The 55,433-nt window shown below is 66.3% G+C and carries 52 protein-coding genes (2 of these 52 running past the window's edge); 28 read left to right on the forward strand and 24 right to left on the reverse strand.

What is annotated here, in order from left to right; all coding sequences use genetic code 11:
* The 6 genes from AC56KW_RS00920 to AC56KW_RS00945 form a co-directional block, all read left to right on the forward strand.
* A protein-coding gene (locus AC56KW_RS00920; RefSeq protein WP_497168855.1) for a dipeptidase crosses the window boundary here: on the forward strand, nucleotides 1-1,058 show its 3' portion. 478 nt of this gene lie to the left of the window's left edge; the window shows 1,058 of its 1,536 coding nt (coding positions 479-1,536); the start codon falls outside the window, past its left edge; it ends in the stop codon at nucleotides 1,056-1,058.
* Between the two features lie 198 nt (nucleotides 1,059-1,256).
* On the forward strand, nucleotides 1,257-3,515 hold the full coding sequence (locus AC56KW_RS00925) for an ATP-binding protein (RefSeq protein ID WP_497168856.1): 2,259 nt from the start codon (nucleotides 1,257-1,259) through the stop codon (nucleotides 3,513-3,515).
* 359 nt (nucleotides 3,516-3,874) lie between these two features.
* A complete protein-coding gene (gene galT / locus AC56KW_RS00930; protein ID WP_497168857.1) occupies nucleotides 3,875-4,969 on the forward strand; it encodes a galactose-1-phosphate uridylyltransferase in 1,095 nt (364 codons plus the stop codon).
* Nucleotides 4,966-6,069 (forward strand): M24 family metallopeptidase, encoded by a 1,104-nt coding sequence (locus tag AC56KW_RS00935; RefSeq protein WP_497168858.1) that lies wholly within the window; start codon nucleotides 4,966-4,968, stop codon nucleotides 6,067-6,069. The genes galT and AC56KW_RS00935 overlap by 4 nt, the downstream gene beginning before the upstream one ends.
* Complete coding sequence (gene galK / locus AC56KW_RS00940; RefSeq protein ID WP_497168859.1) at nucleotides 6,066-7,169, forward strand: galactokinase; 1,104 nt, start codon at nucleotides 6,066-6,068, stop codon at nucleotides 7,167-7,169. The genes AC56KW_RS00935 and galK overlap by 4 nt, the downstream gene beginning before the upstream one ends.
* On the forward strand, nucleotides 7,156-8,967 hold the full coding sequence (locus AC56KW_RS00945; protein WP_497168860.1) for a glycoside hydrolase family 2 protein: 1,812 nt from the start codon (nucleotides 7,156-7,158) through the stop codon (nucleotides 8,965-8,967). Before galK ends, AC56KW_RS00945 begins: the two co-directional genes overlap by 14 nt.
* A gap of 86 nt (nucleotides 8,968-9,053) precedes the next feature.
* On the opposite strand, the gene AC56KW_RS00950 is transcribed toward AC56KW_RS00945, so the two are convergent.
* The 4 genes from AC56KW_RS00950 to AC56KW_RS00965 form a co-directional block, all read right to left on the reverse strand.
* Nucleotides 9,054-9,659, reverse strand: a complete 606-nt coding sequence (locus tag AC56KW_RS00950) for a hypothetical protein (RefSeq protein ID WP_497168861.1) — start codon at nucleotides 9,657-9,659, stop codon at nucleotides 9,054-9,056.
* Nucleotides 9,660-9,817: 158 nt separating this feature from the next.
* Nucleotides 9,818-10,237, reverse strand: a complete 420-nt coding sequence (locus AC56KW_RS00955) for a VanZ family protein (RefSeq protein WP_497168862.1) — start codon at nucleotides 10,235-10,237, stop codon at nucleotides 9,818-9,820.
* A gap of 81 nt (nucleotides 10,238-10,318) precedes the next feature.
* On the reverse strand, nucleotides 10,319-10,621 hold the full coding sequence (locus AC56KW_RS00960; RefSeq protein ID WP_497168863.1) for a hypothetical protein: 303 nt from the start codon (nucleotides 10,619-10,621) through the stop codon (nucleotides 10,319-10,321).
* A gap of 558 nt (nucleotides 10,622-11,179) precedes the next feature.
* On the reverse strand, nucleotides 11,180-11,947 hold the full coding sequence (locus AC56KW_RS00965) for an SDR family NAD(P)-dependent oxidoreductase (RefSeq protein ID WP_497168864.1): 768 nt from the start codon (nucleotides 11,945-11,947) through the stop codon (nucleotides 11,180-11,182).
* A 122-nt stretch (nucleotides 11,948-12,069) separates the two neighbouring features.
* Between AC56KW_RS00965 and AC56KW_RS00970 the strand changes: the two genes are divergently transcribed.
* Genes AC56KW_RS00970 through AC56KW_RS00990 form a run of 5 tightly spaced genes read left to right on the forward strand, consistent with a single transcriptional unit; the run spans nucleotide 12,070 to nucleotide 16,474 of the window.
* Nucleotides 12,070-13,455, forward strand: coding sequence for an alpha/beta fold hydrolase (locus tag AC56KW_RS00970; protein WP_497168865.1), 1,386 nt, complete (start codon nucleotides 12,070-12,072; stop codon nucleotides 13,453-13,455).
* A 10-nt stretch (nucleotides 13,456-13,465) separates the two neighbouring features.
* Entirely contained in the window at nucleotides 13,466-14,200 is a 735-nt protein-coding gene (locus tag AC56KW_RS00975) for an ABC transporter ATP-binding protein (RefSeq protein ID WP_497168866.1), read from the forward strand.
* Nucleotides 14,197-15,363: an ABC transporter permease gene (locus AC56KW_RS00980; RefSeq protein WP_497168867.1), complete on the forward strand. Its 1,167-nt coding sequence runs from the start codon at nucleotides 14,197-14,199 to the stop codon at nucleotides 15,361-15,363. Before AC56KW_RS00975 ends, AC56KW_RS00980 begins: the two co-directional genes overlap by 4 nt.
* Entirely contained in the window at nucleotides 15,363-15,863 is a 501-nt protein-coding gene (locus tag AC56KW_RS00985; RefSeq protein WP_497168868.1) for an RNA polymerase sigma factor, read from the forward strand. The genes AC56KW_RS00980 and AC56KW_RS00985 overlap by 1 nt, the downstream gene beginning before the upstream one ends.
* Nucleotides 15,860-16,474 (forward strand): hypothetical protein, encoded by a 615-nt coding sequence (locus tag AC56KW_RS00990; RefSeq protein WP_497168869.1) that lies wholly within the window; start codon nucleotides 15,860-15,862, stop codon nucleotides 16,472-16,474. The genes AC56KW_RS00985 and AC56KW_RS00990 overlap by 4 nt, the downstream gene beginning before the upstream one ends.
* Here AC56KW_RS00990 and AC56KW_RS00995 read toward each other — a convergent pair.
* The 3 genes from AC56KW_RS00995 to AC56KW_RS01005 are packed head-to-tail and all read right to left on the reverse strand — an operon-like array spanning nucleotide 16,464 to nucleotide 18,453.
* Nucleotides 16,464-16,976, reverse strand: a complete 513-nt coding sequence (locus tag AC56KW_RS00995; protein WP_497168870.1) for a TPM domain-containing protein — start codon at nucleotides 16,974-16,976, stop codon at nucleotides 16,464-16,466. The genes AC56KW_RS00990 and AC56KW_RS00995 overlap by 11 nt on opposite strands.
* Nucleotides 16,976-17,824, reverse strand: coding sequence for a TPM domain-containing protein (locus AC56KW_RS01000; protein ID WP_497168871.1), 849 nt, complete (start codon nucleotides 17,822-17,824; stop codon nucleotides 16,976-16,978). Before AC56KW_RS01000 ends, AC56KW_RS00995 begins: the two co-directional genes overlap by 1 nt.
* Nucleotides 17,825-17,829: 5 nt before the next feature.
* Complete coding sequence (locus tag AC56KW_RS01005) at nucleotides 17,830-18,453, reverse strand: LemA family protein (RefSeq protein WP_497168872.1); 624 nt, start codon at nucleotides 18,451-18,453, stop codon at nucleotides 17,830-17,832.
* A 149-nt stretch (nucleotides 18,454-18,602) separates the two neighbouring features.
* On the opposite strand from AC56KW_RS01005, the gene pyrF reads away from it, so the two are divergent.
* Nucleotides 18,603-19,427, forward strand: coding sequence for an orotidine-5'-phosphate decarboxylase (gene pyrF / locus AC56KW_RS01010; RefSeq protein ID WP_497168873.1), 825 nt, complete (start codon nucleotides 18,603-18,605; stop codon nucleotides 19,425-19,427).
* Between the two features lie 34 nt (nucleotides 19,428-19,461).
* On the opposite strand, the gene sbcB is transcribed toward pyrF, so the two are convergent.
* Together sbcB and AC56KW_RS01020 are read right to left on the reverse strand one after the other, a co-directional pair.
* On the reverse strand, nucleotides 19,462-20,907 hold the full coding sequence (gene sbcB, locus AC56KW_RS01015) for an exodeoxyribonuclease I (RefSeq protein ID WP_497168874.1): 1,446 nt from the start codon (nucleotides 20,905-20,907) through the stop codon (nucleotides 19,462-19,464).
* A gap of 108 nt (nucleotides 20,908-21,015) precedes the next feature.
* On the reverse strand, nucleotides 21,016-21,978 hold the full coding sequence (locus tag AC56KW_RS01020) for a GGDEF domain-containing protein (RefSeq protein ID WP_497169067.1): 963 nt from the start codon (nucleotides 21,976-21,978) through the stop codon (nucleotides 21,016-21,018).
* 139 nt (nucleotides 21,979-22,117) lie between these two features.
* Between AC56KW_RS01020 and AC56KW_RS01025 the strand changes: the two genes are divergently transcribed.
* On the forward strand, nucleotides 22,118-22,939 hold the full coding sequence (locus AC56KW_RS01025; protein WP_497168875.1) for a helical backbone metal receptor: 822 nt from the start codon (nucleotides 22,118-22,120) through the stop codon (nucleotides 22,937-22,939).
* Between the two features lie 34 nt (nucleotides 22,940-22,973).
* Here the strand turns inward: AC56KW_RS01025 and AC56KW_RS01030 are convergent, their stop codons facing one another.
* From AC56KW_RS01030 to AC56KW_RS01040, 3 genes are all read right to left on the reverse strand, one after another.
* Complete coding sequence (locus AC56KW_RS01030; RefSeq protein WP_497168876.1) at nucleotides 22,974-23,351, reverse strand: HPF/RaiA family ribosome-associated protein; 378 nt, start codon at nucleotides 23,349-23,351, stop codon at nucleotides 22,974-22,976.
* A gap of 84 nt (nucleotides 23,352-23,435) precedes the next feature.
* On the reverse strand, nucleotides 23,436-24,683 hold the full coding sequence (locus tag AC56KW_RS01035; protein ID WP_497168877.1) for an MFS transporter: 1,248 nt from the start codon (nucleotides 24,681-24,683) through the stop codon (nucleotides 23,436-23,438).
* Nucleotides 24,684-24,758: 75 nt separating this feature from the next.
* Nucleotides 24,759-25,787: a CDP-6-deoxy-delta-3,4-glucoseen reductase gene (locus tag AC56KW_RS01040; RefSeq protein ID WP_497168878.1), complete on the reverse strand. Its 1,029-nt coding sequence runs from the start codon at nucleotides 25,785-25,787 to the stop codon at nucleotides 24,759-24,761.
* Nucleotides 25,788-25,955: 168 nt separating this feature from the next.
* Here AC56KW_RS01040 and AC56KW_RS01045 point away from each other — a divergent pair, with 168 nt between their 5' ends.
* Both AC56KW_RS01045 and AC56KW_RS01050 read left to right on the forward strand, forming a co-directional pair.
* Complete coding sequence (locus AC56KW_RS01045) at nucleotides 25,956-26,861, forward strand: NAD-dependent epimerase/dehydratase family protein (protein WP_497168879.1); 906 nt, start codon at nucleotides 25,956-25,958, stop codon at nucleotides 26,859-26,861.
* A 141-nt stretch (nucleotides 26,862-27,002) separates the two neighbouring features.
* Entirely contained in the window at nucleotides 27,003-27,275 is a 273-nt protein-coding gene (locus tag AC56KW_RS01050) for a hypothetical protein (RefSeq protein ID WP_497168880.1), read from the forward strand.
* A 64-nt stretch (nucleotides 27,276-27,339) separates the two neighbouring features.
* Here AC56KW_RS01050 and AC56KW_RS01055 read toward each other — a convergent pair whose 3' ends face one another.
* From AC56KW_RS01055 to AC56KW_RS01070, 4 genes are all read right to left on the reverse strand, one after another.
* Complete coding sequence (locus AC56KW_RS01055; protein WP_497168881.1) at nucleotides 27,340-28,056, reverse strand: UCP032817 domain-containing protein; 717 nt, start codon at nucleotides 28,054-28,056, stop codon at nucleotides 27,340-27,342.
* Between the two features lie 320 nt (nucleotides 28,057-28,376).
* Nucleotides 28,377-30,233 (reverse strand): sensor histidine kinase, encoded by a 1,857-nt coding sequence (locus AC56KW_RS01060; RefSeq protein ID WP_497168882.1) that lies wholly within the window; start codon nucleotides 30,231-30,233, stop codon nucleotides 28,377-28,379.
* A gap of 229 nt (nucleotides 30,234-30,462) precedes the next feature.
* Nucleotides 30,463-32,652, reverse strand: a complete 2,190-nt coding sequence (locus AC56KW_RS01065; RefSeq protein ID WP_497168883.1) for a metallophosphoesterase — start codon at nucleotides 32,650-32,652, stop codon at nucleotides 30,463-30,465.
* A 121-nt stretch (nucleotides 32,653-32,773) separates the two neighbouring features.
* Nucleotides 32,774-33,520, reverse strand: a complete 747-nt coding sequence (locus AC56KW_RS01070; RefSeq protein ID WP_497168884.1) for an NADPH-dependent F420 reductase — start codon at nucleotides 33,518-33,520, stop codon at nucleotides 32,774-32,776.
* Between the two features lie 105 nt (nucleotides 33,521-33,625).
* Here AC56KW_RS01070 and AC56KW_RS01075 point away from each other — a divergent pair, with 105 nt between their 5' ends.
* Together AC56KW_RS01075 and AC56KW_RS01080 are read left to right on the forward strand one after the other, a co-directional pair.
* Complete coding sequence (locus tag AC56KW_RS01075) at nucleotides 33,626-34,060, forward strand: winged helix-turn-helix transcriptional regulator (protein WP_497168885.1); 435 nt, start codon at nucleotides 33,626-33,628, stop codon at nucleotides 34,058-34,060.
* A complete protein-coding gene (locus AC56KW_RS01080; protein ID WP_497168886.1) occupies nucleotides 34,017-35,009 on the forward strand; it encodes a LysR substrate-binding domain-containing protein in 993 nt (330 codons plus the stop codon). The genes AC56KW_RS01075 and AC56KW_RS01080 overlap by 44 nt, the downstream gene beginning before the upstream one ends.
* Before the next feature lie 95 nt (nucleotides 35,010-35,104).
* Here the strand turns inward: AC56KW_RS01080 and AC56KW_RS01085 are convergent, their stop codons facing one another.
* The 3 genes from AC56KW_RS01085 to AC56KW_RS01095 form a co-directional block, all read right to left on the reverse strand.
* Nucleotides 35,105-36,094, reverse strand: coding sequence for a zinc-dependent alcohol dehydrogenase family protein (locus tag AC56KW_RS01085; protein ID WP_497168887.1), 990 nt, complete (start codon nucleotides 36,092-36,094; stop codon nucleotides 35,105-35,107).
* Between the two features lie 326 nt (nucleotides 36,095-36,420).
* Complete coding sequence (locus tag AC56KW_RS01090) at nucleotides 36,421-36,963, reverse strand: hypothetical protein (RefSeq protein WP_497168888.1); 543 nt, start codon at nucleotides 36,961-36,963, stop codon at nucleotides 36,421-36,423.
* A 119-nt stretch (nucleotides 36,964-37,082) separates the two neighbouring features.
* Nucleotides 37,083-38,837 (reverse strand): glutamine--tRNA ligase/YqeY domain fusion protein, encoded by a 1,755-nt coding sequence (locus AC56KW_RS01095; protein WP_497169068.1) that lies wholly within the window; start codon nucleotides 38,835-38,837, stop codon nucleotides 37,083-37,085.
* Between the two features lie 164 nt (nucleotides 38,838-39,001).
* Here AC56KW_RS01095 and AC56KW_RS01100 point away from each other — a divergent pair, with 164 nt between their 5' ends.
* From AC56KW_RS01100 to AC56KW_RS01120, 5 genes are all read left to right on the forward strand, one after another.
* The gene (locus AC56KW_RS01100; RefSeq protein WP_497168889.1) at nucleotides 39,002-39,295 is read left to right on the forward strand and encodes a DnaJ domain-containing protein; all 294 of its coding nucleotides are present in this window, start codon (nucleotides 39,002-39,004) and stop codon (nucleotides 39,293-39,295) included.
* Between the two features lie 79 nt (nucleotides 39,296-39,374).
* Entirely contained in the window at nucleotides 39,375-39,884 is a 510-nt protein-coding gene (locus AC56KW_RS01105; RefSeq protein WP_497168890.1) for a hypothetical protein, read from the forward strand.
* The gene (locus tag AC56KW_RS01110) at nucleotides 39,874-40,668 is read left to right on the forward strand and encodes a hypothetical protein (protein WP_497168891.1); all 795 of its coding nucleotides are present in this window, start codon (nucleotides 39,874-39,876) and stop codon (nucleotides 40,666-40,668) included. Before AC56KW_RS01105 ends, AC56KW_RS01110 begins: the two co-directional genes overlap by 11 nt.
* A gap of 17 nt (nucleotides 40,669-40,685) precedes the next feature.
* A complete protein-coding gene (locus tag AC56KW_RS01115) occupies nucleotides 40,686-41,564 on the forward strand; it encodes a hypothetical protein (RefSeq protein WP_497168892.1) in 879 nt (292 codons plus the stop codon).
* 10 nt (nucleotides 41,565-41,574) lie between these two features.
* Nucleotides 41,575-42,786 carry an MFS transporter gene (locus AC56KW_RS01120; RefSeq protein ID WP_497168893.1) on the forward strand — a complete coding sequence of 404 codons (1,212 nt, stop codon included), beginning with the start codon at nucleotides 41,575-41,577 and terminating at the stop codon, nucleotides 42,784-42,786.
* Between the two features lie 10 nt (nucleotides 42,787-42,796).
* On the opposite strand, the gene AC56KW_RS01125 is transcribed toward AC56KW_RS01120, so the two are convergent.
* The gene (locus AC56KW_RS01125) at nucleotides 42,797-43,030 is read right to left on the reverse strand and encodes a hypothetical protein (RefSeq protein WP_497168894.1); all 234 of its coding nucleotides are present in this window, start codon (nucleotides 43,028-43,030) and stop codon (nucleotides 42,797-42,799) included.
* Nucleotides 43,031-43,214: 184 nt separating this feature from the next.
* Complete coding sequence (gene infA / locus AC56KW_RS01130; protein ID WP_137175026.1) at nucleotides 43,215-43,484, reverse strand: translation initiation factor IF-1; 270 nt, start codon at nucleotides 43,482-43,484, stop codon at nucleotides 43,215-43,217.
* 536 nt (nucleotides 43,485-44,020) lie between these two features.
* Between infA and AC56KW_RS01135 the strand changes: the two genes are divergently transcribed.
* From AC56KW_RS01135 to AC56KW_RS01150, 4 genes are all read left to right on the forward strand, one after another.
* A complete protein-coding gene (locus AC56KW_RS01135; RefSeq protein ID WP_497168895.1) occupies nucleotides 44,021-45,508 on the forward strand; it encodes an ATPase domain-containing protein in 1,488 nt (495 codons plus the stop codon).
* Nucleotides 45,495-47,207, forward strand: coding sequence for a response regulator (locus AC56KW_RS01140; RefSeq protein WP_497168896.1), 1,713 nt, complete (start codon nucleotides 45,495-45,497; stop codon nucleotides 47,205-47,207). The genes AC56KW_RS01135 and AC56KW_RS01140 overlap by 14 nt, the downstream gene beginning before the upstream one ends.
* A 106-nt stretch (nucleotides 47,208-47,313) precedes the next feature.
* Nucleotides 47,314-47,871: a sigma-70 family RNA polymerase sigma factor gene (locus AC56KW_RS01145; protein ID WP_497168897.1), complete on the forward strand. Its 558-nt coding sequence runs from the start codon at nucleotides 47,314-47,316 to the stop codon at nucleotides 47,869-47,871.
* On the forward strand, nucleotides 47,868-48,563 hold the full coding sequence (locus AC56KW_RS01150; RefSeq protein WP_497168898.1) for an anti-sigma factor: 696 nt from the start codon (nucleotides 47,868-47,870) through the stop codon (nucleotides 48,561-48,563). Before AC56KW_RS01145 ends, AC56KW_RS01150 begins: the two co-directional genes overlap by 4 nt.
* 41 nt (nucleotides 48,564-48,604) lie before the next feature.
* Here the strand turns inward: AC56KW_RS01150 and AC56KW_RS01155 are convergent, their stop codons facing one another.
* Nucleotides 48,605-50,257 (reverse strand): DUF4394 domain-containing protein, encoded by a 1,653-nt coding sequence (locus AC56KW_RS01155; protein ID WP_497168899.1) that lies wholly within the window; start codon nucleotides 50,255-50,257, stop codon nucleotides 48,605-48,607.
* Nucleotides 50,258-50,563: 306 nt separating this feature from the next.
* Here AC56KW_RS01155 and AC56KW_RS01160 point away from each other — a divergent pair, with 306 nt between their 5' ends.
* A complete protein-coding gene (locus AC56KW_RS01160; RefSeq protein WP_497168900.1) occupies nucleotides 50,564-50,887 on the forward strand; it encodes a hypothetical protein in 324 nt (107 codons plus the stop codon).
* Nucleotides 50,888-50,891: 4 nt separating this feature from the next.
* Here AC56KW_RS01160 and AC56KW_RS01165 read toward each other — a convergent pair whose 3' ends face one another.
* Together AC56KW_RS01165 and AC56KW_RS01170 are read right to left on the reverse strand one after the other, a co-directional pair.
* On the reverse strand, nucleotides 50,892-52,145 hold the full coding sequence (locus AC56KW_RS01165; protein WP_497168901.1) for a CaiB/BaiF CoA transferase family protein: 1,254 nt from the start codon (nucleotides 52,143-52,145) through the stop codon (nucleotides 50,892-50,894).
* 387 nt (nucleotides 52,146-52,532) lie between these two features.
* Nucleotides 52,533-54,851 (reverse strand): family 1 glycosylhydrolase, encoded by a 2,319-nt coding sequence (locus AC56KW_RS01170; RefSeq protein ID WP_497168902.1) that lies wholly within the window; start codon nucleotides 54,849-54,851, stop codon nucleotides 52,533-52,535.
* 302 nt (nucleotides 54,852-55,153) lie between these two features.
* Between AC56KW_RS01170 and trpS the strand changes: the two genes are divergently transcribed.
* Nucleotides 55,154-55,433 carry the 5' end (the start) of a tryptophan--tRNA ligase gene (gene trpS / locus AC56KW_RS01175; RefSeq protein ID WP_497168903.1) on the forward strand. It continues 746 nt past the right edge of the window, so only the first 280 of its 1,026 coding nucleotides appear in the window; it begins with the start codon at nucleotides 55,154-55,156; the stop codon falls past the right edge of the window.

Consider the following 55,433-nt stretch of genomic DNA (forward strand, 5'->3'; position numbering starts at 1 on the left):
CCGCCCTGTACGCGATGAAGACCATCCGCGACCGCCAGATCGCGCTCAACAAACGCATCGAGCTGTACGTGTACATGGGCGAGGAATCGGACTGGGGTCCCCTGACCGAATTTCTCAAGACCCACGTACCGCCGCAGATGAGCATCACGCTCGACGCCGAGTATCCGGTGGTGACGGCAGAGAAGGGCGGCGGCACCGTGGCCGTGACGGTGCCGAAGGCCGGCGCCAAGGTCGCCGCCGGCGGCGAAGCGTATATCGCCGAGTTCAGGGGCGGCTCGTTCAATACCCAGATCCCCGAGGACGCCGAGGCGCTGGTCGCCAACGTCACGCCCGAGATCGAGCAGCAGGTCCGCGCGCGCGGCGCCGCGCAGGAAGGCATGCGCTACACCTTCGAGCGCCATGGCGCGAACCTGAAGGTGGTGGCGAAAGGCCTGTCGGCCCACTCGTCCAAGCCGCAAGAGGGCGTCAACGCGGTCAGCATGCTGGCCGATGCGCTGGCGCTGCGCAGCTGGCCCAATACGGTGGCCGGCAGCGTGGTGAACTACCTTAACGACCTGGTGGGCACGGGCTACTACGGCGAGAAGTTCGGCAAGATCGCCTACCGCGACAGCTTCATGGGTCCGCTGACCTTCAAGCCGACCGTGATCCGCCAGCTCGACGAGGGCATCGAGGTCGCGATCAACCTGCGCCGCCCGCGCGGCAAGACGATCGAGCAGCTCACGGACGAGATCAATGCGGCGCTCGCCGACTGGCAGGCGCGCCAGGTGCCGCTCGCGAACATCAGGGTCGGCATGCGCGATCCGTGGATTCTCGACCACCCGCCGCAGCTCGATACCCTGCTGTCGACCTTCTCGTATTTTACGGGCATGAAGGATGCGAAGGCGGTGGCGATCGGCGGCGGCACGAACTCGCGCCTGTTCCCGAATGCGGTCAGCTTCGGCCCGTCGATGCCGGGTGCGAAGTACACCGGGCATTCGGAGCACGAGTTCATCACCACCAGGCAGCTGCTGCTGAACCTGCAGATGTACACGGCGGTGCTGGTCGACCTGGCCAGGTAGGCGGATCGAATGTCAATGGCGATGGCTTGTTTCAAACCTCGGAAACTTTGCCAATCGTCTAAATTTTGCCTGCACAAGACTTCGGATGGATGCCGGGATAGAATGTTAAGCCGTGCCTGACTTTCGACTCCTGGTATTTACCTGTTTGAATATGTATCGAGTGAAAGCGGCGTCCTGCCACTCGAACAGATAATACCCATGAGCCAGCCGAAGCCGGAGGCCACCCTGGTCCACTGCGAAAACGAACCGATCCATATCCCCGGCGCGATCCAGCCATTCGGCGTTTTGATCAGCATCGACCTTCCCACGCTGAAGATCACCAACGCCAGCATCAACTGCGCCGACATCTTCGGCATCGACGCCCCCACACTGGTCCACCGTTCGCTGGCGGAGCACCTGTCGCCGGCCGCGCTGGCGGCGCTGCAAGGGTATATCAGCGCCGACGACCTGGTCGAAGCGGCGCCCCTGGTCCTGCCCATTCTTCACCTGGACAGGCAATGCGAGCAGGATTGGGAACTCACGGCCCACCTGCGGCATGGTGTGCTGATGATCGAGATCGAAGCGCTGGCGCCGCAGGAGGCGTTGCCGAGCTCGCTGCAACGGTCGATCCGCAGTGCCGTGCATGTGGTGTTCGGCGCGAGCAGCCTGCTCGACCTGTGCCAGCGCACTGCCGAACAGGTAAGGATGATCACCGGCTTCGAGCGCGTGATGATCTACCGCTTTACCGAAGACTGGCATGGTGACGTCGTCGCCGAGGCGAGGTCCGAACACGCGCACTCTTACCTGCACCATCATTTCCCGGCCTCGGACATCCCGGCGCAGGCAAGGCGGATCTTCCTCGAGAACTGGCTGCGCATGATCCCGGATGTCGGCTATGCGCCGGTGCCCATCTACCCCAGCCGCAATCCGGCCACGGGCGACGCCCTGGATCTGGGCTTGTCGGCGCTGCGCAGCGTGTCGCCGCTGCATGTCGAGTACCTGCGCAATATGGGCGTCGGCGCGACGCTCACGCTGCCGCTGATCGATGGCGGCAGGCTGTGGGGCCTGATCGCCTGCCACCACCCGACACCCAACAAACTGGGGTCCGACCGCCGCCTCGGCGCCAAGATGATCGCGCAGATCGTGTCGTCGCAGCTGGTGCTGAAAGAGTCGATGGAAGACCAGCGCTACCGCGGCGAGCTGAAACGGATCCATGCGAAGCTGATCGCGCGCACCGAGGAAGAGGACGACCTCGTCCTGGGGCTGGTCAAGCGCAGCCAGGACATGCTGGACCTGGCAGGCGCCCGCGGCGGCAGCGCCGCAATCTATTACAACGGCAGCTGGACCACGATCGGGCAGACGCCGGACGTGGCGCAACTCGAACTGCTTGTCGAATGGCTCTCGGCCGAGCATGCGAACAAGGAAGTGTACGCGACGAACCAGTTGGGCAACGCCTTTCCACCGGCCCGGCAATACAAGGACATCGCCAGCGGCCTCGTGGCGATGTCGATCCTCAAGACCGACCAGAACTATATCCTGTGGTTCCGGCCCGAAGTCATCATGACCGTGGTCTGGGCCGGGGCGCCCGACAAGCGCGTGCAGGTCGAGGACGGCGTCGCCCGCCTGCATCCGCGCTTTTCCTTCGCGTCGTGGAAGCAGGTCGTCGACGGGGTGGCCACGCCGTGGAAACGCGCTGAGGTGGAGGCCGTGCTGGACTTCCGGGTCGGCCTGCTCGCCTACGGGCTGCGGCGCGCCTTCCACCAGGAACAGGCGGCCAGGGAGCTGGCGGAACGCGCCAGCCTGGAAAAGGAAAGCATGGTGCACATGGTGTCGCACGACATCCGCAATCCGCTGAGCGTGCTGAAGATGACCTTGCAGGTGATGCAGATGGACCAGGCGCTGACGCCGGCCATGCTGGCGCAACTGGTCGCGCGCGGCCTGCGTGCGACCGACTCGATCGAGCGGCTGGTGACATCCGTGCTGGATTTCGCCAAGCAGGAGCATGTCGCGCGCTCGCCCGAACCCCAGGTCGAAAACGTGAACGCGCTGATACGAGAAGCGATCGACCTGGCATTGCCGCTGGCGAGAAGGGCCGAGGTCGGCGTGGTCGCGGCGGTCCAGCCGGACAAGCTCCTGATTGCCTGCAAACGGGCGCGCGTCGAGCAGGTATTGGGCAACCTGATCAGCAATTCACTCAAGTTCACGCCGGCGGGAGGCCGCATCACGGTCAGCGCGCGCCGCAGCGACGGCGAGGTCGTCATCTCGGTCGCGGACACGGGGATCGGCATCGCGCCGGCATTATTGCCGCGCATTTTCGATCGCTTCACTCAAGGAAGCATCGGGTCGGAAAAAGGGGTGGGCCTGGGCCTGTCGATCGTCAAGGGCATCGTCGAGCAGGACGGCGGCCGCCTGTGGGTCGACAGCACCGTGGGCAGTGGATCGACGTTCTATTTCACACTCCCCCTGCGCCAGGAATGAAGCAATTGGCGGCCATCAGATGCTGACAATGTCCAAGCCGGGCACGTCAGCGTTTTTCTTGCCGCTCTGTGTAAATACTTCTATTGGTATTGTAGGTATGGGCCTACAATATCCTGGGCTGGCAGAGGCAGCTCATGCACCGCCCCTTATGAATCCACGCCTTAGCGCGAAGGCTGTCTCGCCCCTGTGACAGCGCAGTATTGTTGTCCGGAAAATGAGTTTCCACAGGGCGGAAAGTGTGGCGAATACAGCATGTTAGGATCGGCTTTTAGCGCCGCACGCGCGTCGATGCGCCGTACTTCGGCGTACTCGTTCGCGCCCGACGTGACCGAATGCCTGACCGAACCTGAACTGTTGCCATGCATAGCAAAGAACTCAAAAAGCCGGACGGACGACATCTCACGCTGTACAGCAACCAGCCGATTCCCGACGGCATCGCTGCGCCCAGCCCGTTCGCCGAGCCGCAGCATGCGAACCCGCACCTGCGCTGGCATTCGCTGCGCGGCGAGTGGGTGACCTACGCCGCCTTCCGCCAGAACCGCACCTATCAACCGCCGCCGCAATACAATCCGCTGGCGCCGACTGTGGACCAGGAACACCCGACCGAGATGCCGGCCGGCGACTATGAGATCGCCGTGTTCGACAACCGCTTCCCGTCGCTGGCGCTGGAATCGCACGATCCACCGACAGTGACGGTGCCGACGGCGCCAGCCAACGGCCATTGCGAGGTGGTGGTGTTCACGCAAGACCCGAGCGCAGCGCTGGCCCATCTGCCGCTGTCGCGCATCGAACTGCTGCTGCAGGTATGGGGCGAGCGCACCACGCGCGTCGGCAGCCACCAGCACATCCACTACGTGCTGCCTTTCGAGAACCGCGGCGCCGAGGTCGGCGTTACCCTGCACCATCCGCACGGCCAGATCTACTCCTACCCCTTCGTGCCGTCGGTGCCGGCGCGCATGCTGGCGCAGGAGCGCGAGTACTATCTGCAGCACGGCACCAGCCTGCTGTGCGACATGGCGCGCGACGAAGCCGCCGACGGCCGGCGCGTGCTGTACCAGGACGATTATGCGATCGCCTTCGTGCCGGCCTGCGCGCGCTACCCCTACGAGGTGTGGGTGATGCCGACCGGCCCGTGCAAGGACTTCGCCGCGCTTACGCCGCCACAGCGCGAGGGGCTGGCGCGCGCGCTCAAGACCGTGCTGCTCAAGTACGAGACCCTGTGGAACCGGCCTTTCCCTTACCTGATGGCCTGGTACCAGGCGCCGACCGACGGCGCCGAGCACCCGGAAACCCAGCTGCATGCGCAGTTCTATCCGCCTTACCGCACGCGCGACCGCCTCAAATACCTGGCCGGCACCGAGCTGGCGGCCGGCATGTTCGCGATGGACGTGCTGCCAGAGACAACGGCCTACGAATTGCAGCAGGTCGAAGTCAGCCTGGAGGATTGCGTATGACGGCACTGGATATGCGGGCCACGGAAGTGGCCGACAAACTGGCGCTGCTGCGCGCCACCCTGGCCCAGGAAGGGGCCGGCGCGGTGCGCCTGCGCGGCACCGACTGGTTCGCATGGGTGACGGCGGGCGGCTCGAGCGCGGTGCTGCAGACGACCGACGTCGGCATCGCCGAGGTGCTGGTCACGCAGGACGACGCCTGCGTGCTGACCGACGCGATCGAGGGCGAGCGCCTGCGCGCCGAAGAAGTCCCGGGCGGCTTCACCTTCCACATCGAGCCATGGGCCGAGCCGGAGCTGCGCGAGCGCTTCGTGGCCACGACGTCGCAGGGGCGCGCGGTGCTGTCGGACCGGCCGGTGGGCAATGAACAGGCGCTGCCGCTTGCGCTGCGCCAGCGCAAGCTGGTGCTGGGCGACGCCGAACAGGCGCGCTACCGCCTGCTGGGCCGCGAGGCGGCCGAGGCGATGACCGAGGTGCTGCACCGCGCGCGCCCCGACTGGACCGAGCAGCAACTGGCCGGTGCCGGCGCCGAGGCGCTGTGGCGGCGCGGCATCCATCCGGCGCTGGTGCTGGCGGCCGGCGCGAGGCGCCTGCCTTTGTTCCGCCACGCGACGCCGTCGCACGAAACCATCGGCGAACGCGCCATGCTGGTGTTCTGCGCGCGCCGCCACGGGCTGTATGCGAACCTGACGCGCTTCGTGAGCTTCGGCGGCGTGGGATCGGCGCCGGAAGGGCAGCGCGCCCTGATGGACGTCGAGGCCACCGGCCTGGCCGCGGTGGCGCCCGGAAAATCGCTGTCGAGCGTCTACCACGCGCTGGCCCAGGCCTATCACCATGCCGACGTCGAAGACGCGATCCGCGAGCACCACCAGGGCGGCATCACCGGCTACCTGGCGCGCGAGATCGTGGCCACGGCGAGCACCGCCACCCAGCTCGAAGAGGGCATGGCGTTCGCCTTCAATCCAAGTTATGGCGGCATGAAGATCGAAGACACCTTCCTGCTCGGCCCGCAAGGGCTCGAGAACCTGACGTGCGATCCCGGCTGGCCGGCATTGGACGTCCATGGCCGCAAGCGGCCGCTCTGGCTGGAGGCGCAGGCATGACCGTAAGCACCGACACTTTCTTCGGCGGCGCGCCCGAAGTGAACGCCTCGGCCCCCGGCCGGGTCAACCTGCTGGGCGAACATACCGACTACAACGACGGCTTCATGCTGCCGGTGGCCACGCCCCAGCGCACCATGGTGGCCCTCGGCCGCAGCGGCGACGACCACTTCCATTTCTATTCACCGAACCTGGACGCGAGCGTGACCTTCACGAAGGAGGGCAGCGCTCCCCTGGGCTTCGGCAGCTATATCGAGGGCTGCATCCGGCTGGTGCAGGCAGAAGGGATCGAGGTGCCGCCGCTGCGCGTCTACGTCGAGACCGACCTGCCGGTGGGCTCGGGCCTGTCGTCGTCGGCCGCGCTCGAAGTGGCGACCCTGCGCGCCATGCGCGCGCTGCTGGGTTTCACGCTCGACGACGTCAAGCTGGCGCGCATCGCCCAGCGTGCCGAGATCGAGTACGCACGGGTGAACTGCGGCATCATGGACCAGATGGCGTCCAGCCTGGCCGACGAGACCAATATGCTGTTCATCGACGCGCGCACGCTGGAGCATCGCCTGGTGCCGCTGCCGCCGGATACCGAGCTGATCGTGGTCGACTCTGGCGTGCCCCGCAAGCTCGCCGCCAGCAAGTACAACGAGCGCCGCGCCGAGTGCGAGGAGGGCGCGCGTAAACTCGGCGTGCAGGCGCTGCGCGACGTCAGCGATCCGTCGGCGCTGGAGAGCCTGCCGTCGCCGCTGCGCGAGCGCGCACGGCACGTGGTGCGGGAAAACCTGCGCGTGCTCGAAGCGGCCGACGGCGTGAGCGCCGAACGCTTCGGCGAATTGATGAATGCCTCGCACTTCAGCCTGCGTGACGACTACGAGGTGTCGATCCCCGAGCTGGACGCCCTGTGCGAGGCCTTGCGCGCCGCCCCTGGCGTGCTCGGCGCGCGCCTGACCGGCGCCGGCTTCGGCGGCGCCTGCGTGGCGCTGTGCCGCAAGGGCCAGGCACAACAGGCCGCCGCCAGCGCGCTGGCGGCATATAACAAAGCAGATGGACGCCAAGGCCGGATCCTGGTGCCGGTGCCGACTGACAGAAAGGATGACGATGAACCAGTTTGAATATCCCCGTCCCCAGCTGGTGCGCGACCAGTGGCAGAACCTGAACGGCAAGTGGCGGTTCTGCTTCGATGACGAGGGTCATTACTTCATGCCGTCCGACGTCAAGGAATGGACGCACGAGATTACCGTGCCGTTCGCGCCCGAGACCGAGATGAGCGGCATCCAGGACACGGGTTTCCACCGCGTGGTCTGGTATCAGCGTGAATTTGAATTGACCCCCAACGACGGGCGCACGATACTGCACTTCGGCGCCGTCGACTACAGCGCCCGTGTCTGGGTCAATGGCCAGCTGGTGGCCGAGCACGAGGGCGGCCATACGCCGTTCGCGGCCGACATCACCTGCGCCTTGCACGCCGACGGCAAGCAGACGGTGACGGTGTGGGTCGAGGACGATCCTGCCGACCTTGCCAAGCCGCGCGGCAAGCAGGACTGGCTGCTTGATGCGCACTCGATCTGGTATCCACGCACCACCGGCATCTGGCAGACCGTGTGGGTCGAGCAGGTGGCCCCGACCTATATCCAGAAGCTGCGCTGGACCCCGGTGTTCGAGACCTACGAGATCGGCTGCGAGGTGTTTGCCGCCGGCGACATTCAGCAAGAGCTGTTCGTCGAGGTCAAGATCTGGCACGGCGACCAGTTGCTGGCGGACGATTACTACAAGCTGCTGGCGGGCGAGGCCAATCGCAAGATCGCGCTGTCCGACCCCGGCATCGACGACTCGCGCAACGAGATCCTGTGGAGCCCCGAGCGGCCGACCCTGCTCGACGCCGAGGTGACGCTGCGCTGCGGCGACGTGGTACTCGACCGCATCCGTTCGTACACGGCGCTGCGCTCGGTCTCGATCAACCGCGACCGCTTCATGCTCAATGGCCGCCCCTACCAGCTGCGCCTGGTGCTCGACCAGGGCTATTGGCCGGAATCGTTCATGACGGCGCCATCCGACCAGCACCTGAAACGCGACGTCGAGCTGGTCAAGCTGATGGGCTTCAATGGCGTGCGCAAGCACCAGAAGATCGAGGATCCGCGCTTTCTATACTGGGCTGACAGACTGGGCCTGCTGGTCTGGGAAGAGATGCCATCGGCCTACCGTTTCAGTCCGCGCGCGATCACGCGCATGGTCAAGGAATGGACCGAGGCGATCGAGCGCGACTACAGCCACCCCTGCATCATCGTGTGGGTGGCCTTCAATGAGTCGTGGGGCGTGCCCAACCTGACCCTGACCCAGGCCCATCGCAATGCGGTGGAGGCGCTGTACCACCTGACCCGCACGCTCGACTCGACCCGTCCGGTGATCGGCAACGACGGCTGGGAAGCGTCGGCCACCGACATCCTGGGCATCCACGACTATGACAGCGACCCGGAAAAGATCCTGACGCGCTACGCGGTGACCGATCCCGTGCGCACGCTGTTCGACCAGCGGCGTCCCGGCGGGCGCATCCTGACCCTGGATGGCTTCCCGCACCGCGGCCAGCCGATCGTGCTGACGGAATTCGGCGGCATCGCCTACGATCCAAAGCAGACGCCGAACCCGGACGAGACCACCTGGGGCTATAGCCGCGCCCATACGGCCGAGAGCTATCTCAAGCAATACCGGCGCTTGCTGCAAGTGGTCAACGAAACCTTCATGTTCAGCGGCTTCTGCTATACGCAGTTCACCGACACCTTCCAGGAAGCCAATGGCTTGCTGAACGCCGACCGCACGCCCAAGCTGCCGCTGGAAGTCATCAGCAATGCCACGCGCAACATCCCGATGTTTCACCGCGAGGTGGAAGAAGGCAAGGACCCGGGGACGCCCTGACCCCGGTTGATCCCGGTCTTGGGGTTTGCCAGGTCTGGCGCCTTGCCACCGGGTGGACGGGCCGTCCACCCGGTGGCGCGGCCCGGCTAGCGCTGGATGCCGCCGCTTGCCACATTGACGCGGTCGCCGCTGCGGAAATCGGGCGTGGTGTCGTGGGTGACGACTTGCGTGCTGCCGTCGTCCATGCGCACCGTGACGCGGTAGGACTGCCCGCCGCCCGAACTGCCGGTGGCGCCGGCCGCGCCGCTGCTGCCCATCGAGGAATCGCCTTCGGTGATGCCGCTTGACGACGGCAGGATCTCGATCGCCAGCACGGTGCTGTTGGGGGCGCCGCTGGCCCCCGCGGCGCCTGCGGTCGAGGCACTGCCGCCGCGGTCGTCCTGCATGCTGGAGCTGCCCGAGCCACTGCTGCCTGAACTGCCCGAACTGCCTGAACTGCCCGAGGTATCGGAACTGCCGGAAACGCCCGCGCCGTCCTGGATGCTTTCGGTGGTCGTGCCCGTGCTGCCCGAGGCGCCCGAGCTGCCCGAGCTGCCGCTGGCCCCCGAGCCATGGTCGCTCGATCCGGTGCTGCCGCTCGCGCCGCTTGACCCTTTCGACGATTCTCCGCCGCGCATGGCGGCGCACCCGGAAATGGCGAGCGCGACCGTCAGCAGGCCCGCCATGGCCACGCGCTGGTGTGATTGCTTCATGATCAACTCCTCGTATTGGGATTGTGTGGGGATGTGACGATGCAGCGCGCCACGAGGGTAAGAGGCGTTAAGTGCGCCTGCGTTCCAGCTGACTTCCTTTGAAGGCGGGTTGGATCAAGCGAGAGGATTCTTTGTGGAACCCGAACGGAGGATGATGGTCAGCGTGGACGTGGCGAAGCCGCCGGCTGTCGCGCAGGCGCGAGCGTGGCCAGCACCGCCAGCAGCGTGGAAGCGAGCGTGGCGGCGGTGACGTCGACCAGCCAGTCGCGCACGTCACCCGAGCGATACGGGAAGAAACTTTGCACCCATTCGTCGACAGCGCCCATCAGCGCGATGGCGAGCATCGCCTTCAGCGCGCGCTGCAGCGGCGTGCCGGTGGCGCCCAGGAACCACAGCGTGGCCAGGAAGGCGTAGCTCAAGCCGTGCAGCACCACGCCGGACGCATAGGCGCCGACCTCGGTGCGTGCGCCGGGGATGGAACCGGCGACCAGGATGGCTGCCAGCCCGAGAAGGGCCAGGGCATGCAGGGCGCGACGGACATTGAGCGGGGGCTGCAGCAAGGACGACAGGGCGGGCATCGAGACGAACGTGGAAGGTGGACGCGGGAAGCGCCAACCATACCACGCCGTGCAGCCAATTGCCCGCACACTAATATTGCTTCAGATCGTCAGGGCGGGCGCGCCATCCGCATAATGGGCGTCGAAACAGCTCGCGCAATCGGCGCAAAACAAATGGGCCATGCGAACACTTCCCTGTCGCAAGACCAGTTTCAGGTGGGTTTGCTGGCACTTGGGGCAGACTTCGCGAACGCTGCCGAAGGTCAGGAGGTTGAGCGGCGTCGCGTCGCTGTCGAGACCGTCGACGACGGTGCGCGGGTTGAGTTCGCTAAGGACGAGGTCACCGTCTTCATGCTGGCGGCGGCAAGCGTCGGGTGGTGCAGCGACTGGTACACGTAGGTTCATAGGACGGGCTCCCTTGGACGTTTCGTTGTACGTTGACTTGCGAAGACAGGGCGAATTCGCAAGGCGAACTTCATGATAACCAAATCAGCGACGGCTTCAAGCGCTGTGACATCTTTTTTGGCCGTAAGTTGCGACAGGGCAGAAAAAAATGCCCGCCAGTGGCGGGCACGACCCAGGATTGGGCCAAGAGATGCGAATCCGGTTGGTGTGTAGCGCCCTGGGCGCCGCACACCGGCTGCCATCAGGCATATCAGTTGCGTGTATGGCAGGTGATTTTTAGTATAGGCAGTGTTTATTACGACATTGTGACCTAGCGCAACGGTCCGGTGACATGGGGCAGGCATGCAGCAATCATACGTAGTAATACGTATAACGCATGTCAGGCCCCCTTCAGGCAAAAAAAAAAGCCCGCTCTTTCGCGGGCTTAAAACTATTTTCTTGGAGGAGAATAGTGGAGACAGGTGTAATTATCAGGGTTGGCTTGAAAAGCGTCCAATTGCGAGTTCAGATACCAGACATACACTAAAGCAATATCTCCCTGAAACGCAATATTCCCTATCAATCACGTACCGGCACCGTGTAGTTCAGCGCCATCCGGCCGCCGTCGGCGTACAGCGTCTGGCCAGTCATGTACGAGGCGTCGTCGCTGGCCAGGAAGGCGGCGATCGATGCCACTTCTTCCGGTTCCCCGCAGCGGCCAAGGGGCGTACGCGACAGGATCGTGTGACGCGCTTCCGGGCTGCCGAGCACGGCCTGCTTCGCCAGTTCGGTCAGGATCGTGCCAGGGCCGATCGCATTGACGCGGATGCCGTACTGGGCCAGGGCGATCGACGCCACCCGGGTCAGCTGGTTGACGCCGCCTTTCGATACCACATAAGGAACCTGGTTCGGGATGGTCAGCTCGGCGTTGACGCTCGACATATTGATGATGCAGCCGCCTTCGCCGCGCTTGACCATCGTGCGCGCCGCCGCCTGACTGCACAGGAACATCGATTTCAGGTTGATGCGCAGCACGCGATCGAAATCGTCCTCTTCCAGGTCGAGGAATTCGGCGGCGTGCGTCACGCCCGCGTTGTTGACCAGGATATCGATCCGCCCAAACGCGTCCAGCGTGGCCGCGATCATGGCGTCGACCTCTTGCTTGATACCGACGTCGGCGCGGAAGAAGCGGGCGGCGTCGCCCAGGCTGGCCGCGGCCTGCTCGACGTCAAGCTTGACGTCGACGAGCATCACGCGCGCACCTTCGCGCACCAGGCGCTGGGCGCAGGCAAGGCCGATACCCTGGCTGGCGCCGGTGACGATGGCAATCTTCTGGTTGAGTTTCATGGCAGGTGTTCCCGGATAGGCAAAGACCGTCATTCTAACCATTGAGAATAATGTCGGCTCCACTGTAAGTTTTTCCTTCAGCTACGTACTACACCGTCATCGCCATTCAAACGAGAATAAAGATGACCCGAAAGCGCTTTCTGCTGGCCTGGACCTTGTGCCTCGCGGCCTTGCTGTATTCCAGCCTCGCCGCCGCCCTGGAACCCTGCCACCTGCCCAAACTGTCCGAACGCGTCGAGTGCGGCACGCTATCAGTGCCGGAAGACCGCGCCAACCCGGCCGGCCGCCGCATTACCATTCACTTTGCCCGCATCAAGGCCACCGCCAAGCCGGCGGCGCCGGACCCGTTGCTGGTGCTGGCGGGCGGGCCAGGCCAGGCTGGGATGGATCTTGGTCCGCTGCTGGGCAGCGCTTTGCATGAGGCGAGGAAGCGTCGCGACATCCTGCTGGTCGACCAGCGCGGCACCGGCCGCTCGGCCGCGCTGCGCTGCGCGCTGCCTGAACAGGCCATCGCGCAGGGCGATACCGCGGGCGCGCAGGCAGCGTTACGCGCCTGCCTGGCGGCGCAGGACGCCGACCCCCGCCACTATCACACCGGAGCGGCGCTGGCCGATTTCGAGGACCTGCGCCGTGCGCTCGGCTACCGCCAGTTCAGCCTGTGGGGCGGTTCGTACGGCACCCGCACCGCGTTGATGTATGCGCGCCGCTATCCTGGCAGCGTGCGCAGCATGGTGCTCGATTCGGTGGCGCCGCCGAACGCGCGCATCCTGCTCTCGTCGCGCCACAGCCAGGCCGCGCTCGAGCGCCTGCTGGCCGACTGCGCGGCCGATCGCGGCTGCGCCGCGGCGTTCCCGCACCTGGCGCGCGAGCTCGACGCCGTCCTGGCGCTGCCGGCAATCGGTCCGCACCAGGGCGAGGCGGTGGCGCAACTGCTGCGCGGCGCCATGTATACCGGCCAGCATGCCAGCGTGCTGCCGTTCGCGATCCACGCCGCGGCGAACGGCAGGCCGCAGCCCCTGCTCGGCCTGTACGATGCCCTGGCCGCCTGGAGCCTGGAAGGCATGACGTTCGGCCAGACCCTGTCGGTGCTGTGCGCCGAAGAAGCGCCGTTCCTCGACGACGCCGCCATGCGGCAGGACGGCGCCGGCAGCCGTTTCGGCGACGCTTACGCCAGAAGCTGGCGCGACTGGTGTGCGGTGTGGCCGGCCGCCGCGCCGGATGCCGGACTGGCCCACGCGGTGACGTCCGACGCGCCGACCCTGCTGCTGGCGGGCGGCCTCGATCCGGTCACGCCGCCGGACAACGCGCGACTCGCGGCGCGTACCCTGCGTCACAGCCGGGTGCTGGTAGCCGACGGCGCCGCACACATCGTCAGTGGTGCCGGCTGCGCGCCGCGCCTGATCGCCGCCTTCCTCGAGCACGCCGACCCGACCCTGGTCGACGGTGCCTGCCTGGCGGCCATCCGCCGTCCCCCGTTCGTGCTGGCCAACGGCCAACCCACCCTGTAAGGAGCGCACCATGATCGTCGTGAACAATATCAGCAAGCGCTTCAAGACCTTGCAAGCCCTGGACGAGGTCAGCTTCATCGCACGGCCCGGGACCATCACCGCGCTGCTGGGGCCCAACGGCGCCGGCAAGTCGACCTGCCTGCGCATCCTGTATGGCCTGCTGGCGCCGGACAGCGGCGGCGTCGCCATCGACGGCATCGACGTGGCGCGCGCGCCGCTGGCCGCACGGCGCCGGCTCGGCGTCGTCACCGACGAATTCGGGCTCTATGAACGGCTCTCGCCACGCGACCACCTGCGCTACTTCGGCCGCCTGCACGGCATGCGCGGCGCCATGCTGGAGCGCGCCATCGAGCGCGTCATCAAGGAGGTGGGACTGGAGGCCGAAGCGGGACGTCCAGCCAAGGGTTTTTCGGCCGGCCAGCGCATCAAGGTGGCGCTGGCGCGCGCCTTGCTGCATGATCCTGCCGTGCTGGTGCTGGACGAACCCACGCGCGGGCTGGACGTGATGAGCACGCGCGCCGTGCGCGGCGCCCTGGCCCGGGCACGCTCGCGCGGCGCGGCGGTGCTGCTGTCGACCCATGTGATGCAGGAGGCGGCCCAGTTGTGCGACCAGGTGGTCGTGCTCGCCGCAGGCCGGGTGCGCTTCGCCGGCGCCACGCCGGCGCTGCTGGCGCAGACGGGAGGGAGCAGCCTGGAACAGGCGTTCGTCGAGGTGATCGGCAGCGATGAGGGGATTGCGGCATGAAGCTGGAAAATGTATGGATCGTGATGTCGAAGGAAGTGAGGGATGCGCTGCGCGACCGCCGTTCGATGATGGCGGGCCTGCTGTTCGCGTTGCTCGGCCCCCTGGTGCTGGCCGCCGCGCTCAAGGCGTTGATCGCATCCGAGACCGATGCCGGCCTGCGGCCGCTGCACCTGGTCGGCGCCATCCATGCGCCAGGTCTCGTGCGGCACCTGGAGGCGGCGGACGTCGCACTGCGGGCAAGTGAAGACAAACCCGAGCGCCTGCTGGCGCTCTCGCCCGGCGCGGTGGTGCTGGAAGTGCCGCCTCAGGCTCCGCGGGCGCTGGCGCAGGGGCGCGCGGCCACGCTGGCCCTGTGGGCCGACATGTCCGACGCTGACGCCCGGCGTCAGGCCCAGCGCGTGCAGGCGCTGGTCGCCGCCTATGGCGCGCAGCTGTCCGGCCAGCGCCTGCTGGGCGCCGGGATGGCCCCGAACCATGCCGATGCCCTGCATCTGCAGCTGCGCGACATGGGCGGGCAGGGCGGCCGCACGGCCATGCTGATGGAAATCCTGCCGATGTTCCTGCTGCTCGGCCTCGTCATCGGAGGCGCGCACGTGGCCCTGGACGCGACCGGCGGCGAGCGTGAACGGCGCTCGCTCGAGGCCTTATTGGCGCAACCGGTGGCGCCGGGCATGCTGTTCGTCGCCAAATGGCTGACCGCCTCGCTGTTCGGCTACGCGAGCGTCGCCGCCGCGCTGCTGCTGTCGGTGCTGGCTCTGCAGCGCCTGCCGGTGTACGAGATCGGCATCGTGTTCGCGCCGGACGCGGCGATGCTGGTCCAGATCCTGCTGGTCCTGCTGCCGCTGGCGCTGCTGGTCGGTGCCCTGCAGTGCGTGGTGGCGCTGCACGCCCGCACCCATAAGGAAGGGCAGATCTATCTCAACCTGCTGCAACTGGCGCCGATGCTGCTGATGATGGAAAAGCTCGGGCCCACATCCCCGCCGATGGCCCACCTGTTGCCGCTGTTCAGCCAGCACGCGCACCTGGGTTCGATCCTCGCCGGCCACGCGGTGGCGCCGCAGTTGCTGGCGTTGTCGGTCGCGGGCTGCCTCGGCGCCACCACGCTGCTGGTCGCCTTCGGCAGCCGGCGGCTGGGCAGCGAGCGTTTCGTGTTCGGATTGTGATGAAGGGACCGCACGACGCGCAATTCGAATGCCTGATGGCCGAGCATGGCGGCATGCTGGTGCGCTTTGCCGCCAGCTTCGAACGCAACCGCCATGCGCGCGACGACCTGGTGCAGGACATCATGCTCGCCGTGTGGCAGGCCTTGCCGGCCTTCCGCGGCGAAGCCAGCCTCAAGACCTATGTGATCGGGGTGGCGCACCGCCGCTGCGCCAGCCATGTGATGCGCGCGGTGGCCCAGCCGCGGCACGAGGAACTGGACGACGAATGGGCGGACGACCAGCCGGGGCCGGAAACCCTGGCGCGCCTGAACCAGCAGCAGAGGCGCCTGCTGGCGGCGCTGCGCCAGCTGCCGGTCGGGCAGCGCCAGCTCGTGCTGCTGGCGCTCGAGGGGATGTGCTATGAAGAGATCGCCCGGCTGCTCGGCATCTCGGTGAATAATGTCGGCGTGCGTCTGAACCGCGCCAAGGCCGCGCTCAAGGAAAGACTGGAGGAACGATGAACGATGCGGATGACTGGGCCGGGCTGCAGGACGCCTGGGGCGCCGACGCGCCGGCTGCGCCTGCGCTGCCCGACGTGACCGCGATGATCGCGCGCGCGCGGCGCGAGCGCTGGCTGATCGTGCTGACGATCTTCGGCGAGTGGGCGCTTGCGGTGGTGGGGTGCACGCTCCTGGCGCGGGACTGGGAGCGGGTGACGGCCAGCGGCGTCATGCTGGCGTGGTGGTTGTACTTCATCCTGTTCATGGTCGCGGTGATGATCAGTTTCACCTGGACCCGGGTCGCCGCCTTGCGCGAGCCGCCCGGGGCCAGCCTGCGCGACTGGCTCGGGCTGCGGCGGCGGCGCGCCTTGCTCGGCCTGCGCCTGGTGCGGCTGACGCGCTGGTCGACCATCCCCATGTTGCCGGCGCCGGTCTTCATACTGTTCAACGCCCGCAGCGCATGGGCGGCCACCTGGGGCTGCGCCGTCATGGTGCTGATGCTGGCCGGGGGGCTGGTGTGGGCCAGCCGCAAGGCGTCGCGCATGAGAGCGGAAATCGCCGACGTCGATGCACTGGCGCGCGAATGGCTGGACGAGCCGCAGGGCCTGTCCGCCATGCCGCCTAGAGCATGACCGGCTGGTCGGGCAGCTCGTTCGGTCGCTCGCCGCTGGCCGGGAAGTGCTGGCGCAGCAGCTCGTTGACCTGGGTGACGGCGGCCAGGGTGGCGTCGTGGAAGCGCCCCTGCCTGAACCCCTCGGACATGGTGCGGCACACCGCCTGCCAGGTGGCGGCGTCGATCTTGCGGTCGATGCCGCGGTCGGCCACGATGTCGATCTTGTGCTCGGCCAGGTTCACGTAGATCAGCACCCCGCAATTGTCCTCGGTGTCCCACACGCCGTAGTCGGCGAACAGGGCGATCGCGCGCTGGCGGTTGGTGACGCCTTCCCAGGCCGCCTCGAAGGGCAGGGCTTTCTCGATGATCAGGCGCACCTCGCCGCGGTGGGTGCGCTCGCCCAGGTCGATCGCTTCGGCAATCGCGTCCAGGGTCGTGTCGGGGAAGGCCTGTCTCGCCTCGCTGGCGCTGCTCTTCCAGTGGCGCCAGGCGCGGCGCATCTTGTGTGTCATCGATCCCATTACCAGTCTCCCGAGGCGCCGCCGCCGTCGAAGCCGCCGCCGCCGCCCGAAAAGCCGCCGCCGCCGAAGCCGCCGCCGCCGCCGAAGCCGCCGCCGAAGCCGCCGCCCCCGCCACGGCTCATATTGCCGATGATGTTCCCGAGGACGAAGCCGGTGGTCGCGCTGCCCCAGTGCGACTGGCCGCGGCGGGTGCCGATCGTGCGCCCGCGCGGCCGGAACATCGAGCGCAGCATCGAGGCGCCGATGATGACGAGGAAGATCGCCCACAGCGGGAAACCGCCGTCGCCGGCTGTCGCCTGGCGCTGCTGCTGTTGCTGCGGCGGCGCCGGGAAGGCTTCCTGGTTGAGCAGGGTGGCGATGGCGCCGACGCCGGCCACCAGGCCCTCGTAGTAGTGCTCTTGCCGGAAGTGCGGTGCGATCACGTCCTGCAGGATGCGCTTCGATTGGGCGTCGGTCAGCACGCCCTGCACGCCGCGGCCGGCCTCGATGCGCAGGCGCCGCAGCGAACCTGGATTATCGCGCGCGACCAGCAGCAGCACGCCGTCATCCACGCCCTTGCGGCCGAGTTTCCAGGCATCGGTGACGCGGATGCTGTACTGCTCGATCGCTTCCGGCTCGGTCGACTTGACCAGGAGTACGGCGATCTGGCTGCCGGTCTTGGCCTCGTAGTCGGCCAGCACGGCGTCCAGGCGCTGGCGCTGGGACGCGTCCAGCATCCCCGCCTGGTCGGTGACGCGGGACGCCAGCTTGGGCACTTCCTGCAGTTGCGCGAAGGCCGGTGCCGCGGCGCCGAGCTGCGTTACCCACGCGAGCAGCAGGATGCAAACGAAACGCGAGAGCGCTGTCATCCGGCTTACTTGCCGAAGTCGACCGTCGGCGCGGTCGAAATCGCCTTCTCGTTCTCGACGGTGAACGAGGGCTTGGTCTCATAGCCGAACACCATCGCGGTCAGGTTCTTGGGGAACTGACGCACGGTCACGTTGTAATCCTGGACCGAGGCGATATAGCGCTGGCGGGCGACCGTGATGCGGTTTTCCGTGCCTTCGAGCTGCGACTGCAGGTCGCGAAAACTCGTGTCGGCCTTCAGGTCGGGGTATTTTTCGGACACCATCATCAGGCGCGAGAGGGCGCCGGACAGCTCGCCCTGCACCTGCTGGAATTTCTGGAACGCCTCGGGGTTGTTCAGCACCTCGGGCGTGATCTGGAAGCTGGTGGCCTGGGCACGGGCGCGCGTCACCGCCTCCAGCGTGGCGCTTTCATGTGAGGCATAGCCCTTGACGGTATTGACCAGGTTGGGGATCAGGTCGGCGCGGCGCTGGTACTGGTTCACCACTTCGCTCCATGCGGCCTTGGTGGCCTCGTCCTTGGTCTGGAAGTCATTGTAGCCGCAGCCGGACAGCAGGGCGCCGGCCAGGACGGCGCCGCCGACGAAGCGGGTCAGGCGAGCGAGACGGGATTGAAGACTGGAGTTGGTCATGATGATGTTTGTCTGTACAAGTTGTCGAATGATCAAAATATACCTCAATCCACCGGCGTTTGGCGTCCTTGTCGGGGCCAACCACCGGCATCCTGCTCCCGGCAGGTACAATAATGGGTTTGCAATTACCAAGATACAAGGGGCTCGAGGTGACTTTCATCAACAAACTTTCCGCCGCATGGACCCGTAACGATTCGCTCCTGTGCGTGGGCCTCGACCCGGACATGGCGCGCTTCCCGGCCCATTTGCAGGGCCAGCCCGACGCCATCGTCCAGTTTTGCAAGGCCATCATCGATGCGACCGCCGACCTGGCCTGCGCCTTCAAGCCGCAGATCGCCTATTTCGCGGCCCTCGGCGCGGAAGACCAGCTCGAAGAAATCTGCCGCTACCTGCGCGCGACCTATCCGCACATTCCGCTGGTGCTGGACGCCAAGCGCGGCGACATCGGCGCCACCGCCCACCAGTACGCGCGCGAAGCGTTCGAGCGCTATGGCGCCGACGCGGTAACGGTCAGCCCCTACATGGGTTTCGACTCCGTCGAGCCGTATATGGAATGGCCTGACCGCGGCGTGATCGTGTTGTGCCGCACCTCGAATGCGGGCGGCTCCGACCTGCAGTTCCTGGATGTGGCGGGGCGCCCGCTGTACCAGCACGTGGCCCGGCTGGTGGCCGAAAAATGGAATCGCAACGGCCAGTGCGCGCTGGTGGTGGGGGCGACTTTCCCGGACGAGATCGCACAGGTGCGCAAGCTGATCGGGGATATGCCGCTCTTGATTCCCGGCGTGGGTGCGCAAGGCGGCGACGTCGAGGCGACGGTCAAGGCGGGCCGCACGGCCGATGGCGCGGGCATGATGATCAATTCGTCGCGTGCGATCCTGTACGCGACGCCGCGGGACGGCGAGGATTTCGCGGCGGCGGCGCGGCGGGTGGCGCGTGAGACGCGCGATGCGATCAACGCGCATCGCCACGGTTGATGGCGCAAGGTTGGCGGCATGGCCGCCAACCCTGTCAGTACCGGTCCGGCACGATCGACTCGGCGTAGTCGTACAACGCCCCAAGAATCTCTTCGGCGCGTTCATCGGCTGTCTCCGACAGCGCATCGATCTCGGTGAACAGCTGGTCCACCGTGCGCGCGCCATGCTCGCCCTCGAACAGCCGCGCCGCACGGTGCGCTTCCCATAGCTGCATCTCATCCTCGGACAAGGTGTGCGCGAAGTTGCGCGCGCGGTAGCGGAACAGGAGCTCATTGAGGCGCTCGTCCTCGAAGCTGACGCGCTTTGCCAGCGCCTCGGGCTGTTGCATGCGCAGCGCTTCGAGCTGGCGCCGGTCGTCGCGGCTGACGAAGCCGCCGTACAGGTCTTCATCCACGTCCACCGCGCCCGCCGACACGGGTTTATCCAGCACCTGGGCCCAGATCGCCTTCATGTCCGGCCCGCCGGCCGCCAGCGCCGCATGCGCGCGGCCGCGTTCGAGGTCGATGTCCCAGCGCGTGGCCAGCTCGGGCCGCAAGGTCTTGAGGTTCCCGACCAGCATCGGCGATTTGTTCAGGTGCACGCTCTTGACCGGCAGCCGGGTCACGCCTTCGGGCAGCTCGCTCGTGCGCGTGAACATGCGGGTGCGGATGGTGTCGGCGTCGAGCGCGAACAGCTCGGACGGGTCGTGGCGGCAGTCCCATACCAGCACTTCGTTCTTGTTGGTCGGATGCTGGGCCAGCGGATACACCAGGCCCAGGCAGCCGTATTCGACCGGGAACATGCCGGAGACGTGGAGGAAGGGCTGGCGCTGGGCGGGATCGAGATGCAGGCCGATCTCGGTCGCGACCCGGTCCTTGCGGCGCAGTTCGAGGCAGAAGGCGAACAGGCGCGGCTGCTTCTCGCGGATCAGGCGCGCCAGCGCGATCGTCGCGCGCACGTCGGACAGCGCATCGTGCGCCGCATCGTGCGCCAGGCCGTTGGCCGCGCTCAGGTGCTCGAGCTTGAAGCTGGATTTGCCGTCCTCGCGGATGGGCCATTCGATGCCTTCCGGACGCAGCGCATGCACCATGCGCACGACGTCGAGCAGGTCCCAGCGGCCACAGTTGTGCTGCCACTCGCGCGCGTAGGGATCGATCAGGTTGCGCCAGAACAGGAAGCGGGTGACCTCGTCGTCGAAGCGGATCGTGTTGTAGCCGACGCCGATCGTGCCCGGCTCGCTGAACGCGGCCTCGATCCGGCGCGCGAACTCGTGCTCGGGCACGCCGTGCTCGAGGCAGTGCTGCGGGGTGATGCCGGTGATCAGGCAGGATTGCGGGTCGGGCAGGAAGTCGTTGGCCGGCCGGCAGTACAGCATGATCGGATCGCCAATCTCGTTGAGGTCGGCGTCGGTGCGGATCGCGGCGAACTGGGCCGGGCGGTCGCGGCGCGGGACCGCGCCGAAGGTTTCATAGTCGTGCCAGAGGAAGGTATGCGTGCTCATGTGTTGTTGTTGTGTGGGCTGCAGTCACAGCGTCAACCAGCATGGTGGCACATCCGCGCGCTTCAGTCACGGTCAGCGGTAACGGTACCGGTCGGGCCGCTCCCGCCGTTAGCCGCACACCTGGTCGCGGCCCGCTTCCTTGGCGCGGTATAGCGCCGCGTCGGCGGATGTCATCAGCGTCTGCGCATCGTCGTTCGGCCCCAGGCTGGCGACGCCGAACGAGCCGGTCACATGCGGCAGCGGCACGCGCATGTCGGTGAAGATGATGGCGGTGCGCAGGCGCTGGCACAGGCGCTCGGCGACCAGGTGCGCCAGCTCCGGGCTGGTATCGGGCAATACCGCCATCATTTCCTCGCCACCGAAGCGCACCGCGAAGTCGGACGGCCGCAGGGCGTCGCGGATCGCGCCGGCTGCGGCCGACAGTGCGATGTCGCCCACGATGTGACCATGGGTGTCGTTGAAGCGCTTGAAGTGGTCGAGGTCGATCATGACGAGCGACAGCGGCTTGCCGTCACGGGCGGCGCGGGCGGCCAGCTTGGGCAGCATGTCGTCGAGCCAGGCGCGGTTGTACAACCCGGTGAGCGGGTCGTTGAGCGACATCTGGCGGTAGAATTCGCCCAGCTTCTCGCCGCGCCGCAGGCGCGCATTGGCGGCGCGGATGCGGAACGACAGCAGGCGCAACAGATTGCGCGCCAACACGTGCGAATGTTCGATCAGGTCGGCCACCAGAGGCGATTCGATGACCAGCAGCTCGGTGTCCTCGAGCGCCGTCATGGCCGCCAGGTTGACCGCATCGTCGAGCACGGCCTGCTCGCCGACACTTTCGCCGGGCAGGATGCGGCTGGTGCCGCCTTCGTCGCCGGCGTGGGTGTCGGGGGCGATCTCGAGCTGGCCCGCGAGCACGATGTAGAGGCGCGCCTGGCCGCCGTCTTCGATGCTGAGGCCCCTGGCCAGGCACATGACGGGGCAGTCGGCCAGCATCGCATCGATGTCGGGGGCGGTCTCGCCGCGAAACAGCGCCAGGTCGTCCAGGGTGTAGCGGGAAGCTTCGAAGGTGCTGATCTGTTTCAAATGGGTCATCGTGGTGGCGAGTGTGAAGTGACAATACGCATCGTCAGCCGAATGATAGCCTATCGGGCACCGGTGCGCGCTCGATGTTTCCGGCGCCGCCCCGAGTGTTAAATCGGCGAAAACATGGTTCAATGTCGCCATGACAGAACCCGACCATTCTCTGCCCGACGCGCTGGGCCAGCGTCACCCGTTCGCACCGGATGCCCGCATCGTCTCGCTGGTGCCCTCGATTACCGAGCTGCTGTGCGAGCTGGGCCTGGCGCCGCAGCTGGTGGGCCGCACGGGTTTCTGCATCCACCCCAAACAGGTGGTGGCCGACATTCCCAAGGTCGGCGGCACCAAGGACGTCAACCTCGACAAGCTCCGCAAGCTGGCGCCGACCCATGTCGTGGTCAATATCGACGAGAACGAAAAGCCCACCTACGAGGCGCTGGCGCAGTTCGTGCCGCACGTGGTGGTCACGCATCCGCTGGTCCCGCAGGACAACCTGGCGCTGGCGCGCCTGATGGGCGCCATCTTCGGCGCGCAGGCGGCGGCCGAGGCCTGGTGCGCGAACTTCGACAAGGAGCTGGCGCGGCTGCGCGCCATGCCGGCCGGTCCCGTGCGCACGGTCCTGTACGGTATCTGGCAAGACCCATGGATGAGCGTGTCGAAGGACACGTATATCGCCGCCATGCTGGCCGAACTGGGCTGGCGCGTGCCAGCGCTGGGGCCGGAGCGCTATCCCCGTTTCGACTGGTCCGAGGCCCTGGTGGACGGGCTCGACGCGGTGCTGCTGTCGACCGAGCCCTATCGCTTCACCGAGGCGCATGCGGACGCGCTGGAAAAGCAGATCGGGATTCCCGTGCTGCTGGTCGATGGCGAGATGATGTCGTGGTATGGCAGTCGCGCGCTGGCGGGGATGCGCTACCTGGCAGAGGTGAGGGCGATGCTGGAAGGAAGCCCGCACGGGGCGGGCTGAAGGCAGGCCCGGACCGGGCCTGCTTGACGCCGGATTACATATCCGTCAGGTGCTTGTCGGCGGTCGGATCTTCGGTATGCGTGATCGACGCGGCGCGCTGCTTGTCGTGCAGGCGGCCCAGTGCGCTGTCGAGGGCACGCGCCAGCTTGCCGCCGGCATTGTTGATGGCCTGGTGCAGGTCGATCGCATGCTCGTGGATCACGATCGGCGCAACGCCCGTCAGGCGCGCTTCGAGCATGCACGAATTGCCGCCGTCCGCCTTTTTCTCTTTGTTTTCGTTACTCAGGTGAACGTCAACGCGGTTGACCTGGTCGCCGAAGCGGCCGATGGAGGAGCGCACGACTTCCTGCACGTGCTCGTCCAGGCCTTGATGCTTGTTGATGGTGTTATCGGTGTTTACATTGATCTGCATGGATGGCTCCTGTAAGTCGTTACAGCTTCATCTTACACCGCATGCGATTTTTGCCGCGTTCGATAAAATTATCGTCTTGATAATTCACTTCCCGTGCTCTTGTTCGTGGTGCGGAAAGCGGTCCATCTTCGACAGCACCGGGAACAGCACCGCCCACAGACCGGTGACCACCAGCGTGGCCACGCCGCCCAGCAGGATGGCGCGCGTCAGGCCCAGCCAGCCGGCGGTGACGCCGGATTCGAATTCCCCCAGTTCGTTCGAGGCGCCGATGAATACCGAGTTCACGGCGCTGACCCGGCCGCGGATCTCGTCCGGCGTTTCGTACTGCACCAGCAGATGGCGGATATACACGCTGACCATGTCGCCCACGCCGAGCAGGAACAGGGCGGCCAGCGCGACCGGGAAGCTGTCGGTCAGGCCGAGCAGGATCACACACACGCCGTACAGCGCGACCCCGCCGAACATCCAGGCGCCGACCCGGCGCGTGATGGGGAACATGGCCAGCGTGATCGAGCACAGGGCCGCGCCGACGCCCGGCGCGGTGCGCAGGAAACCGAGGCCGGTCGGGCCGGCGCCCAGCACGTCGTGGGCGTAGGCAGGCAACAGGGTGGTGGCGCCGCCGAACAGCACCGCGAACAGGTCGAGCGAAATGGCGCCCAGCACGATCGGGCGCGAGCGCACGAAGCGCAGGCCCTCGAGCAGGGTATGCCAGCTGACCGGCGCCTTGTTGATGACCTGCTGGATGCTGCGCGTGGTCGACATGAGCAGTACGGCCAGCGCCAGCAGGCTGGCGGAGGTCATGTGCACGACCTGGGCGCCGAAGACGTACAGCAGGCCGCCGACGATGGGCCCCAGGATCATCGCCACGTGCATGGTCGACGAGCCGAGCGCCACCGCCTGGCTGAATTCGCGGTCCGGCACCAGGTTCTTGAGCACTGCCTGCGAGGCCGGCATCATGAAGGCGCGCGCGCTGCCAAACACCACCAGGATCGCGAACACCGGCCAGATCACCGTGCTGCCGCTGGCGGTGAAGGCGATCAGGAGGGTGCTGCACAGCAGCTGCACCGCCATGCAGGCCATGACGATGAGGCGCCGGTTGTAGCGGTCGGCCACATGGCCGGCCCACAGGATAAACAGCAGGAACGGCGCGAACTGCGCCAGCCCGATCAGGCCGAGGTCGAACAGGCTGCCGGTGATCTGGTACACCTGCCAGCCGATCGCCACGCTCTGCATCTGGACGGCGAAGCTGGCGAGGAAGCGCGCGCTGAGGTAGAAGGCGAGGTTACGGTTGCGCAGGACGCCGAGGCGGCCGGAAGGCGATATCAGGGACATGGATCATTCGGGTCGACGGATAACCCATCATTGTGCCCGAAGATGCGGCGTCGCACCGGCGCCGCCGCCGGCGGATCAACCGTTCGCCAGGTCCGCTTCGGTCGTGAACGAATCGGCAAAGAACTCGTCCTCGGGCAGGCCGCACAGCGCGGTATAGTCGCGGCGCGCCGAATCGACCATCACCGGGGCGCCGCAGGCGTAGACCTGGTGGCCGGAGAGGTCGATGACGTCCTGCATGACCGCGGCGTGCACGAAGCCGGTGCGGCCCGTCCAGGCATCTTCCGGCAGTGCGTCCGAGATGACCGGCACATAGGTAAAATCGGGCAGCGTGGTTTCCCAGGCCCGGCACAGTTCGTCCATATACAGGTCTTGTGGACGGCGGCCGCCCCAGTACAGGCGGACCGGCCGCTCGGACTTCAGGTGCATCAGGTGTTCGACCAGCGCCTTGACCGGGGCGAAGCCGGTGCCCGAGGCCAGCAGCACGATCGGCTTGGTCGACTCTTCGCGCAGGAAGAAGGTGCCGAGCGGGCCTTCGAAGCGCAGGATATCGCGTTCCTTCATGGCGCTGAACACGTGGTCGGTGAACAGGCCGCCCGGCAGGTGACGGATGTGCAGCTCGAGCGGGCCTTCGAACGAGGGCGCATTGGCGATCGAGTAGGCGCGGCGCTTGCCGTCCTTGAGCAGGAATTCGATGTACTGGCCGGCGCGGTAGGCCAGCAGCTCGTTGGCCGGCAGCTGCAGGTTGACGATCGCGACGTCCGGCGCGGCGCGGCGCAGCGCGGCGATCCGGGTCGGCATCTTGCGCAGCGGGTAGTCCGAGCTGCCGCCGACTTCGCGCGCCTCGATCACCAGGTCGGCGCTGGGCACGGCGCAGCAGAACAGCGACATGCCGCTGGTCTTCTCGATGTCGGACAAGGCGCGCTGCTGGTGCGGCTTGTGCTCCACCGCGCCATCCACGACCTTGCCCTTGCAGGAGCCGCAGGCGCCATTCTTGCAGCCATAAGGCAGGCCGATGCCGGCGCGGATCGCCGCGGAGAGTACGGTTTCATCGGCCTCGCAGGTGAACTGGCTGCCGCTGGGCTGGACGGTGATCTGGAAGGTCATGCGAATTCGTGGTTGGGGCGCGAGAGCGCAAGTGGTTGATCCGATGGCGGTTTTCTATAGCAGGGCGCTATTCTACACCGGCCCCGGTTTTGCCGGGCGGGGCGGCCGCAGCGGCGTGCCGCCCCCTGTGCTACAGTGCCGCCGTCCCCTGTCGCCGCCTTCGATCCCATGCCTGACCGCCCCGCCTTTTCCCGCCCCCGCCTGCTCATCGTCGGCTGCGGCGACGTCGGCATGCGCCTGCTGCCGCTGCTCGCCGCGAAATACCGCGTGTTCGCCCTGACCAGCCAGCCGCAACGGTGCGCCGAACTGCGCGCGCTGGGCGCGGTGCCGGTGGTGGCCGACCTGGACCGGCCTTCGACCTTGCGGCGGCTGCGGCAGCTGGCGCCGTGGGTGCTGCACCTGGCGCCGCCGCAGCCGGACGGCGAGCACGATCGGCGTACGCGCCACCTGGTGGCGGCGCTGGGCCCGACGGCGCGCATGGTGTATGTAAGCACCAGCGGCGTGTACGGCGATTGCGGCGGCGCGCTGGTCGCCGAACACCGGCCGGTCGCGCCGCGCAATGCGCGCGCGCGGCGGCGGGTCGATGCCGAACGCGTGCTGCGCGCCTGGGCATTGGCCAACGGGACTGCGCTGGCCATCCTGCGGGTGCCGGGCATCTATGCCGACGACCGCCTGCCGCTGCGCCGGCTGGAGCAGGGTACGCCGGCCTTGCGCGTTGAAGACGATGTCTACACGAGCCATGTGCACGCCGACGACCTGGCGTACATCGTGCTGGCGGCGTTGCAGCGCGGGCGGCCGGGCCGGGTGGTGCACGCGGTGGACGCCACGCGCATGAAGATGGCCGACTATTTCGATGCGGTGGCCGACGCTTTCGGTTTGCCGCGCCCGCCGCGCCTGGCGCGCGCCGAACTGGCAACCGCGGTGTCGCCCATGCTGCTGTCTTTCATGTCCGAATCGCGGCGGCTGGACGGCACGCGCCTGCGGCATGAATTGCGGGTGCGCCTGCGCCATCCGGATGTGGCGTCGACGCTGGCGCGGCTGGCGGCGACATCGGTGGATGGATCGGCAGCATAGTCGGCACTCTCGAGCGACTATCTGTATAATTTCGCCTCTCGCGATAATTGCCATATAAATGGTTGTATTTTGCCTATTGCTGCTAATTTTCAGTGGTTTAGAGGGTTAAATGGAAAATAAATAATAAATCCTGAAAGCGCCATGCCTATCCGCCGTCTGCCAGACGGCGCCGAGTACGATCCGAACCGGGTCCTCGACGCCATCATTTCCCGCCTGCGCCTGAAGAACGACGCAGCCCTCTCGCGGCTGCTCGACGTGGCGCCGCCCGTGATCAGCAAGATCCGCCACAGCACGCTGCCGATCGGCGCCACGCTGCTGATTCGCATGCATGAGGAGAGCGATTTCAGCATCGGCCAATTGCGCGCGCTGATGGTCAAGGAAGGGAGCGACGCCGCGAGCGCGCGCTGCGCATAAGGATCGCAGCCGGGAAAAGCGGCCAGGGCCGCCTTCCCGGCTGCAAGACGACCAGGCGCGCGTATCAGGCGCCGTGCAGGGACTTGCCGGGAGCTGCGCAAAACGCGGTGGCCACGGCCTTTTTGCCCGGGGCCGCGCAAAACGCGGTGGCGCCGGCCTTTTTGCCCGGGGCCGCGCAAAACGCGGTGGTGTCGGCCTGCTTGCCGGGAGCTGCGCAAAACGCCGTGGCGCCGGCCTGCTTGCCGGGAGCTGCGCAGAACGCGGTGGCGTCGGCCTGCTTGCCGGGAGCTGCGCAGAACGCGGTGGCGCCGGCCTGCTTGCCGGGAGCTGCGCAAAACGCGGTGGCGTCGGCCTGCTTGCCGGGGGCCGCGCAAAACGCGGTGGCGCCGGCCTGCTTGCCGGGAGCGGCGCAGAACGCGCTGTCGCCGGCCTGCTTGCCTGGCGCGGCGCAGAAGGCGGCGTCGCCTTTGACGACCACGCCGAATTCGGCTTCGTACAGCGCGCGCATCCGGTCCCCGGCACGCGCGCGTTCACCGTCGGCGGCGCCGGCGCCCATCCCGACGTACGGGTAGTGGTGCAGGAAGAAGCCGAAGGTCGCCTCGCAATCGCGGGCGTACTTCATGGTGTCCAGGATGTGATAGTGCCAGAAGGTGTCCACGTCGACGGTCGGCGATGCGCCTTTGTCGGGGTATTTCTTCATCAGGAACAGGAAGCGGCGGTACTCGGCCTCGACGGCACTGGCGCGCTGCCCGGACCAGCCTTCACCCGATTCACGATGCATCAGTTTCATCCTGATTGGCGCCAGGTCGAGTGTTTCAAAGACTGAGAATTCGGTATTGGTCGACATCGTTTCACCTCGTTTTGTGTTGTAGACGTTGCTTGAATCATCCCTGCTGGCGTGCTGCGCGCGTTGCCGCTCTCGCTACCGCAATATCCTGTGGTTGCGCTGCACACGCGCAAGTGAAGAAGGATCTCGGGGCCGTGCCCGATGACCGCTATAGGAATTGTCCTGCGAGTTGTCAGACAAACTGTTGAGTTTGCTCAATTGCCGGTGCAGTTGCGGACGTTTGGCAGCAACGGTATGGACCGCGCCGGCCGTCGTCAGGCAATCGCCGCGACCGCGGGCAGCATGCCGAGGTGGATGGCCAGGTCGGCGTCGGTGGCGTACAGGCTGAGCACCGGGATCGTGACCACGATCGTGGTGCCGGAATCGAGGCCGCTGCTGATCGAGAACGAGCCGCCCAGGATGCCGACCCGTTCCTCGATCCCGACCAGGCCGAACGACCCGCGGCGGTTGCGGCTGCCCGGCTGCATGCCGACCCCGTTGTCGCGGATGGTCATGGTGAGCATGTCGGCCTGCTGCTGCAACGCGATCCGCACCCTGGTGGCGCGCGCATGGCGCGCCACGTTGTTGAGCGACTCCTGCAGGATGCGGAAGAAAGCGGTGGCGCAGCCGTCGTCGATGCGGTGTTCGCCGTCGTCGTCGACCAGCTCGCATTCGATGCCGGTGCGGCGCGCGAAGTCGGTCACCTGCCAGTCGACTGCCGCCGACAGGCCGAGGTCGAGCACATTGGGCCGCAAGTCGTTGATGATCTGGCGTACGCTGCGGATGGTGACGTCGATCTGGCGCACGGTGGCGTCGGCGCGCGCATGCAGGCGCCGGTGGCCGCTGCGGGTGCGGTTGGCCAGCAATTCGGCGTCGATCTTCAGCGCCAGCAGGTTCTGCGCCAGGTCGTCGTGGATCTCGCGCGCGATGCGCTTGCGCTCGCCTTCCTTGATCTGCTCGGCGTGCGCCGCCAGCAGGCGCAGCTTCTCGTGGCTGGCCTGCAGCTTGGCCTGGCTGGCGCGCAGCTCGCGCGTCATGTCCTCGGCCATGCGCAGGGCGTTGCGGCGCGACGAGGCCAGGGTCTGGAACAGCGCGTAGAGCAGGGCGGTGCTGATGCCGGTGGCGAATGCGGCCAGCCACGGGTAGTACACGTCGAAACGCGTGTACAGCGCCGCCTTGGATACGCTGAAGTCCGCGCGCCACACGCGCTGGTTGAATTCGATCGGCAGGCTGGTGGCGAATACGCTGCTGTCGTCCGGCGGCAGCGCCGGATTGGGGTGGGCGATGGTGGCCAGGCTGTCGTACAGGACGCCGCGCGGCGCCTTTTCGCCGGGTTCGGGCGGCAGCTCGGTCAGCTCGGTCAACACCAGGCGCACGCCCTCGACCGGGAACTCGTCGAGCACGCCCTTGACCAGCGGGGTCACCCCGAACCCCAGGCCGGCCGAGCCGACATAGGCCAGGCGCCGCTGTTCGATGCTGGCGGCAGGCAAGTCGCCCCGGTAGACCGGCAGGCGCAGCGCCAGCGCGCTCTGGTTGGGGCCGGGCCGCAGGGTGATGCGGGTGCCGGACGCGCCCAGCATGCCGCTGTCGCGCGCATGCGCCATGACGCGCCGGGTAAGGCCGCGCGCTTCCAGGTCCAGTCCCAGCTTGTCGACCAGCTCGGGCAACAACGGCTCGATATACACCAGCACCGTGTAGCTGTCGCGCTCGGATGAAGGCAGCAGCGGCGGGTGCCGGTGTTCGCCATGGTGCGCCAGCCGTGCGCGCAATTCCTCGTTCAGCGCCGGCAGGTCGTCGGCGCGGACCGCCCGCGCATAATTCAGTACCACGATCCCAGGGAAATTGCGCTTGATGTCGAGCTGCTCGACATACTGGCGAAACTGTGCCGCCGTGGTGCCGGGGCTGACCCTGAACATTCCTGCGACCCCGCGCAGCACGTCGCCGTAGCCCTTGATGCGGGCGTCGATATTGTTCTGGGCGGCGCGCGCCATGCCGCGAAAGCGCGCACGGGCATCGCTCTCGATCGCCTCGGCCGTGGTGAAGTAACCGCCCGCGCCCAGCGTCAATGACAACAGTATGCCCGTGAGCAGGGTGGCCGGCGCGAACATCCCGGGGAGGCGGTCTGGGGGCATGCGAGGGTCTCTAAAGCACGACGTCGCACCAGGCGCGTCCAATGTCAATACGCTAAAGCAATCTTAACAGAGGGCGGAGCTAGCAGGTCTGCTAGGATTTGTAAAAAGGCGTCATAAAAGTGTCGCGCCCGGCTCCTTTATGGGAGGCGGGCGCCTCAGGGTGGCCAGCGGCGGCCTGGCGCCGTCGCTGAATCGATGGTCGCAGCGATGGTCGCGGCGATGGTGCGGATCAGTTGAAGCTCAGGCCATTATTGCTGGCGTTGCTGACCTTCTTGCCCTTCAGGTCGACCGTGAAATGGTCGCTCGGCTTGGCCGAGCCCAGGCCCTTGAGGATGGAGAACACCTGCTTGAACTGGTTCTGGAACGGCACGTGCACCGGGTTCTGGTCAGACGGCTTGTCGCCGACCTTGACGATGGCCGCCGGCGCGGCCGGGAAGGCCGCCATCAGCACCTTGTACTGGTTCACGCGTTGCTGCCCCATGTCACGCAGGGCCAGTTCGCCGGCGTACACGGTGCGGTGGAAGTCGCCGTAGAAATCGTAGGCCGTGATGGCCGCGAAGTCGTCCAGGCGCAGTCCGGCGGCGCTGGCCAGCTTGTCGGCGCGCGTGGTGGCGTCAAGCCAGTCGGTGGCCAGGGCCGAGGCCGCCGCCGGGGTGCCGGTGGCCGTGCCCGCTGCGGCGCAGGCGGCGGTGAGGGGCACCACGCCCGGCGCGTCCTTCAGCTGGGCCAGCGTCACTTTCGTCTGCAGCTGCGACAGGATCAGCATCTGCTTGCCGTTCAGGGCCATGGCCGCTTCCTTCATCTCGCACGGCCAGTATTCGTCCATGAAGCGCAGGCGCGACAGTTCGCCGAAGTATTGGTGGGTGTATTCGCCGTAGGAGCGGGTCTCGAGGATGTCGCGGTCCCAGCGCTTGGCGGCGTCGCCCGGCGCCGAGCTGCCCTTCAGGTAGTCGTTCTCGACCACGTAGTGGGGGAACAGTTCGGCAAAGCGCGGCACCGCGTTCAGGCCCACCGTCTTCACATCGATCGTGTCCTGGTCTTTATAGGTGACGATCTTGTAGGCCGCGCCGTACACCGCCAGCGATGGCGACTGCACGTTGACCAGGTAGTTGCCGCCGGCGTCCTGGTGGTCGTTGGTGCCGTTGAAGTGCATGTGGCCGCCGACGTGCAGGCGCAGGCCGGTCGCGGCCACCGCGTTGGCGACGCTCTGGTCCGGTACGCGCGCGGTCTGGAAGGCGCCCGACTTGAACACGGCCTTCATGGCCCCGGTCTGGTTGGCGTAGAAGTCCATGGTCGGATAGTGCGAGAAGGCCATCAGCTGCTTGCCCTCGGCCCTGGCGCGGGCGGCGACCGACTTGATGTAGTCCATCAGGAACATCTTGTGGGTGATCACCTTGTTCCAGCCGGCGTTGCCGGCGCCATCATAGCCCTTGAAGTCGTGCGGCTTGGCCGGGTCGAACTTCGCATTCGGCACGAATACATTGGCATCGATCGACAGCAGCCACACGCCCTTGACCGGCTCGACCAGGTAGGTGCTGTCGATCATGTTCGTGCACTTGGTGAAGGCCTTGCCCAGCCTGGCCTCGCCGGCCGCCTTGTAGGCGCCGCCCGAGCCTTCGAGACAGATCTCGAACTGGCGGTTCTTGACCGCGGCCTGGGCGGACGCCTCGTCGAAGGTGTACTTGCCGCCCGTGTACTTGCTGAACGGCGTTTCCCACAGCAGGTCGGCCTTGTTCGGCATGAAACCGAACTCGGCCATCTTGGTCATCAGGCGCTCGGTGCCTTGCTCCATGATCTGGTCGGTGCAGATCACGGTCGGATCCTTGGCGATGCAGGCCGGATTGCCGGTGGCGAAGATCTTCTGTTCCTTGCCTTCCTTGGTCAGGAAGTCGTTCTTGCCGGCTTCGTTATCGTCATACGGTTCGACCGGGTCGTGGTTGCCCGGCGCCAGGAAGAAGCGCATGCCCTTGGCCTGGTATTGCTTCATGATCTCTGCGATACCGTCGACGTTCATCGGCTGGGCGTCGTCCGTATAGTCGCCGGGCAGCGCCACGACCCGGATGCCCTTGGCGTAGGCGTCGTCCAGCGCGGCGAAGAAGGCGAAGTAGTTTTCATTGAACAGGCGGGTCGAGGTCAGCTGCGCGTACATCGTGCGGATGGTCGCGTTCTTGCCGTCCCTGGTCGGGATGCCGGCGAACTGCGGGTTCTTGAAGTCGCCGTAGACATTCTGGAAGTGCACGTCGCTCATGAAGGCGACCGGCGTGGGGACCGGGGCCGGCGCCGGGTCGGGCGTCTGCACCGGCGGCGTCGGCGCGGTCTGGACGGGGTCGGCGGGGTCGCCGGGGCTGCAGCCGGCCAGCAGGGCCAGGGAAAGGGCGGCGGCGCAGGAGGCGGCGCCAGTCAAACGTAAGCGGGTCATGCATTACTCCGGTCGGAAAGATGGCCGGCATCATGGCATTCTTGCATGACCGCTTTGTTACATGGTGTGGACCTGGTAGTTGACCATCGTGCCTGGTCTGCCCCACGTCGCGACCGCGCAGTTACATATTAATGGCGCGCACCAGGCGCACGCCCCATTCCTCGTCGGGATTGCTTGTGCCGTCGCCGAGGCGCTCCTGCATTACCGCGACACCCAGGTCTCGGCGCTTCGGCAACCTGTGGCGCTGCGCGGCATCCAGGGCAGCGCCGATCTCGGCATAGGGAAGATCGGTGCAATAGACGGGCGCTCCGGGCTGCTGGCGCCACGAATCCGCGAGTGAGCGGGCGTCGAAGGCATCCAGGCCGGTTTCGTCGACCAGCGACATGGCTATCTGGCGATCATGATCCCGGTCTGCGGCCACCGGGATGGCGATCCGATCGGATGCGCCGGCAGGCCTTGCCTTCTTGGCCAGGGAAGCCGAGCCGATGGCGTTCCAGGCCTTGGCGACAGGGCGGCCAAGCTCGCCGGAGACCCACAGGCTCTCGACCTGACCTTGCTCGATGGCGTCGATTTCTCCGTCGCGGAACGGATAATAATTGGATGTGTCGATGATCACCGTCTCTTCCGGAAGGCGGGCGACCAAGGACGCGATGCCGGGGATGCGGTTGAGGGGGATGGATAGAATGACCGCATCCACATCGAGGAGTGCTTCATCAGTGGTCACAGCACGTGCGCCGAAGGAGAGAAGATCCGGATCGACCGTCTCGGGGCCACGCGAATTGGCGACTTTCACCGCATGCCCGGCCTGGCTCAAGCGTACGACGAGCGTCTTGCCGATGTTTCCCGTTCCTAGAATGCCGATTTTCATGGATAGCTTTCGTTGATGATTAATGTGCTGTCATAATAGGGATAGGCTCCCTTAACCACAAGAACTCACAAAAAAGTGGGTAACACACCAAAAGGTAGGTATATCTTGAGTCGCGATTGGCAATGTGAGGATCCGAAGCAGCAGCTCGTATGGGCCGCTGCAACGAGCGAAGCGCTGCGTGTGCTTGAAGGAAAGTGGAAGATCGTCATCATCTTCCAGCTCTTCGCGGCCAGGCAGCCGCTGCGATTCTCGGAACTGGAGCGCCGCGTCGAGGGCGTGAATCAGAAAATGCTGATCCAGCAGCTCAAGGACCTGGAAAAGGACGGGATCGTCATACGGAAGATCTACCCGCAGGTGCCTCCCAAAGTCGAGTATGCGCTGAGCGATATGGGACTGGCGCTCGGCCCCTCGATCGAGGCCTTGATTGACTGGTCATTACTGCGGCGTGGGGTGCTTGATGCGGCGGCAACATCGTCATCGACAAGTAGCGCAGACGATGTCGCCGCCGCCGATCGCTGGCCAGCAAGCCACTGCAGCTGAACTGCCCTGCAACGCAAGCAATCAAGTAGAGGTGTCGATGGAGCTTTTTCAATCAATGCGCCTGTTCTCCAAGGTCGCCCAGCTTCAAAGCTTCACCAAGGCAGCCGAGTTCCTGCAGATCGGCCGGCCGCAGGTCACGCTGGCCATCAACCAGCTCGAAGCGGCGCTGGCCGTACGACTGTTGCAGAGAACGACACGCAAGGTCAGCCTGACTGCCGAGGGCGAGGCTTTCCTGGCCAGGGTCGAGGAAATTCTCGGTGGGGTCGAGGAAGCGGTGGCGATGTTCCAGGCGCCAGGGGACGCCGTCAGCGGGATGCTCCGGATCGATATTCCTTCGGCGTTTGCCGTAGAAGGCTTCATGGCTTCGCTCAGCCAGTTCCGGAATGCGTACCCCAGGCTATCGATCACGCTGGGAGTGAGCGATCGCTCGGTCGACCTCATCGCCGAAGGGGTCGATTGTGTGCTGCGCATCGGCGAACTGCCGAATTCCAGCCTGGTGGCTCGCCGCCTGGGTGCGCTCGTGATGATTACCTGCGCAGCGCCGGGCTATCTCGAGAAAGCGCCGGCGCTCGAGCAACCGGACGATCTTGACCGACATGGATGTGTCAACTTCCTGTCAGGGATCAGCAAGCGCACGCTGCCATGGCACTTCCGCCAGAATGGGACGAGCAGATCGCTGCTGCCGGACAGCTCGATGCTGGTGAGTGACGCAGCCGCCTATGTCCAGTGCGCCCGCTCCGGCTTTGGGTTGGTTCAGGTGCCGGGAATGCTGGTGGACCGGTATCTGCGCGACGGGACGTTGGTAGAGGTCCTGGCGCAATATCGTCCCGCCCCGCGCCCCGTCTCGCTGGTCTATCCCAGCCGGTCGCATGTTGCGCCGTCGCTGCGGGTATTTTCGGACTGGCTTCAACAGCACTTCATCGCGATCGACCGCACCTGGCTCGAGTAATCGGGGAATGAACAGGTAGCGTCGTCCCTGCACGACCAAAAGCCCCGCGGCAGGCGCGGCTTGCGGGCGCACATGGCTGTGCGCCAGTATGACTTTTACAGCTTGACCACGATCTTGCCGAACTGCGCGTTGGACTCGAGGAAGCGGGTGGCTTCGACGATCTCATCGAACGGGAAGACCTTGGCAATCTGCGGGCTGAACTTTCCAGCGCTCAGGCCTGCGGCGATACAGGCCTTGGCGCGGGCAAGCTTCTCGTCATCGGCGGTGACTTCGATAAATTCGTAGCCGCGAATCGTCGTGTGCTTGCCCAGCACGTGCAGCACCGGTACTGGCGTTGCGTCGCGGCTCAATGCACCGTAGATGAACACGATCGCATCCTTGCTCGTCGCCTTGACGATGTTTTCGAAGTCGGGGCCACCTACCGGATCGAAGACCACGCGTGCACCGGCGCCGTCGGTGATGCGCATGATCTGCGCAGTGATGTCGTCCAGGCCGGTCTGCAGGATGTGGGTGAAGCCTGCCTGCCTCAGTGCATCGGTCTTCTCGCCATTGCGGGTAATGGCGATCGGGGTGGCGCCGACGGACGCGGCGATCTGCATCGCGGCCAGCCCCACACTGCTCGACGCCGCCGACAGAACCACGAAGTCGCCCTTCTGCAGGTTGGCCAGGTCGATCAGCGCGCCCCAGGCAGTGGTGAACGGCATCCAGGTGGCGGCTGCGGCTTCATAGCTTACGCCAGCCGGATTCTTGACCACGGCGCGGGCCGGGGCGATCACGAGATCGCCGTACAGGCCATACTGGTCGAACATGAAGGCGGGGATGACGGCGACCGAATCGCCGACCGCCAGGCCGCTAACCTCCGGCCCGACAGCGTCGATCACGCCCGATGCCTCATAGCCCATCGTGGCCGGAAAGGTGGGCTCGATCACGTAGCGACCAGAGCGGTACATGCTCTCGGCGCGGTTCAGGCCAAGCGCGCGCACGCTGATGCGTACTTCGCCAGCCTTCGGCTCGGGAGTGGGTACTTCGTCGATCTGCAGAACTTCAGGACCACCGGTTTTGTGAAAGCGAACATGACGCGCCATAACTCTTCTCCTGCTGTCGATACGTCGCCGAGGCGACGGGAATGGGTAATTGACCGGTCCGCTCATGCCGGCGCCGAAGGAGGGCGGGGCAGGCTGGACACCGGGTGACTATAAGGAGGAGTTCGATCGTCGAGAAGGGCGGCTGGCGATAACTGATTGTTTCGGGAATCGATAACTATCGCCACAGGATGCCATATTGCCCACGGGGCGCTTGAGCGCCGGCGGTCCGCTATCGGTCAATCCGTCCGTTGGGCGCAGTATCGCAGGTCGCCCGGACTGATAATCGCAAGCCGGCGCAGGCCGCCATGGCCGCTGCCACAGGCCCATCAATTCCACATGGTCTCGAACGTTTCAATGACACAGCCCGACCGCATCAACGCATAGCCGGTCTCGCCCGCGTGGTCTTGCCAGGATTGATAGTCCGTACTGTATCTGACAATCTTGTCACCGGGGCGGATCAGCGCCTTGAAAGCGATCCATTCAGCATGCATGAATCCGAACGGCACCCTGGGATAGTCCGGCCTCATATTAAGTTTGTCCGAAAGCGTCGCCATTTCCTCCTGCTCTATCTCGGCGATCGTCAATGGCGCTGAAACCTCGTCCGTTGAAGAAAATTTTCCGCAGTGCTGGCCGGGCGCAGCCGACATGGCTGAAGACGATCCGGTCATCAAACATGCCGCGAGCAGTAAGTTCACAGAATTTTTCACGAGCACCTCCCAGCATCCACAGTCCGGCATCCGACCCGCCGCGCGCAGGCTGCACCCGTTCCGCTTGCCGTGCGCCAGAATGGCCGAGTGTACAAGATATTCGGGCAATTCTCCGGCAAAGATATCCCGGCCATCACGGCAACCGGCAAGGCATCGCGCCATCGCGTTGTCCCGGTCGGCGAATGCAGGTCGATACCTCCCGCGCACCCGAAACGGGGCGAAAAAAAATCCCGCCTGAACACGCCAGGGCGGGATTTCCCGAGAAGGTGACGACGCGAAGCTTATTTGCCCCAGCTATCCTTCAAGGTGGTCACGCGATTGAACACCGGTTTGCCCGGCTGCGTATCGACCCGGTCGGCCACGAAATAACCGTGACGTTCGAACTGGAAGCGCTGGTCGGCCACGGCGTCCTTCAGGCCCGGTTCCAGGTAGGCGGTGATGGTCTCGAGCGCATCCGGATTGAGCACCGACTTGAAATCCTTGCCGCCCGCATCCGGCTGCGGATCGAGGAACAGGCGGTCGTACAAGCGCACCTCGGCTTCGAGCGCGCCTGCTGCGCTGACCCAGGTGATATTGCCCTTGACCTTGTAGTTATCGGCGCCCGGCGTGCCCGACTTCGAATCCTCGAAGTACTTCACGTGAACCGCAGTCACCTTGCCGTCGGCATCCTTGTCGTAGCCGGTGCACTCGACCACATAGCCGTATTTCAGGCGCACGCGGCTGCCCGGCTGGTCGCCCACCGGCGGGGTGAACCGGAAGTAACCCTTGGTCGGGGTTTCCATGAAGTCTTCCTGCTCGATCCACAGTTCGCGCGTGAACGGGAAGGTGCGCTTGCCCAGTTCCGGGTGGTGCGGGTGGACCGGTGACGAGCATTCGACCGATTCGCCTTCGGGGAAGTTATCCACGATCAGTTTCAGAGGACGCAGCACGGCGATGGCGCGCGGCGCCTTCGGGTCCAGGTCGTCGCGCAGGGCGCCTTCGAGCGTGCCCATGTCGATCCAGCCGTCGGCCTTCGAGACGCCGATGCGCTCGCAGAACAGCTGGATCGATTCCGGTGTGTAGCCGCGCCGGCGCAGGCCGACGATGGTCGGCATGCGCGGGTCGTCCCAGCCGGTCACGGTGCCGTCGTCGACCAGCGCACGCAGCTTGCGCTTGGAAGTGACGACATAGGTCAGGTTCAGGCGCGCGAATTCATACTGGCGCGGCACCGGCTTCCTGAAGAAACCGCCTTCGGCCAGGGTCGCGACCAGCCAGTCGTAGAACGGACGGTGGTCCTGGAACTCCAGCGTGCACAGCGAATGGGTGATGTTCTCGATCGCATCCGAGATCGGGTGCGTGTAGTCGTACATCGGGTAGATGCACCAGGCGTCGCCCGTGCGGTGGTGGTGCGCATGGCGGATGCGGTACAGGGCCGGGTCGCGGTTGGTCATGACCGGCGACGCCATCGCATCCTCGCTCATCTTGGCGCGCAGGATGTGCTCGCCGTCCTTGTATTTGCCGGCGCGCATGTCGCGGAACAGCTGCAGCGATTCTTCCACCGGACGGTCGCGAAACGGCGAGTTGGTGCCCGGCGTGCCGAAGTTGCCCCGGTTTCTCGCCATGTCTTCGGCGCTCTGGCTGTCGACGTAGGCGTAGCCCTTCCCGATGAGGTATTCGGCCATCCTGTACAGCTGCTCGAAGTAGTCGCTGGCGTAGTACAGGTGTTCCTGGCCTTCGCGCTCCCACGAGAAGCCGAGCCACTTGACGCTGTCCATGATGGTGTCGACGTATTCCTGGTCTTCCTTCTCCGGGTTGGTGTCGTCGAAGCGCAGGTGGCACAGGCCGGCGTAGTCGCGCGCCAGGCCGAAGTTCAGGCAGATGGACTTCGCGTGGCCGATGTGCAGGTAGCCGTTCGGCTCCGGCGGGAAGCGGGTGATGACCGGCGGCAGGCCGTCGCGCTGGTGGGTGCCGGCGGCCAGGTCGGATTCGACGATCGCACGGATAAAATTCGACGACGGTGCATTGCCCGGCGCCGGGGTGTTCTTGTCGTTGCTCATGAAATAGTTCTGGAAGGGTAAGTTGGCGAGCATTTTACCGTACCCGAAGGTCCCTGAGGTTGCCCGTACTGCGGGATGGATAGCGGCCCCCGCGCCACGTATTGCGTTTTCTATAGGATAATCCTGTTTTTACCGTTTCCGAGGCAGTGGCCGGGGAGTTTCTGTTGGAAAATTTATATGCGATTCTCGGCGTCGCGCCGAATGCCAGCGACGACGAGATCAAGAAGGTCTACCGTTCGCTGGCCATGCGCTACCATCCGGACCGCAACCAGGCGCCGGGCGCGGAAGCGCGCTTCAAGGCTGTCACCAAGGCCTACGAGATCCTCTCGGACCGCACCAGGCGCGAGGAATACAACCAGAGCGTCAACCACCGCATCGTGCTGGACGCCGAGGCCGAGGCTTTCGAGCTGTGGCGCTCGCTGTTCGCGCTCAATGGCGTGAACCTGCCGGCGCACTGACGGCCGCCGGCGGTGTCCGGCGCTGCACACGAATGCACAGGGCGCGGCGAGGCCGCCACGCCCATCAACAGGATAGAACATGAAGAACGTACATCCCGAATTCTCTTTCCAGTCGCGTGAACTGGAGGGCCAGATCGAGGGCACCTTGGGCGACCCGCCCAACCGCAAGAACTACGACATGATGGTCAATGCACTGGTGGCCGAATACGCCGACGGCGGCGGCATCGACGACGTCAACATGATGGCCTTCGCCCTGGTCGACAAGATCCGCTTCCTGGACCCGAAGGGCCTGATGCGCGAGGCGGCCGACTACGCCGACGGCGATCCGGCGCGCGTGTTCGCGATGGCCGAGTGCTCGGGCGACGACGGCCGCGCCATGTACGAAGGCATGACCGCCAACTACCCGGAGCTGGCGCGCCAGGCCATCATCACCGCCTTCCTGTTCAAGAACCAGAACCGCTGGGATGACGAAGACCAGTCGCTCGAGCAGCTCGGCCGCAACGACGACGGCGACGACGACGACGACGATACCGCCGCCACCGACGACTTCACCCAGTTGTTCGACGAAGGAGAGCGCGATGAGCGATGACACCGTGGACAAGAATGCGTCCAACCTGCCGGCCCTGGTCAGCCAGGTCGGTGAACTGGTGCTGGCCGGCTCGCTGGAGCACGCCGAAGAGGTGTTCTCGAAGGCCGCCGACGAGCATGGCGACTACGCCGTGGCGCAGGTGCTGACCGAGCTGCCGCCGCAGGTCACCGCGCTGCACCTGTCGGGCTTCGACGGCGCCAAGACCTCGCTGGCGACCATGCTGGTGCCGCCCAAGGCCTGGGCCGACAGCCTGGCCTTCATCGCCGCCACCTGGCCCGACAACCTGATCGAGGACGATCCGGAGCGCATCGCCGAGAACCTGTTCAACCACGTGCATGGCGTGGTCTACGCCCAGGACGACGAGGACCGCCGCAACGAGCTGCTCGAGGCCGCGTCGGCCACCGACCATGGCGCGACCGTGTTCGCCATCCTGTGGTCGCTGGCGCCGAAAGAGATCCTCGAAGTGGCGGGCGAGATCCTGTCCAAGGGCCGCTACGTCAGCGGCCAGACCAGCGCCGACAGCGACATCGTGCCGCTGGCGGTCGACCTGGCCAAGGCCACCGAGGATGGCTGGGAGCGTTCGCTGCTGGAGCTGTTCCCCGAATTTCGCCACAGCGCCGAGATGGCCGAGATCGAGCTGCCCGACGATCCGGACGAAGAGTCCGAATTCATGCAGCGCTCGACCCGCGACCTGCTGCTGCGCCTGAGGAAGCAGGTGCCGTCGGTGCGCAGCATGCCGCGTCGTAGCCCGCGCCGCAGCTTGGGCACGGACATCTTCTCGTGACGGGAGCCGCCAGATCCATGCTGCCAGCCATCGTCATCGAACAACCGCCGCGCCTGGTGCGCGCGATCAGGCTGCTGCCGGGCGAAGCCACGCCGGACGAAGCGGCGATCCTGGCCGACGAGCTGTCCGGGATCACTGCCATGGTGGCCGAGAAGTTCACCAACGACCGCACCGCCGAGGGCATACAGCGCGCGCTGCTCTTGACCGTCGGCGGCGTGTCGCTGGGCCTCGAGCACCTGATCCAGAGCGAAGATGAAGGCGACCTGGACGCGCTCGACATCCTGGTCGCGGAGGGCGCCGAACATGCCTTCCAGACGGGTTTCCGCATGATCCGCGAACTGGCCGCGCTGCCCGAGGACAGCCTGGTGAGCGAGTACGACAACGACCCGGTGTACGCCCAGCGGCGCCTGAAGGAGCTGTTCGTCGACATCTGCACCGCCGACCCGGGCGAATCGTGGTCGGGTTACGAGCGATTCCTGGGGCAGGTCCAGCAGCGCCGGCAGGTGCAGGCGATCGTCAAGGCCGCCGAATGGCTGCGCAAGAACCACTACGAAGGCCCGGTCAAGGATCCCGACCTGAATTCGGAAGGCGTGATCGCGATGGCCATCATTTTCGCGGTGGAAGGCGGCGCGCGCATCACGGCGCGCACCGGCCAGCGCGAATTCGAGCGCCTCGTGAAGGCGGTGCGCAAGCACCAGCCGGACTTCGAGCAGGGCTGGGCCGAGTTGATGGCGCGCATCCCCCCGGTCCACCAGCCGGTGATCGCCGAGCGCATCGACATCTACCGCAAGCACTGCACGGTGCTGGAGCAGTTCGGTACCAAGGCCACGATCGCCCAGCTGATGACCGAGCTGGAAAACTACGCCGGTTCGGAACTGGATCCGGAATACCCTTGATTATCTCGGCATGACCACCCCGGGCGCACGCGTCACTGCCGGCAGCGCGGCCTTCCGGCGCATCAACCGCGCGATGGCGTTCGGGGGCTTTTCCATCTTCGCCCTGCTGTACTGCGTGCAGCCGCTGATGCCGCTGCTGGGCCATGACTTCCAGTTGTCGCCGGCCCAGAGCAGCCTGGTGCTCTCGGTGTCCACCGCCACGCTGGCGCTGGCGCTGCTGGGTTCGTCGAGCGTGGCCGAACGCTTCGGCCGCAAGACGGTCATGGTGGCCTCGATGTACAGCGGCGCGCTGCTGACCCTGGTCTGCGCCTGCGCCGCGGACTACACGCAATTGGTCGCCATCCGTGGCCTGATGGGCCTGATGCTGGGCGGCTTGCCGGCGGTGGCGATGGCTTACCTGAGCGACGAGATCGAGCCGACCTCGCTCGGCCTGTCGATGGGCATGTACATCAGCGGCAGCGCCTTCGGCGGCATGAGCGGGCGGGTGATCTCGGCCTTCATCAGCGACTTCGCGTCCTGGCGGCTCGCGGTCGGGCTGCTCGGCGCCGCCGGGCTGTACGCCGCCTGGGAATTCTCGCGCAGCCTGCCGCCGTCACGCCATGGCGGCGCGCTGCCGGCGCGCGGGCCCGGCTTCATCGACGGCCTGCGCATCCACCTGCGCGACCCCGGCCTGCCGTGGCTGTTCGCGTTGCCTTTCCTGCTGATGGGCGCTTTCGTCAGCCTGTACAACTACATCGGCTACCGCCTGCTGGCGCCGCCGTTCGGCCTGCGCCAGAGCGCGGTCGGGCTGCTGTCGCTGCTCTACCTGCTGGGCATTTTCAGCTCGATGTGGGCCGGCAAGCTGGCCGACCGCCTGGGCCGCCGCAACGTGCTGTGGCTGGTGATGGGGGTGATGATCGCGGGACTGCTGGTGACCCTGTTCGATTCGGTGGTGGCGGTGGTGCTCGGCGTGGGGCTGGCCACCTTCGGCTTCTTCGCCGCCCATTCGGTGGCCAGCAGCTGGGTCGGACGGCGCGCGCGGCCGCCGCAGGCGCTGGCCTCGGGTATCTACTTGTTCTTTTATTATCTTGGCTCGAGCGTGGTGGGGTGGTTCACCGGCCATGTGTACGAGCTCTGGCGCTGGTCCGGGGTGGTGGCGCTGCTCGGAGCGGTCCTGGGGATCGGCATGCTGATCGCGCTGCGCCTGCGCAGGCTGGCCCCGGTTCCCGTCACGCCGGGCTGAGCGGCGCGGTTCAATTCAACTGTCGGCCATTGCGCGGCAGCGGCACGATCGCCTCGGACACCGCCTGCGCGGGCGTGAGCCGGCGGCACGCGTCCGGCCGCCGCAGGACGCGCTCGATCACCGACGAGGGCACGCCCTTGTATTCCATATAGCGCCGCGCCTGGGTGGCATCGCGCACGGCCAGGATGTTCAGGCCACGCGCCACGGCGTTCGCGGTAGTTTCATCGCTGCGTCGTTGCCGCATTTGCATCTCACAACACCTTCTTGCATCGTCTACTGTCGAGTGCGGATGTGCCGGAGCGCATCCACCCGTCCCGGGATGATAACCCGCCTCGAAACCGATCTGCCAAACTGGGCCGAAAAGTGTGCGCCCAAAAATGACAACGCCACGCTGGGCGTGGCGTTGGGTTCCGATGGACTGGCGCCGATCAGCGGCGCGCCGCGCGGTTTACCGGAGGGCGTCCCGTACCGGCGGACTTGCCCAGGTGGCGGAAGGTGATACGGCCCTTGGACAGGTCGTACGGCGACAGTTCCAGGCTGACCTGGTCGCCGGCGATGATGCGGATGTGATTCTTGCGCATCTTGCCGGAAGTGTAGGCAATCAGCTTGTGGCCGTTTTCGCAATCGACGCGGTAACGCGAATCGGGCAGCACCTCAGCGACGACGCCATTCATTTCGATGAGTTCTTCTTTTGCCATGATGGGCTCCTGTTAGTGTGAATACGATTATCGGGCCGGCCTGGCGCGATGGCGCACGGGCAGGCGGGTAATGCGGCCCGCACAAGCGGGCGATGTCGGGTGAACGTGGCGGCGCAGCGCAGGCGCTTTGCCGGGAATGACAAAGCCCGCGCATGGCAGGCTTCTTGTTCGATGACTGGCAGGTACTGCGTTCGCGGGTACTTCGTTCGGTGCGGCCCTTGTCATCGGCAAGGTGTCGCCATGGGGCTGCGCCGTGGGCGCAAGGTCGTCCGCATGAACACCATATGGGGACTGGTCGCTAATTACCAAGGGCAATCTTCGTGTACGCCGAGCCAGCGCTGCGCAGCGCGGACAATCGACCGATGCCGCAATGCCTGTAGTGTAGCACGATTGGCGGTCGACCGTTCATTGACCTAGTGTAATGAAGATATATAATCACCCAATATCCGTTGCGCGATGCGCGACTCTTTTCTCCGGTCGTCCTGCATCCTGCTACCGGGAGCGTAAGAAGCGGCCATCCTCGATGGGCTGTTTTCATGAACGATACGACTGCACAACGTCTTTCCACCGGTATTGGCGGCCTGGACGACATCCTTGGCGGCGGGCTGACGCCGCAGCGCGTCTACCTGGTCGAAGGTTCCCCCGGCGCCGGCAAGACCACGCTCGGCCTGCAGTTCCTGCTCGACGGCGTGGCCCGCGGCGAGAGTGGCCTGTACATCACCCTGTCCGAGACCACCGACGAGCTGACCGCGGTCGCGCGCAGCCATGGCTGGGACCTGGGGCCGCTGGTGATCTACGAGCTGGCGGGCGACGCCGATCTCGACCCCGACGCCCAGCAATCGGTATTCCACCCGTCCGAGGTCGAACTGGGCGAGACCACGCGCAAGGTCATGGACCGGGTCGACGCATTGCGCCCGGTGCGGGTGGTGTTCGACAGCTTGTCGGAAGTGCGCCTGCTGGCCCAGAATGCGCTGCGCTACCGGCGCCAGATACTGGCGCTCAAGCAGTTTTTTTCAGCGCGAGCGTGCACGGTGCTGTTGCTTGACGACAAAACCAGCCAGTCAGACCAGCACCTGCACAGCATCGCCCACGGGGTGATCACGCTCGAGCAGATCGCCCGCGAATATGGCAAGGAACGGCGCCGGGTGAGCATCCTCAAGATGCGCGGCATCCGCTTTCGCGGCGGTTACCACGACTACACGCTCGACACCGGCGGCATCACGATGTATCCGCGCCTGGTCGCGGCCGAGCACGTGCGCGATTTCGTGGCGCACATCGACTCGAGCGGCTCGGAAGGTTTCGACGCCCTGCTGGGCGGCGGCCTGGTGCGCGGCACCAATACCCTGTTCGTCGGCCCGTCCGGCGTCGGCAAGACCACGCTGTCGACCCGCTGCCTGTTGTCGGCCCTGGAGCGGGGCCAGAAGGCCGCCTATTACCTGTTCGACGAGGGCCTGGGCACCTTCTTCACCCGCAACGAGCAGCTCGGGCTCGACTTGCGGCCCTACCTGGCCAACGGCCAGCTGGCGATCCACCATTTCGACCCGGCCGAGCTGTCGCCGGGCGAATTCGCGCAGGCGCTGCGCGACGCGGTCGACGACGGCACCCTGTTCATGGTGATCGACAGCCTGAACGCCTACCTGCAGGCGATGCCGGGCGAGCAGTTCCTGACCCTGCAGATGCACGAGCTCTTGTCCTACCTGAACCAGCAGGGCGCGACCACGGTGATGATCCTGGGCCAGCACGGCCTGACGGCCGAAGGTCGCACCGATGTCGACCTCAGTTACCTGAGCGACAGCACGGTGCTGCTGCGCTTCTTCGAAGCGGCCGGAACGGTGCGGCGCGCCATCAGCGTCATCAAGAGCCGCACCACCCAGCATGCCTCCACCATCCATGAGATGCAGCTGGGCGACGGCGGGGTGCGCGTGGGCGCGCCGCTGCAGGGTTTCGAGGGGGTACTGACGGGCATCCCGACGTACCGCGGGGCGACGCCGATGATGGCCCAGGCGCCGCATGCACCGGAATAATCCGCACGAGGAGCGCATCCTGGTGTTCGCGCCGCGCGGGCGCGATGCCGAGGTCATGGCCTCGGTGTTGCGGCGCGACGGCATGGATTGCGAGCTGGTCGGCGATTTTGCGGCCCTCGGCGCCGCCATCGCGCAGGGCGCGGGCGCGGCCATCGTGGCCGAGGAGGCGCTGCACGGGGTCGACGCGTCGGCCCTGCGCAGGTGGCTCGAGCGCCAGGAACCGTGGTCCGATTTTCCCTTCATCGTCCTGCTGGGCAAGGCGACCGGACTGCAGCCGGGGGCGGCGCGCGAGCGCCTGGGCGACTTCGGCAACGTCATCCTGCTCGAGCGTCCGCTCAATGTGCAGACCCTGCGCAGCGCGACCTTGTCGGCGCTGCGCACGCGCCGCCGCCAGTACCAGGCGCGCGATGTGCTGGCCGACCGCGAGCGTACGGCCGCCAGCCTGCATCAAAGCCGCCAGGAGCTAGTGGCCCTGAACGAGACGCTGGAATCGCGCATCGAGGAACGCACCCGCGCGCTGGCCCAGGCCAATGACCGCCTGATGAACGAGATCATCGAGCGCGAGCGGGTGCAGCAAGCGATGGCGCAGTACCAGAAGATGGAAGCGGTGGGGCGCCTGACCGGCGGCATCGCGCACGACTTCAACAACCTGCTCAACGTGGTCCAGGGCAGCATGGACCTGATCCTGCTGATGTCGAAGGACGAGGTGGCCAAGGGCCGCGCCGAGATCGCGCGCAAGGCTTGCCAGCGCGGCGGCAAGCTGACCCGCCAGTTGCTGGCCTTCGCCCGCAACCAGAGCCTCGACCTGCGGGAGACCCATATCGCTTCCCTGTTCGACGGCGTGCGCGAACTGGTCGCCACCTCGCTCGGCTCGCGCATCCGGCTGCGCTTCGAGGTCGAAGGCGACTGTCCGCCGGTGCTGGCCGACGCCAGCCAGATGGAGATGGCGCTGCTGAACCTGGCCATCAACGCGCGCGATGCAATGCAGGACGGCGGCGAACTGGTGTTCGTCGCGGCCTGCGGCGCCCCGCCGCCCGACTTCCTGCCGCCGGGCGACTACGTGCGGATCGCCGTGACCGACAGCGGCGAAGGCATGGCGCCGGAGCTGGTGGCCAAGGTATTCGAGCCCTTCTTCACCACCAAGGGCGTCAAGGGCACGGGCCTGGGATTGAGCCAGGTGTACGGCATGGCGCAGCAGTCCGGCGGCGGCGCGCGCATCATGAGCGAGCCGGGCGTCGGCACCACGGTGGAGATCTGGCTGCGCACGGCGGACGGGATCGACGATGCCGAGCCGGCGCCGCCGGCGCGCATGCCCGCCTTGCGCCAGGCGGCGCGCATCCTGATCGTCGAGGACGACGATTTCGTGCGCGAGTCGATGGTGTCTTCGCTCGAAGCCCTGGGCCACACGGTGCGCCAGGCGCCTGACGGCGAAGCCGGCCTGCGCGCACTGCACGCCGAGCGGCCCGACCTGCTCATCACCGACTACCTTATGCCGGGCATGACCGGCGCCGAGCTGATGCAGCGCACGCGCGCGATGTTCCCCGGCCTGCCGATGATCATCGCTACCGGCTATGCCGACATGAAGGCGATCGAGCAAGTGCTCGGCAGCGACGTCGTGCTGCGCAAACCCTTCCAGCTGGCCGAACTGGCGGTCAGCGTGGGCCAGGCGCTCGACCGCCAGGGCGACGACGCGCGCTGACGTGCGCCGACCGGCAAGCGTGCAAGCCTCTTTCACGCGCCCAACTATAATTGCCGCTCATCGGGAGCCCGCAGGTCCCGGACGATCAACCATTGAACCGCCCACCGTGACCACTGCACCCGACCACTTCGATTACGAAGCGCACCTCGCCGCCTGCGCGCGGGGCGACCGCCAGGCCCTGCGCCGCCTGTATGACCGGGAGAGCCCGCGCCTGCTGGGCGTGGCGCTGCGCATCGTGCGCGAGCGCCAGGCGGCCGAGGACGTGCTGCACGACGCCTTCATGAGCATCTGGACCCGCGCCGCCAGCTTCGACGCCATGCGCGGTACGGGCCGCGGCTGGATGTACACAGTGGTGCGCCATGCGGCGCTGGACGCGGTGCGCGACGGCGCGCGCGAAGTCAACGTCGACGAAGAGGCCTTCGACGCCCTCGGCGGCCAGTCCTACGATCCCGGCATGCAGGACGCCTTCGAACTGCGCCAGGACATGGGCCGCCTGCACGACTGCCTGAACCGGCTCGATGTCGCCAAGCGCAACAGCATCCTGCATGCGTATGTCGATGGCTTCTCGCACAGCGAGATCGCCGAGCGCCTGCACTCCCCGCTGGGGACCGTCAAGGCCTGGATCAAGCGCGGCATGAGCGCGCTGCGGGAGTGCATGGTATGAACCCGGTCCACGATCCCCATGAATTGGCCGGCGAATACGTGCTGGGCACCTTGCCTCCCGAACGGCGCCGTGAAGTCGATGCCGCGCTGCCGAACGACGCCACGCTGCGCGCGGCCGTCGCCGATTGGGAGGAGCGGCTGCTGCCATTGACCTCGCTGGTCGAGCCGGTGGCGCCGTCGAACGCCCTATGGCCGCGCATCGAACGCAGCCTGGGCCCGGTTTCGGCCCCCGCACGCGCCGCCGGTTTCGGCTGGTGGCAACGCCTGGGCCTGTGGCGCGGCCTGGCCGCCGGCGGCTTCGCGGCCGCCGCGATCATGGCGGTGGTGGTCGGCGTGCGCCTGCAAGAGGTCGCGCAGCCGCGCTATATGGTGGTGCTGGCCGCGCCGCAGAACGCGGGGCCGGGCTGGGTGCTGGAGCTGGTGGATGACGAGACGCTGCGCCTCGAACCGCTGGTCAGGACCGAGGTGCCGGATGACCGCGCGCTGCAATTGTGGACCAAGGCCGACGACTGGAAAGGTCCGGTCTCGCTGGGCCTGGTCAAGCCGGGCCAGGCGGTCGACGTCAAGCTGGCCAACCTGCCGAAGGTGGTGCCGAACCAGCTGTTTGAAATCACACTGGAACCGGCCGCCGGTTCACCGATCGGCCGTCCGACCGGGCCCATTCTCTACATCGGGCGCGCGGTCAGGATATAGGAATTGCCGAAGGCGGCCCGCATGCCGCCTTCGGATCCCTATCAGCGCAGCCAGATCGCGATATCGCGCACGCCCGGCGTGCCGCTGCCGATCACCGAAGTCGCCGGCGTCGCCGCGCCATTGACGAGGGTTGCCGCACCGGTCGCCGGATCGACCCGGTACAGCGAGCTCGGGCCGCCGGCCGTGGTGCGCAGCGCCGCCAGCACCAGGCCGTTCGCGCCGCCGCCGATATCCATGCCGCCATCGCCCGCGACCGTCACGCCCAGCGGGCCCACATTCACCAGCGTGCCGTCGTTCGGCGGATTTTGCAGTGCCAGCACCGAGCTTGCGCCGTCGACGTCGAACAGCTGGGTCGACGCCGCGTTCGGGACGCTGTTGGTATAGGCCGCGGCGGTCACGCTCGGGGCCACGCCGGCGCGGTTGAGATTGCCGTCGGTGGTGGTGGCGCCGGTATCGACGTTGATGCGCAGGTTCTGGCCGCTGTCGCTGATCACGCGCAGGCGGTCCGCGACCGGGTTGAAGTCGACCGCGAACGCCGTGCCCTGCATGGCCGTGTACGGCATGGTGGTGTCGGCGGCGTCGGCGCCGAGCGTGGCCTTGATGGTGGCCGCGCCGGTGGCCGGATCGATCGTGACCAGGCGACCGGTCGAGCTCAAGCCGTACAGCATGCCGTCCTTCGGCCGCACGTCGATGCCGACCAGCGTTTCGCCGCCGGCCAGGCCGGTGATGGTGACGTTGGTGTCGACCGTGTTCGGCGAGCCGACCTTGAAGCCCATCAGGCGGTTATTGTCCGACAGTCCCAGCACCACCGGCGCCGCGGCGCCGCGCAGCGCGATGCCGCGGATGTCCTCGGTGACGCCAAGCGCGCCGAGCAGGGTGGCCGGGGCGCTGGCGGCGGCCAGGTTCACGCCATACAGGTTGCGCGCGCCGCCGACGGTGGCGACCATATACCCCATATTGGTGCGCGCATCGATGTCGAAGCCGTTCGTGGCGCCGATGGTGACGCCCAGCGGGACCGGCATGGCCAGGGTGCCGTTGTTGGGCGGGTTCTGGGTGTACAGCGTCGAGTTGGCGCTGTCGATGCCGTACAGCGTGGTCGCGCCGGTGCCGGCGAACGAGTTGGTGTAGGCCGAGGCCGAGATCGCGGTATTGGCCGCGCCGCCGTTGATGCTGCCGTCGGTGGTGGTGGCGCCGGTATCGACGTTGATGCGCAGGCTCTGGCCGGTATTGCTGACGATGCGCAGGCGGTCGGCCACCGGGTTGAAGTCGACGCCGAAGCTGGCGCCGGCCAGTGCGGTGAACGGTTCGGTCGTGTCGGCGGCATCGGCGGCGAGGCGCGATTTGTTGGTGGCGGCGCCGGTGGCGGCGTCCAGCGTGTACAGGCGGCCGGTCGAGCCGACGCCGTACAGCATGCCGTCGACCGGACGCACGTCGATGCCGACCAGGTTCTCGCCGCTCTGCAGGCCGGTCACGAGGACATTGGTGCGGATGGTGCCCGGCGTGGCGCGGTCGAACGAGACCAGGCGGTTGCTCGCGGTCAGGGCGACCACGTCGCCGACAGTGGCCGCTGGCGGCGGCGGTGGGGTGGTGGTCGGCGGCGTCGCGTCATCGTCGTCATTGCTGCTGCCGCAGGCGGCCAGGGCCAGGGCGATCGAGGAAACGAGGACGAGCTTGGTGAATCGTGGCTTGGTCATGATGTGTCCTTTGGTCTGAATTGCTTGTTTGAATTCGTTCAGGCGCATCGCGGCCGGGGCGGCTGCAATGTTGGCGCTTGTACTACGCGCCAGGTGCATGAATGGATGCAGCTTGCGGAAAAAATATTTTCAGCGGGCTGAGATCGGCATGTATGCGTCGGAAGAAAAGGCAAGACGGTTGGAATGCCGAACGGAATGCACCGGCATTGCCCCGTCGGCCAAGTACGAAGCTGCTTGATAAACCACTAATCCGTCCTAAGCTGGAGGGCTCCAGTGGTTTTTCCACATCATCTTCAGGAGGAAATCATGCTGCAAACCGCCGAAATCCAGCAACGCTTCAGCCATGTCCAGCAAGTCGTGAACCAGGCCGAAGAAGTCTGCCGCAACGACCAGAGCATCCCGGAAGAAATCCGTGACTGCATCCAGAAAATCGCGCACGAGACGGACCGCGCGCAGAGCGTGATGCAGTCGAATGACCAGTCGGACATGATCCAGTGCATCGACGATCTGGAAGCGATGGGCGACGAGGCCAAGCGCGTCTGCACCTCGACCAAACCTTCACCCCAAGTCCAGTCGGTCATCGTGCGGGTGCACGACGAGCTGTCGAACCTGAAGCACCAGCTGCACTAACTCCTTAGACGATACCCCGGTCGCGCAAGGCCGCGATCTCATCCTCGCTCCTGCCCAGCACTTCACGTAATACTTCGCTCGTGTGCTGGCCCAGCAGGGGCGGGGCCATCGCGCTCGTCGCCGGCGTGGCCGACATCCGGATCGGATTGCGCACCAGTGTCACGCGGCCGGCGCTCGGATGCGGCAAGTCGATCGCCATGGCGCGCGCCACGACCTGCTCGTTGGCGAACACCTCGCCGACGTCGTTGATCGGCCCGCAGGGCACGCCTTTTTCTTCCAGCAGGGCGATCCATTCGTCGCGCGATTTCTGCCTGACCATGTCCGCCAGCAGCGGCACCAGCAGCTCGCGGTTCTGCACGCGCAGCGGATTGGTGGCAAAGCGCGGATCGCTGCCCAGTTGCGGCTGGCCGCCGGCCTCGACGAACTTCTGGTATTGGCCGTCGTTGCCGGTGGCGACGATGATGTGGCCGTCGGCGCAGGCGAAAGTCTGGTACGGCACGATGTTGGCGTGCGCATTGCCCCAGCGCCGGGGGGGCTTGCCGCTGTTGAGATAATTGCTGCCGACATTGGCCAGCATCGCCACCTGGGTGTCGAGCAGGGCCATGTCGATGTGCTGTCCTTCACCGGTGCGGTCGCGGTGGGTGAGGGCGGCCAGCACGGCGACCGTCGCATACATGCCGGTCATGAGATCGGTCAGCGCGACGCCCGCCTTTTGCGGCCCGCCGCCCGGCAGGTCGTCGCGCTCGCCAGTCACCGACATCAGGCCGCCCATGCCCTGGATCAGGAAGTCGTAGCCGGCACGGTGGGCGTACGGACCGTCCTGGCCAAAGCCGGTAATCGAGCAGTAGACCAGGTCGGGCTTGATCGCCCTGAGCGAGTCGTAATCGAGGCCGTAGCGCTTGAGGTGGCCGACCTTGAAGTTCTCGAGCACGACGTCGCAGTGAATGACCAGCTCGCGCAGCAGTGCCTGGCCCTCGTTGCTGGCGATATCCACCGTGAGCGAGCGCTTGCCGCGATTGGCCGACAGGTAGTACGCCGCTTCCAGCGTGTCCTTGCCCTGCGCATCCCTGGCATACGGCGGACCCCAGGCGCGGGTGTCGTCGCCGGCGCCGGGGCGTTCGATCTTGATCACGTCAGCGCCGAGGTCGGCCAGGTTCTGCGAGCACCAGGGGCCGGCCAGCACGCGTGACAGGTCGAGCACGCGGATGTGGCCGAGGGCTTTCGGCAGCGCAGAGGTGAGGGAGCTGGGGGGCGTCATGTCTCGTTCTTCGTGTGTGCGATCAGGAAGCGCCGATTATAGTGGCTGAGGGTCTCAGGATAGACCGCACCGACATACGCAAGAGTTGCGTCGAGATGCAGGAGCAACTGAGCGCTGGATGGGCACTCATCCCGAAATTGCAAGGCATTCAAGCACGTGGGCTCGTTCTCGATCCCATGTTCGGACCTGCGCCCGATGGGAGCCTGACGTTCGCAGTTGCCATTGCAAGCCAAGGAAAGGAGCAGCCAGTCTGGCAGGTTGGCGAACGGGACACTGACGGCGGGTCAAGCCCATGGGTTGTCGAGCGTAAACGGGACCCGGACCGTGGTGAGAAATGCCTGTTGCGGCCCACAGATGGCACCGGCGGCGCCATCTGTGATGCAGGAATCAGGTTCCTGAGTGCGCTGTCGCAACCGCATCGGCCTCAAGCTGGCTATCGCCTCTTGCCACCGTCTGCCGCCCTTCAGCCTCCGCCTGCAGCGCGCAACGCTCTGCTTTCTCAGCATTGCGCAGCTCGACATAACGCCGCAGCGCATCGTCCAGTGCCGGCAGCAGCGCGCCGCGCTCGCTGTGCAGCGTCGAATACGCCGGGCGCGCCGCGGTGAAGCCGAATTCGGCGGCCGGTTTCGCCTCCAGCGTCGATGCGTCGACGCCGGCCAGCCCGGCCGCGCGGCGCGCCAGGTCGGCCCAGCTCAGCTCGCCCTGGTTGGCCAGGTGCCAGATGCCGGCCTCGCGGTCGACCGCCAGATCCAGGCAGGCGTGCACCAGGTCGGGGACGTAGGTCGGCGAAATGGTCAGGTCGCTGGCGGCCACGAACGGGTCGCCACGCTCCAGCGCATCGAGGGCATGGGTCACGAAGTTGTGCTGGTCCCACGGTCCGAAGAAGGCGCTGGTGCGCACCACCAGCGCGCCCGGATGATAGTCCAGCACCGCGCGCTCGGCCTCGAGCTTGCTGCGGCCGTAGACATTCAGCGGATTGGGCGCGTCGGATTCGACATAGGGGCGCTCGTTGCGGCCGTCGAATACCAGGTCGCTCGAGAAGGTGGTCAGGTGAACGCCGTGGCGCGCGCAGGCGGCGGCCAGGATGGCCGCGCCGTGGGTGTTCTCGCGCTGGCAGCGCTCCATCTCGTGCTCGGCATCGTCCACCCGCACATAGCCGCAGGTATTGACCACCGCCCACGGCTTGTGCCGCGCCAGTGCGCGCTCGACCGAGTCGGCGTCGGCGATGTCCATGTCCTGGCGCGACAGCAGACGGTAGGCCAGGTTGCGTTTGTCGCAGATGCGGGCAAACGCCTGGCCCAGAGTGCCGGTCGCGCCCAGGATCAGGATCGGCGCCGCGTCGGTGCCCACCAGGCGGTGGCCGTCGGCCGCGATCGAGGTCAGGGCGTCGGGCGTGGCCACCGGCTGCTGGCACAGGAAGCGGCCCGGCCGGCGCCACCAGCCCTGCGCGCGCAATACCGGGTGCGACAGCGGCGCGCCGCTGGATAATTCGCGCATCATTTGCGCCAGCGCGGTCGGGCGCGGCAGCGGCGAGCGCACGTCGAGCGGGCCCGGCTCGTAATAGCCGCGGTCGAGCGTGACCAGGCTGTTCCAGTCGAAGGAGCCGAGCAGGGCCCAGACCGTGACCGCGCGCACGTCGACGCCGTTGTCGCGCGCTTGCTGGGCCGCTTCCCAGATCTCCAGCAGCCAGCGCATCTGGTCTTCGCGGTTGGCGTCGATATGGGCTTCGGTGATCGCCAGCGGGATGCCGTAGCGCTCCCAGATCTCGGACAGCAGCGGCGCGATCCCCGGCGTCGGCGTGGCCAGCACGCGCGAGGCTTCGATGTCGGCGCAGGGAATGCCGTCGGCCACGCCGCGATGGTGCGGCGGATAGCGGTCAGGACGGTGGTCGAGCCAGCGCTCGCTGGTGACGTAATAATTGACGCCGATGAGGTCGGGCGGGCAAGGGTTCTCGCGGAACCACAGGATGTCCTCGACCTTGACGCCGGTTTTCAGGAGGTAGTTCCACAGCTTGTGCCCGGGGCCGACCATGCCGCACAGCAGATCCCAGCCGAGCCAGCGGCGCTCGTTGTAGAACTCGGCCACATGGCCCAGTTCGGGGGTGCTGTAGGTCTTGCCGAGGTCGTCGGTCTGCACCAGCTTGGCGTTCGGGTTGACGGCGCGGATGGCGCGCATCGACAGCACGGTGGCGCGGCACTGGTTGAGCAGGGCGTCGATGAAGGTGCGGTCGTCGCGGCCGTGCGGATACCAGACGCCGTACAGGCCGGCGAAGCGCGCGGTGGTGCAGATCTCGTTGACCGGGGTGTAGAACTCGAGCCAGGGATAGCGCGCGGCGACCGCGCCGGCATAGTCGGCCAGTTCTTGCGCAAAACCCGGATCGACAAGGCTCGTGTGGCGCGGGCCGCTGCCGTGGTGGATCAGGCCGGCGATCGGGGTGACGCCGGCGTCGCGCAGGGCGGCCAGGCGTTCGTCCGGCCAGCCCCAGTCGGCTTGTCCGATGCCGTCGGGCGCGGTGCGTTCCCACAGGATGGGGTAGCGGATGGCGCGGATGCCGAGCGCGGCGAAGCGCCCGATGTCGCAGGCGCGGCCGCTGTGGCCGTTGCGGTCCAGCTGGCTGAAATACGTGTCCTGCACGCGGTTGACCGTACATTCGAGGCCGCCCCAGAGTTCGAGGGGGTGTGCTGGGCTGTTCGTGCTCTTGTTCATGATTGTTCTTTTCCTTAATTTTATGACAACAAAGTCTCGACAGGCAGTCGCTACCGACTATCGCACTGTGATGGGAGATCCCTGCCTGCCGAGTCATGGAGCGGGTAGCGGTTGACAGCGCGCCGTCAACCTGCAACCATGCGGTCCATGAACTTTCCGAAAGCACATCCAATTCTTGCCTGGTGGCGCCGCTCCTAGCGCGCGGCCCCGGAAATGATGTGCATTTCAGCTAACGCCGCCTCGATTCGGGTGGCGTTCTTTCTTTGACGCTGGACGATCGAGGCATCTACCAAGGAACCTCGATGACCCAGCCACAAAACACTTCTCCTGCAAACCAGATCATCCTGACTGGCGATCGTCCGACCGGCCCGCTGCATCTCGGCCACTTCGTGGGCAGCCTGCGCGACCGCGTGCGCTACCAGCACGAATACCGTCAATTCGTCATGCTCGCGGACTCGCAGGCGCTGACCGACAATATGGATGACCTGGGTAAGGTACACCGGAACGTGGTGGAAGTGGCGCTCGATTACCTTGCCGTAGGGATCGACCCGACCAAGACCACCGTCTTCATCCAGTCGCAGA

It is taken from the genome of Telluria sp. RT2P19 (assembly GCF_059685725.1).

What these genes read in the sequence shown, in the direction of transcription:
- AC56KW_RS00960 (WP_497168863.1), bottom strand. Translation starts at nt 10,621, where the DNA reads ATGAACCTACGTGTACCAGTCGCTGCACCACCCGACGCTTGCCGCCGC.
- galT (WP_497168857.1), top strand. Translation starts at nt 3,875, where the DNA reads ATGCATAGCAAAGAACTCAAAAAGCCGGACGGACGACATCTCACGCTG.
- AC56KW_RS01170 (WP_497168902.1), bottom strand. Translation starts at nt 54,851, where the DNA reads ATGAACAAGAGCACGAACAGCCCAGCACACCCCCTCGAACTCTGGGGC.
- AC56KW_RS01080 (WP_497168886.1), top strand. Translation starts at nt 34,017, where the DNA reads ATGTCGCCGCCGCCGATCGCTGGCCAGCAAGCCACTGCAGCTGAACTG.
- AC56KW_RS01000 (WP_497168871.1), bottom strand. Translation starts at nt 17,824, where the DNA reads ATGACAGCGCTCTCGCGTTTCGTTTGCATCCTGCTGCTCGCGTGGGTA.
- AC56KW_RS00995 (WP_497168870.1), bottom strand. Translation starts at nt 16,976, where the DNA reads ATGGGATCGATGACACACAAGATGCGCCGCGCCTGGCGCCACTGGAAG.
- AC56KW_RS00945 (WP_497168860.1), top strand. Translation starts at nt 7,156, where the DNA reads ATGAACCAGTTTGAATATCCCCGTCCCCAGCTGGTGCGCGACCAGTGG.
- AC56KW_RS00975 (WP_497168866.1), top strand. Translation starts at nt 13,466, where the DNA reads ATGATCGTCGTGAACAATATCAGCAAGCGCTTCAAGACCTTGCAAGCC.
- AC56KW_RS01005 (WP_497168872.1), bottom strand. Translation starts at nt 18,453, where the DNA reads ATGACCAACTCCAGTCTTCAATCCCGTCTCGCTCGCCTGACCCGCTTC.
- AC56KW_RS01125 (WP_497168894.1), bottom strand. Translation starts at nt 43,030, where the DNA reads ATGCGGCAACGACGCAGCGATGAAACTACCGCGAACGCCGTGGCGCGT.
- AC56KW_RS01025 (WP_497168875.1), top strand. Translation starts at nt 22,118, where the DNA reads ATGACAGAACCCGACCATTCTCTGCCCGACGCGCTGGGCCAGCGTCAC.
- AC56KW_RS01065 (WP_497168883.1), bottom strand. Translation starts at nt 32,652, where the DNA reads ATGACCCGCTTACGTTTGACTGGCGCCGCCTCCTGCGCCGCCGCCCTT.
- galK (WP_497168859.1), top strand. Translation starts at nt 6,066, where the DNA reads ATGACCGTAAGCACCGACACTTTCTTCGGCGGCGCGCCCGAAGTGAAC.
- AC56KW_RS01140 (WP_497168896.1), top strand. Translation starts at nt 45,495, where the DNA reads ATGCACCGGAATAATCCGCACGAGGAGCGCATCCTGGTGTTCGCGCCG.
- AC56KW_RS01095 (WP_497169068.1), bottom strand. Translation starts at nt 38,837, where the DNA reads ATGAGCAACGACAAGAACACCCCGGCGCCGGGCAATGCACCGTCGTCG.
- AC56KW_RS01165 (WP_497168901.1), bottom strand. Translation starts at nt 52,145, where the DNA reads ATGACGCCCCCCAGCTCCCTCACCTCTGCGCTGCCGAAAGCCCTCGGC.
- AC56KW_RS01150 (WP_497168898.1), top strand. Translation starts at nt 47,868, where the DNA reads ATGAACCCGGTCCACGATCCCCATGAATTGGCCGGCGAATACGTGCTG.
- AC56KW_RS01030 (WP_497168876.1), bottom strand. Translation starts at nt 23,351, where the DNA reads ATGCAGATCAATGTAAACACCGATAACACCATCAACAAGCATCAAGGC.
- infA (WP_137175026.1), bottom strand. Translation starts at nt 43,484, where the DNA reads ATGGCAAAAGAAGAACTCATCGAAATGAATGGCGTCGTCGCTGAGGTG.
- AC56KW_RS01055 (WP_497168881.1), bottom strand. Translation starts at nt 28,056, where the DNA reads ATGCATCGTGAATCGGGTGAAGGCTGGTCCGGGCAGCGCGCCAGTGCC.
- AC56KW_RS01045 (WP_497168879.1), top strand. Translation starts at nt 25,956, where the DNA reads ATGCCTGACCGCCCCGCCTTTTCCCGCCCCCGCCTGCTCATCGTCGGC.
- AC56KW_RS01160 (WP_497168900.1), top strand. Translation starts at nt 50,564, where the DNA reads ATGCTGCAAACCGCCGAAATCCAGCAACGCTTCAGCCATGTCCAGCAA.
- AC56KW_RS00990 (WP_497168869.1), top strand. Translation starts at nt 15,860, where the DNA reads ATGAACGATGCGGATGACTGGGCCGGGCTGCAGGACGCCTGGGGCGCC.
- AC56KW_RS01050 (WP_497168880.1), top strand. Translation starts at nt 27,003, where the DNA reads ATGCCTATCCGCCGTCTGCCAGACGGCGCCGAGTACGATCCGAACCGG.
- AC56KW_RS01035 (WP_497168877.1), bottom strand. Translation starts at nt 24,683, where the DNA reads ATGTCCCTGATATCGCCTTCCGGCCGCCTCGGCGTCCTGCGCAACCGT.
- AC56KW_RS01040 (WP_497168878.1), bottom strand. Translation starts at nt 25,787, where the DNA reads ATGACCTTCCAGATCACCGTCCAGCCCAGCGGCAGCCAGTTCACCTGC.
- AC56KW_RS00980 (WP_497168867.1), top strand. Translation starts at nt 14,197, where the DNA reads ATGAAGCTGGAAAATGTATGGATCGTGATGTCGAAGGAAGTGAGGGAT.
- AC56KW_RS00925 (WP_497168856.1), top strand. Translation starts at nt 1,257, where the DNA reads ATGAGCCAGCCGAAGCCGGAGGCCACCCTGGTCCACTGCGAAAACGAA.
- AC56KW_RS01155 (WP_497168899.1), bottom strand. Translation starts at nt 50,257, where the DNA reads ATGACCAAGCCACGATTCACCAAGCTCGTCCTCGTTTCCTCGATCGCC.
- AC56KW_RS01115 (WP_497168892.1), top strand. Translation starts at nt 40,686, where the DNA reads ATGCTGCCAGCCATCGTCATCGAACAACCGCCGCGCCTGGTGCGCGCG.
- AC56KW_RS00965 (WP_497168864.1), bottom strand. Translation starts at nt 11,947, where the DNA reads ATGAAACTCAACCAGAAGATTGCCATCGTCACCGGCGCCAGCCAGGGT.
- AC56KW_RS00985 (WP_497168868.1), top strand. Translation starts at nt 15,363, where the DNA reads ATGAAGGGACCGCACGACGCGCAATTCGAATGCCTGATGGCCGAGCAT.
- AC56KW_RS00950 (WP_497168861.1), bottom strand. Translation starts at nt 9,659, where the DNA reads ATGAAGCAATCACACCAGCGCGTGGCCATGGCGGGCCTGCTGACGGTC.
- AC56KW_RS01085 (WP_497168887.1), bottom strand. Translation starts at nt 36,094, where the DNA reads ATGGCGCGTCATGTTCGCTTTCACAAAACCGGTGGTCCTGAAGTTCTG.
- AC56KW_RS01060 (WP_497168882.1), bottom strand. Translation starts at nt 30,233, where the DNA reads ATGCCCCCAGACCGCCTCCCCGGGATGTTCGCGCCGGCCACCCTGCTC.
- AC56KW_RS01135 (WP_497168895.1), top strand. Translation starts at nt 44,021, where the DNA reads ATGAACGATACGACTGCACAACGTCTTTCCACCGGTATTGGCGGCCTG.
- AC56KW_RS01070 (WP_497168884.1), bottom strand. Translation starts at nt 33,520, where the DNA reads ATGAAAATCGGCATTCTAGGAACGGGAAACATCGGCAAGACGCTCGTC.
- AC56KW_RS01120 (WP_497168893.1), top strand. Translation starts at nt 41,575, where the DNA reads ATGACCACCCCGGGCGCACGCGTCACTGCCGGCAGCGCGGCCTTCCGG.
- AC56KW_RS00935 (WP_497168858.1), top strand. Translation starts at nt 4,966, where the DNA reads ATGACGGCACTGGATATGCGGGCCACGGAAGTGGCCGACAAACTGGCG.
- AC56KW_RS01105 (WP_497168890.1), top strand. Translation starts at nt 39,375, where the DNA reads ATGAAGAACGTACATCCCGAATTCTCTTTCCAGTCGCGTGAACTGGAG.
- AC56KW_RS00970 (WP_497168865.1), top strand. Translation starts at nt 12,070, where the DNA reads ATGACCCGAAAGCGCTTTCTGCTGGCCTGGACCTTGTGCCTCGCGGCC.
- AC56KW_RS01110 (WP_497168891.1), top strand. Translation starts at nt 39,874, where the DNA reads ATGAGCGATGACACCGTGGACAAGAATGCGTCCAACCTGCCGGCCCTG.
- AC56KW_RS00955 (WP_497168862.1), bottom strand. Translation starts at nt 10,237, where the DNA reads ATGCCCGCCCTGTCGTCCTTGCTGCAGCCCCCGCTCAATGTCCGTCGC.
- sbcB (WP_497168874.1), bottom strand. Translation starts at nt 20,907, where the DNA reads ATGAGCACGCATACCTTCCTCTGGCACGACTATGAAACCTTCGGCGCG.
- AC56KW_RS01090 (WP_497168888.1), bottom strand. Translation starts at nt 36,963, where the DNA reads ATGGCGCGATGCCTTGCCGGTTGCCGTGATGGCCGGGATATCTTTGCC.